The sequence below is a fragment of the Cupriavidus sp. AU9028 genome, assembly GCF_019795295.1.
Taxonomy (GTDB): domain Bacteria; phylum Pseudomonadota; class Gammaproteobacteria; order Burkholderiales; family Burkholderiaceae; genus Cupriavidus.
On record NZ_JAIMCG010000006.1, the window covers coordinates 170,914 to 228,584 of the forward strand.

Below are 57,671 nucleotides of genomic sequence, written 5' to 3' on the forward strand. Positions count from 1 at the left end.
CCCGCGGGGAGCGCCGCATGATGCAGCCCACGGCCAAGCCCTATCTCCTCGCCCACATCACCGACCTGCATATCAAGGCAGGCGGCAAGCTGTCATATCGGCGCGTCGATACGGCCGACGCACTGCGCCAGTGCATCGACGCCCTGCACGCGTTGCCGCAGCGACCGGACATTGCCGTGGTGACCGGCGACCTGGTCGACTTCGGCACCGAGGAGGAATATCGCTTTCTCCGCGCGATGCTCGATAGCCTGCTGATCCCGGTGCGGCTGATGCCGGGCAATCACGACAGCCGCGAGGCGCTGCGCCGCGTCTTTCCGGACCACCGCTACCTGTTCGAGGCGGGTGACGGCGAGGCGCCCATTCACTACCGCATCGACGCCGGGCCGCTGACGCTGATTGCGTTCGACTGCACCGTCCCTCGTCAGAGCGGCGGGCGCGTGGACCCCGATGCGCTGCCATGGCTCGAGGCCGCGCTGGCGGCTGCGGCGGATCGCCCTACCTTGCTGATGCTCCATCACCCGCCTTTTCACACGGGAATCGGTCATATGGACGAGCAGGGGCTGGAAAACGCCGCGCTGCTGGAGGCGGTAGTCCGGCGCCATCCGCAAGTGGAACGCGTGCTGTGCGGCCATCTGCATCGGCATATCGTCCGGCGCTTCGGCGGCACCATCGCGATGACCGCCCCGGGACCCGCGCATCAGGTCGCGCTGGATCTGGACCCGCGTGCGGCCTCGCGGTTTCGCATGGAGCCGCCCGGCTACCTGCTGCACTGGTGGCATCCGGAACATGGGCTGGTGACGCACGCCGCCGCGATCGGCGAACACGGTCCGGCCTACCCGTTCTTCGATGCGCAGGGGAAGCTGATCGATTGAGTATCGCCGCGGCGGGAAGCGGGAAACGGCGTTTCGATCCGAGCCCAGGACAAGCGGCGCGCCTCGGTGTACCATGCCGGCGGCGGGCCCGTAGTGTCTCACCCGCCTCGGCCAGGGCGAAACTCGGGATGGGCTGCCGCTGCGGGGTTTTCCCGGTTCCCGACACAACAATACCGGGACCTCGATCATTGTCTCGTCACGGCAGCATCCATCGTGGCGCTATCCCCGGCGTTCGCCAGCAAATGCCGCCGGCGCAGCAAGAAGCCCCCTACCCGCGCCGCATCACCCTTGCTCGCAGACGCACATCGTCGACGATCGGCACCAGCGCCAGCCCCGCGAGCAGCGCCGCGAACCACAGCGTCGCGCTGAAGCCCAGTTCCTTGAACGCGATCGCACCGACCAGTCCACCGACAAAGAACAGCACCACCAGCGTGGTCAGCACGCGCAGCTTGAACCTGTTGGCGATGACCGGTGTCAGGCGGTTCCGGGACAAGGATATCCGCTCGGCGGGTGCCGTGCGGTTCCAGTAGACCAGCTTGCCGAGCTCGATGCCGATGTCCGTGACCATGCCGGTGATATGGGTGGTGCGGATCTCGGCCCGGGACACCTTGGTGATCAGCGCGTTTTGCAGCCCCATGATGAAGCAGAGCACCAGCACGGTCGCCGGCACGAAGAACGCCGCATGCCGCTCCAGGTTGTGGCCCAGCAGCCCGAATGCCAGCAGCAGCGCGGCCTCCAGCATCAGCGGCAAGGCATATTCCGCGCGCAGCCGGGCGCGGCGCGCGAAGTTCACCATCACGGCAGTACATGCGGCGCCGGCGATGAATGACATCAGCGCGGCGAGGCCACCGAGCACCAGCGTGATGCTGCCCACCGCAAGGTGATCGGCCATTGCGGAGACGATGCCCGACATATGCGAGGTGTACTGATGCACCGCCAGGAAGCCTCCGGCATTGATCGCGCCGGCGACGAAGGCCAGATAGCGCCCGAGGCGCCAGTTGGCTTCCGGGGTGCGCCGCGTGCCGGCAAGGCTGCGAAGGTATGCGATGGGCATGGTGGCACGAACGACGGCGTTTCCGCTCAGCGGCGGAACAGCCAGAGCACGAGCGAGACCACCGCCGAGATCAGCAGGCAGGTGGTGATCGGCAGATGGAAGCTGAAGCCTGCGCGAACGATATGGATGTCGCCGGGCAGCCTGCCCAGCGGCAATCGCGACAGCCAGGGCCACGCCAGTGCGGCGAGCAGGCACAGCAGACCCAGGACGATGAGAATGCGCTGCATGGCGTTGGGGAACGGGACGATCAGCGGATGGGATGCCCAAGCCTAGCAGGTCGGACGCCGCCTTGCACGCGTTCCGAGCCCAGCGGCAGGTGCCTGGCGCTCCCCCACGCCGCCCGGACGCCAACACGGAAACGCCCGCCGTGTCCATTGCCGATACTGCGCAACGGATGCGGCGGGCGTCATGGCCTTGCGGCGTTCGCTAGGCAGTCCGGTCTTCGAGAGCCCGAACTGCCGCGGACTCAGGGCCGGGTCACCGAGACCCCGAAGTAGCTCGATGCCTGCCGGGAGCCGGTTGCCACGATGACGCCCGTGTTGCCCAGGCTCATCGAGACAGTCTCGGCCGTGGTCGCCGTCAGCGGACGATGACGCAGGCCAATGGCGGGCTGGTTGATGGTCCAGCTATCGAGGCGACCGTCGTCACGCAGCCGGCTGTAGGTGCCCGCGGTGGCATCGACTTCGGCAATGGTGGTCGAAAAGGTGCTGATGTCCTCGACCATGCCGGACGAGAGGACGGACATGTCCCAATACGCGTTCTTCGCGCCCAGCGCCGGCAGCGTCAGCGCCTTCTGCTGGCTGGCGACGATGAAGCCGGACTCGGTGCCGATGAACATCGACACCACGCCGTCGGTACCCTTGAACGCATGGGCGCGCTGGGCGCCGTCTTCGTCGGTGATGTCGAAGCTGCCATCCGGGTTCGCGGTGATGACCGGGGACTGAGCGTCATTCCATGGCGTGCAGCCCTCACGACCGCATTCTGCGCCGCTGATCACGCCGTTGGCGTCGATCTTCAGCGTGATGCGGGTCGGGGCCAGCTCGCCCGTTTCGGCTTCGAAGCCCAGGCCATTCCAGTCGCCGGCGAGTTCGGCGATGCTGATGGTCTGCTGCGGCAGCATCAGGAACGGCGGCGCGCCCATGGAGGCGGCGTTGATCACCGTGATGCCCGAGCGGGACACCAGCGCGGACAGGCCATCCACATTGAAACGGCAAGCCTCGTTGGCCTCAGGCGTGATGGGAAGCGTGCCGCTTTCCGTCTCGCCGGGGACGCTGATGGTCATGGTTTGCGCATCGAGTGCGACGGTCTGGGAGATGCCGCCGATCGCCAGATTGATCATCCGGTACGCGCCCGTACGCAGGCCCGCGCAGCTGGCCGATGCCGGTTGCAGCGCCGTGCGGATGGCTTCGGCGCCTGCATTGTTGGCGACGGCCTCGGACAGTTCCGCGAGAGTGGTGCCCGAACGAGCCAGCGTCGCACCCAGCGTATCCAGCTTCTGGTCCAGCGCATTGCCGGCGGTGTTGCCATGCGCGGCCACCAGGGTGTCACGGATCGGATCCACACCGGCCAGATCGACCACGCCATCGAGCATCCGGCGCACCGAGCCGGTGGCGGTATCGACGTTCGCGTCGGTCAGCCGAGCCTGCGCTGCGGCGTCAAAGGCTTCGAAGAACGCGGCTGCGCTGCCTTGCGCCAGCGATGCGGTAATCAGTTCGGTCAGCGTCGTGATGTTGGCCACCACCGCCGTGCCCGTGCCCGGCGTCACCACCGAATGCAGCGTTGCACCGTCGGGGGTCGCTACGCTGAGCACGCAAGGACGCTGTGCGTCGGCGATGCTCAGGGTAAAGGTGCCGTCTGCCGCCGTGGTAGCCGAGGCGGTTCCCGCCACGCACTTGGCCTGTACGTCTGCATTGGCCAGCGCAGCGCCGACCGCCGCCGTACCGCGGATGGTGGTCGTCACCGGCGTCTGGGGGGCCGCGCCATCTCCGTCCCCGCCGCCGCCGCATGCGGCCAGCATGGCAGCTGCCACGCCCGTCAAAAGAAGCCTGAATTGCATTCTTCAATATCCCGTGTTGTGCCGCGGAAGGACGCGCAGGCGCGACGCCTCCAGCGGCGCTGTTTTGATTGTTTTTCCGGTTGTTGATCCCGGTACATCGACCCCGTACTGCTCGCCCCATATCCGGTGGCTCCCGGCTATCGGCGTGCGCGAGTATGTGGGAGGTTTAAAAAGTGCCCTAATCCCCACAAAGGAGGGTTGACGGGATGCGAGCGAACTGCGGGTGGCCGAGGGACGCCCGGCCTAGCGGCTCAGGTCAAGCGCGGTGCTGACCACGGGTGCAAAGGCGGCGCTGGCGGCGTCGAAATCCCACCGCTGGACCCGGCACTGCGCCAGACCGTCCCGGATGCGGTGTTCGACGACGTTGACCGAGTTCGGGATCGACGATCGCACCCGGTGGGAGACGGCGGTACCGGCCTGTATCGCCCATGCACGACGCGAAGAGGGTCCGGACAAGGGCACGACATAGGGAAGGTGAATGTGTCCGCCAAGGACAACATCCATGCCGGCGTCCACCCATGCCGCCACGGCCGCGTCCCGGCCGATGAGAAGGTTGCTGGTATCGGATTCCACGATCGCCCGCACCGGCTGATGCACGACCACCACGCGCAATTGCTCGTCGCCCGCTTGCCGCAGGCGCGCGCAGACCCGTTCGATCTGGGCGGGCGACACCACGCCGTTCTTGTGCCGCGACGGCCTGGTGGTGTTCACCCCGATGGCAAGCACCCGCTCATTGCTGAAGACCGGTTCGAGCGCGGCGCCCAGCGCGCGCTTGAAGCCGCCGTAGGGTGTGAAGATGCGGGCCGCCACATTGAAAAGCGGAATGTCGTGATTGCCCGGGATGACGAGAGTCGGCACGGCAAGACCGGCCAGAAATGCCCTTGCCGCCGAGAACTGCCCCCTTCTCGCTCGCTGGGTCACGTCGCCCGACAGCACCACCAGATCCGGCGCCAGGCTCCGGGACAATTCGGACAGGGCGCGCACCACCGCAGGTTGTTCCGTGCCGAAATGCGTGTCGGAGATATGGAGGACGCGACTCATGAGCGATCCAGACGGCTCGTGTCTCGCGGGATCAGCAACTGCAGGCGCTTCGGGGAGACCGAGAATTGCAGCGGCGTGCGAGCCCAGGAGATTTCGCCGTCCATCGCCACCTTGATGCGCCGCCGGCCACGAACACGCACGGTCAAGCTCTCGAAGGCGAAGCTGACGACCCGGGAGGCATCGCCCAGCCGTCCCATGGCGCCCATCAACAGCAGTCCGTAAAGCGCCAGCGTGCCGACGGGCTTCGCTGCCATCGCCACCAGCCGGTCTTCCTGCAAATGAACGGCCTCGTCGATGCCGATCTGTTCGAGCTGCAGGCTGTTGTTGCCAACCACGAGGGTGGGCGTGCGCATGATCCGCATCTGTCCCTGCGACAGCAGCTCGAGCGTCAGCTGGGCAGGCGTGCGCATCAGGGTAATCAGTGCCGAGATCAGCGCCACCCAGCGGCGCCTGCCCAGCATCTGCTTGTAGACCTCGCGGTCTTCCAGCAGCTGGGGATACAGCCCCAGGCTCGCGTTGACAAGGAACGGACGGCCGTCCAGCAGGCCGACTTGTACCGGTTCGATGCGCGCATCGAGCAGACTGGCCACGGCCTCCTCGGTCTCCCGCGAGATGCCGTAGGTGCGGCCGAAGTAGTTGAAGGTGCCGCGGGGCAGGATGCCGAACGGCAGCCCGGTGGGCAGGACGGCTGCCGCCACCGCGTTCAAGGTACCGTCGCCGCCGGCGGCGACGACCACGCCGTTCACCGCCGCTGCGCGCTCCACCGCCATCGACGCGACCTGCGGCAGGCGGCTGGGTTGGTCCACCACGAAGAGGGTGTAGGCCCGTCCGGCCTCGCTTAGCCGCTCCTCGATAATCCTGCGCGTCTGCTCGGCATCGCCGCTGCCGGAGCCGCCGTTGAAGACGATGAAGAACGGCGCATCCCCGGACAGGGGTACCGGAGGCTCGGGATGCGAAGGCTCGTCGACGTTGGGCATGGGCACAAAGATACCCATACCCGTGAGACAAGACAACCGTGCTTGGCCGTCAGCGGAACGCTGACGGATCGGACCGCTCCAGCGGCGCGACGCACGCAGGCACCGCCATCGGTGGCAACCCCTGCGGTCGTCCCCGCGGACGCGGGGATCCCGCGGCTTGCATCGCCGATATCGCCAGGACAAAAGACGCTGGGTCCCCGCCTGCGCGGGGACGACGGACTTTGGGCCCCTTCTGCTTGTGCCCGCCCCCTGCAAAAGACGCTGGGTCCCCGCCTGCGCGGGGACGACGGATTTGGGCCCCGTCTGCTTTTGCGCGCCCCCCCTGCCGTCGTCCCCGCGAAGGCGGGGACCCAGCGGCTTGCTTCCAGGGGATGCGGTCGAGGACTCCATGGACTCCGCAACCCGGTGCTCGCAATTCGAGAGGAGTGTCCTACTCTAGGACTTGCGCGCGTGCCGAAATTGCCATACGTCCGCCGCGAATAGCCATTGTTATTGTTTTCCCGGCAAGTATCTGGAAGCCAACTGCCCGGCGCAGCGTGCATATTCGTCCGCCTCGGATGACCGCTGACCCTATGACAGACCAAAGACGCCGCCGCCCATCCTTGTCGAGGATCGGGCTGGCCATGGCCACGTTCGCCATGGTATTCGCATGCCAGATTGCCGCCTCGCCTGCGGTTCACCGGAAGGCGCTTCTGACAGCCGCAGCGGTGGCGTTCCTGGCGGGAATCTCGGTTGGCCTCTGGAAGCGCAATCGCCGCCCGGGCCGCTTCGCCATCCTGTGCGCCGCTCCAAGCGCGCTGTTCATCGCACTATCCATTTCCGTTCCGCCGGCGGCCTTCCCCGGGATCGAAATCAGCATCGAGCCGGACAGCCGGGCGTCCCAACCTGCGCGGCTTGTCCTCCAGCTGCTGTCCACACCGTACGCAGGCATGCGGCAGTTCCAGGGCAACGATTGGCACAAGCAGGGCGACGAGTATGTTGCGACGGCCCCGAATCCCGGCCCATTGACATACCGTGGCACGTGGGCACCGCTCTCCAGGATTCGAGTCGCGGCGATCGACGGCGACTCGAATATCACCATTCGGATTGGCGACGAGAGCCATCGCGGCGTTGTCGGCGACGGCCGCTTTGCAGAGGCTCTACTTCCGGAAGGCTCTCCGGGATGGAAAAGCGGACTTCAGCGACTGCTCGCCGGCTTGGCCGTCGCCCTGGCCATCCTGACTGCATTGCAGTACGCCGCTTCGCTCCCGGGTGCGACCGCTACAGTGTTCTCGCTGTCGATCCTCGTTGCATCCCTTGCATACTGGCATGTCGGTGACCGGAGCCATGCGGGCGCACTCGAACTGGTCGGCTTCGGCGCTTCCGGAAAGCCGGCAATACTGGAACTCGATGCAGGGGGCGGCTTCACCCAGGCTCTGACTTCGAACTTGACGACAGGAAGCGTCGCGCTGCGCCACTTCACGCTGGAGCACGCCGATGATTGGCAGCTGCAGGCCATTGGAGGGACGCTGTCTCCGTTGCATGGCCGAGCGGCGCGGTCGTCGCCCATCATTGGTGGCACCACGGCCCACTGCTCCTTCGTGGCCAGCAAATTCTGCCTGTATGAGCTGACGCTTGCCGCGCCCAGCGCCTCGATAGCGATGCTCCATGCGGGAGGGGTTCAGGAAGTGCCCCTCCCCGAGGCTTCGCCTGGCGCAGAACGGCTCTTCCTGCTGGCCGAGCGCGTTGGCGACGGCGTATCGATCTACACGAGCCGGGCAACCATCAGTCTGTCCCCGTGGGACAGGCACTCTGGCTGGGTTTCCCGTGTCCGCCTGGAGGACGAGAACGGAAAGCCGATAGCGAAAGTTGTCAGGGTGGATCCGGATTCGGGATCGTACGTCGTCGGCCCTCCCATGCAGGGCGACGGCTCGCTGCAGGTACCTCCCCTGCAGCGGACGCAAACCACCGTCATCAAGGCGATGGCGATCCTCGCAGCCGCACTGTGCGCGGGCGCGGTCATTCTGATCGCCTGCCTTTGCCGGACGGTCCTTTCGTTGCGCGATGCGTATTCGCAGGGCCGGCGCGCTCCGGTTCTGCTCTGCTGCGGGTCGGTCGTCTTCGTTCTCTCCGTGGCGGCAGTCGCCGGCTGGCCGGCGATCATCAACTGGGACGGCTTTCATCCCTATATCTACGCACAAACGGGAACACTCGATCTCTGGTACGGCCTTGGATACCCTCTGGTTGTCGGGGCGTTCCTGATGCTCGGCCCGCCGTGGATTATCAGCCTGTATTCGCTCCTGCTTACCGGCACGCTATTGTTGACAGTCGCATCGTGGTCGCTCCGGTCGGGCAAGACGCTGGCAGCCTGGATACCGGTGATCGTGCTGGTTGCATGGTTGCCGTTCAGCAGCATCATGATCGGCACCATGATGCACCTTCGCGACACCATGAACGGCCTTCTTCTCGCCGTCTACTACGTCGCCGCTTTTCGCCTGGCGCTGACATGGCGGCAGCATTCGGCGTCGGGTCGGGCGCTGTGGGCCGCCGGCATCGTGACGCTCGGTGCGCTGCTGTCATTGTTTCGCGCCGACAATATTCCAAGCCTCGGCCTGGTCATCGTGATACTGGTCCCACTGGCGGCAGGGGTGTCGCGGCGCACCATGCTCGCCACCGTGCTCGGAATCGGGCTGGCCGGCGCAATCCTGGCGGGGTCCGGAAGCGTGGTGGAGAGAGTGCTGCTACCCGGACAAACGGTCGTCGCAGCGGAGAAGGACAACTACAAGGCGGCGGCCATGGTCAATCCGCTGACCGGCATCCTGTCCCACGGCGCGGCGCTGCCGGAGGCGCTGCAAGAGCGGCTGTTCTCGTCGCTGGATCGGGTCATGGATGCGCGGTACGCGATCAGCCACTGGTCCCCGTACCATATTTTCTATTGGCACGACACCTCCGGCTCCCGGCAAAAGCCGGGCAACGCGGAACTTGCCGCACTGCGGTCCCTGTATCTCGAACTGATGGTGAAAGAGCCGCTCCTGTTCCTGCGGCTCAGGACCGCGACGTTCGGCGGGTTGATCGGTCATCCCTGGTACCGCCTGGACGCCTATCCGCCGCTGGACTACATGGATGACTGGCTCGCATCGTCCAGCCCCGAACAGATCCGGGTAAGAGAACTCTACGGATTTTCAGGTCGTGGGCATCCGTTCCCGGCGGTAACGGCATTCGCCGAAACGCTGGCGAAAAAGACCATGAGCCATCTTCCTCAGCTCATCGTCCTGATCATTGCCCTTCCCTTCTACCGACGGTGCCCGATAGCGGCGACGATCGCGCTTGCCGTGCTGGCGCGAACGGCGATCTTCTACCTGTTTGCCCCGGCTGCAATCTACCTGTACCTGTATGACGTCCACCTGGCAGGGCTGCTGATGCCGATGTTGCTCGCCGTGGAGCATGCCTATCGCGAGCAACACGGCCGCGCGCCGTAGTCGCTGGCCATCGGCCAGGGCGACATGGCGGCACCCGGGGACCGGCGCGCTACACGGGCAGCCGCGCCGCCGTATCCATGGCCCCCATGCTTATCGCCAGCGCCCGCGCGGTCATGCCGGCCGAGTCCCTGACATTCGGGTCGGCGCCCGCGGCCAGCAGCATCTCCAGGATCTCCACCCGGTTGAACATCGCCGCGAACATCAGCGCCGTGCGTCCGTCCGGACCGGCGTCCGCCACGCTGGCCCCATGGTCCAGCAGCAGACGCACGATGGCGGTATCTCCCTTGAATGCGACCCCGTCCAGCGGCGACTGGCCCCGGTCGTTGCGCAGCGCGGGGTCGGCGCCATGAGATAGCAGCAGCGCCGCGGTGGCGGCGTGCCCGTGGTAGCAGGCCAGCATCAGCAGGCTGTCGCCGTTCTGGTTGCGCAGGTTGGGCGGCAGGCCATGCTCCAGCAGCGGTCGCAGTGGTTCGCTTTCGCCGGCCCGCACCAGAGCGAAGACCCGCTGCACCTGCGCCAGCGTGTCGTCGTCCAGCACGGGCCTGCCCTGGCTATCGCGATCCGGCTGCATTTACTTCGCGCCCGCCGTTTCGTCGATCCGCGCCGGCGCTTCCTGCCGCCCGCTGGTGTAGGTCGGCTGCTCGCGCCGCTGATGCGGGGCGGGCTTGCCGGGCAGCGGGGGCAGCGCCTTGGCCTTCTCCAGGTCGATGCCCGCGATCTCGGCCACGCGCCGGCCGTAGTCTTCATCGCAGTGCCACAGGTGCCAGACCATGCGCAGCTGGATCGGCTCCGGACATTGCTTCAGGTCGCCGCCGATGTTGTTGACCAGGTCGTCCCGCTCCCAGTCCTCGAAGGTGCGATAGCGCTCGCCGGCCTGGCGGTAGTCGTCGGTCGTGCGCGAGGTCTGGTAGCGGCCCAGATGCCCTTCCACCCACTGGTGATATTCCTTGGCCGGCTTCGGTGCCTCCTGCAGTCCACCCATGATGCTCGGCTCGTAATTGATGTGCTTGTTGCCGCCGGCCGGGTCGACGTAGTAGGCCATCGCCGCATCGCGCTGATTGGTGTGGGCGCGCGCCTTTTCCTGCGGCGCGTTGATCGGCAGTTGCAGGTAGTTGGGGCCGACGCGGTAGCGTTGGGTATCCGAATACGACAGCGTACGGCCCTGCAGCATCTTGTCGTCGGAGAAATCGATGCCATCGACCAACACGCCGGTACCGAAGGCCGACTGCTCGGTCTCGGCAAAGACGTTGTCCGGATTGCGGTCCAGCACCAGACGTCCGACGGGCAGCAGCGGGAATTTGTCCTCGGGCCAGCGCTTGGTATCGTCGAGCGGATCGAAGTCGAGCTCCGGATGCTCGTCGTCGCTCATGATCTGCACGCAGAACTCCCATTCGGGATAGTCGCCCCGCTCGATCGCCTCGTACAGGTCGCGCGTGGCGTGGCCGACGTCCTGTCCCTGGATTTCCGCCGCCTGCGCGGCGGTCAGGTTGCGCACGCCCTGCTTGGGCTGGAAGTGGAACTTGACCAGATGCGCGACACCCTGGTCGTTGACCAGCTTGTAGGTATTCACGCCCGAGCCTTCCATCTCGCGGTAGGTGGCCGGGATGCCCCATGGGCTCTTGACCCACGTCACCATGTGCAGCGCTTCCGGCGACTGCGAGACGAAGTCATAGAAGCGCCACGGCTCCTGCCGGTTCGTGACCGGATCGGGCTTGAAGGCGTGGATCATGTCCGGGAACTTGATGGCGTCCCGGATGAAGAAGACCTTCAGGTTGTTGCCGACCAGGTCCCAGTTGCCCTCGACGGTCTTGAACTTGATGGCGAAGCCGCGCGGGTCGCGGGCCGTCTCGGGCGACTCGCGTCCGCCAATGACGGTGGAGAACCGGACGAATACCGGCGTCCGCACGCCAGTCTCGTTCAGCACTTTGGCCCGGGTGTACTTCGACGCCGGCTCGTCGCCGATGCGGCCGTAGGCCTCGAACCAGCCATGGGCGCCGGTGCCGCGGGCGTGCACGACGCGCTCGGGGATGCGCTCCCGGTCGAAGTGCGTAATCTTTTCGATGAACTGGTAATTCTCCAGCGTGGCCGGGCCGCGCTCGCCGACGGAGCGCAGCGACTGATTGTCGCTGACCGGATGTCCCTGGCGGGTCGTCAAGATAGGCTTCTGCTCGTTCATGGCGGAACCTCTTTGTAGGGATGTGATGAGTCATGCCCGCAGACGCAGCGCGACAAAGAGGTCGTAGCCGTCAACACGCAAGGCCCGGGGCGCGTTCTGGATGCTTGACGCAAGATGCAGGCCCGGCCGGCGCATAGGTCACAGGCGGGAAAATTCAAAGTCGGAAATGCCGATGCATTGCCTCGGCGAGCAGATCGACTGCCTCATCGGTCCGTGACGACGCGGACCGGAGAAAGACCACCTCGTGCGGCGGAATGGCGGGCAGACCGTCGAGGATCTGCATGTCGGCCGTGACGCGGACCCGGTCGATCAGGCTGACCGCGAGCCCCGCCTCGACGCAGGCCTGCACGGCCTGGCTGGACGGGCTGTCCAGTACGACGCGCCATCGGCGGCCGCTGCGGCTGAGGGACTCCAGCATCGCGTCCCGATAGGGGCAGTCCGCTGCGTACAACGCCAGCGGCAGCGGATCGGCACTGCCGATCCTTGCCGTGGCGGCCCCGACCCAGACCGGGATGGTGGTGGCCACCCCCTCCGGACCCTGGCGCGGCCGCCGCTGCGGCTGCGCCACCAGGGCGGCCTGCAGCTTGCCGCGCTGGACCTGATCGCGCAGCGTGTAGCTGGGAGAGGTACGCACCTCCAGGACGACATTGGGCCAGGCAGCGGTGAAGACAGGCAGGATGTCCCGGATGACGTGCGCCGCGTATTCGTCCGGCACACCGAGCCGGATCCTGCCGGCCAGGCGCGTGCCGTGCAGCTCGGCGAGGACGCGGTCGTGGGTGGACAGCAGGTCCGCGGTGGTGGCCAGCAGCCGCCTTCCCAACGCCGTAAGCGCGACGGACTGGTTGTCGCGCTCGAACAGCCGGCCGCCGGCGACGGCTTCCAGTTTCTGGACTTGCGTGCTGATGGCGGCAGGACTCTTGTGCAGCAGTTCGGCGGCCGCCTTGAAGCGGCCGCTGCGCGCCACGGTATGAAAAGTGCGGACCAGTTCGATATCGAGGACGGCGCTCATGGTTTCGGATTTGTGAACGACTGCTGCAGGAAGTTTTGGTTTACGAGACTACACCGGTTTTGTAGTCTGGGCACCATGTCCCATTCTTCCGCACCGCCCTGCCCCGCCGCTTGCACACCGCGCGGCTGGGCAGCTACCCTGCCGCTGCCCCTGCTCGAAACCGTCCTGATCGTGACATGGAGCTCCGGCTTCGTCGGCGCGCGATTCTCGCTGGACCATGCGCCGGCCATGCTGGTGGTGTTCTGGCGCTGCGTGCTCGTGAGCCTGGTGCTGCTGCCGTTCGTCATCGCGCAGCTGCGCACGGCCTCCCGCGCTGCGCTGTTGCGCAGCGCGGCCGTCGGCCTTTTCTCGATGGGCGGCTATCTGGCCGGCGTGGTCAAGGGCATCGAGCTGGGCGTGCCGGCCGGGCTGGCGGCCCTGCTGGCCGACCTGCTTCCGCTTGGCGTGGCGTTGCTGGCCACGGTGGTGCTGCGGCAGCGGCTCCCCGCGCGGGCCTGGCTGGGTTTGGCAACAGGGGTGGCCGGCGTGGTGCTGGTCACGCACGACGTGGTGTCGGTGGGCAAGGCGCCGTTGTGGGCCTACGGCTTGCCACTGCTGGGCATGCTGTCGCTTGCGGTCGCCACGCTGTGGCAGAAGACCACGAAGGGACCGGACGCACTGGGACTGCTGCCCAACCTGTGGATGCAGTGCCTGGTGTCGGCGCTCGCCTTCGCCGGTCTTGCCGGCATGGAAGGCAGCCTGATGCCGGTCGCCAATGCCGGCTTTGCACTCAGTGTGTTGTGGACCGCGGCGTTCTCCACGCTTGGCGGCTACGGCATCTATTGGCTTTGCCTGCGGCGGTCAAGCGCGACCCGCGTGGCCACGGTCCTGTATCTGAGCCCGGCGGTGACGATGTTGTGGGCCTGGGCCATGTTCGGCGAGCCATTGAGCTGGACGATGGCGCTAGGGGCGGCGACATCCGCGCTGGGGGTCTGGATGGTGGCGCAAAGCCGGGCCTGACGGCGATGCAGGGCCAGCGCTGGCATCGCTTGCGGGAAAACCGGCTAGACTTCCGCCCTTGCACGGCGCCGTGCGGCAAAGCGAGGCGCGCGCCGCTTCGTCCTCGACAACACCCTGGATTCCCATGATCGACCGCAACCGACAAATCGCCGTCGCCCTGGTGGCATTGGCGGTACTGGCCATGCTCTGGCTGGTGGGCAATGAAACCAGCCCCCTGGCCGGCGATGGCGACGCGCCAGCCACCGACGCGTCGCAGCCCCAGGCGGTGTTTTCCCATCGCAACCTGCCCAAGGACGGTACCTTGCCGCCCGTCAGCATCGATCCTGCCCGCCCGGCCGACCGGCTGGCCGAGTACCCGGCCGACGAAATCCTGCGCGACTACCAGAAGGATGCCGATCTGGCGGCGCTCAAGTACCGTGACGACTATTTCATCGTGGAGGGCGTAGCCAGCGGGATCCGGCGCGAGGGCGAGGACCAGGTCTATCTGGAGATTCGCACCAATGAACCGGCGCTGCCTCTGCGCGCGAATCTGCAGCCACGGCAAATCTGCGGGCCTGCTGGAAGAGTGTGCGAGGTCGAAGCACGCGCCACGATGGTCCGGCGCGGGCAGAAGGTGGCGGTGGAATGCAGCGGCGGCCAGCTCGCCGAAGGCAAGCCTCTGCTCGAAGATTGCCTGATTCGAGGGGGCGCGAACTGAAGCGTGCGGTCGTGGCTGTGGTACGCCCGCATCAACTGCTGCACCGAGGCGCGCGTTGCTCGGCCGTGAAAGGAATCGGAAAGCGACTTGTGGGACAGTTGGCCGGTACGCCCCCGCGCAACGGGCGGCCCGAACCGATCCCCGATGAGCGAGACCTGCCACGACGGCGCCACTGCCCCCAAGCCACCTTGCCCTGACGAGCACGCCAGCGTGGCGCGCTTTTTTCTGCAGAAGGGCCTCGACTTCAACCGCCCCGACATGGTTGCGGTGGCAGTGCAGGCGGCGCGGGAAGCGGTCGTCCTCTTTTCGGGAGCCGAGGCATCCGAGGCCGGGCACATCTCCCATCGCGCGGTGTTGCGCAGGGTGCCGCCGGTCGTCCTGACGGTCTATCGCGATGCGCTCGCCGCCAGCGGCACTGCTGCGGAAGCCGGGCTGGTGGATGCGGTGCTGGCCGAGATCGGCGCCGCGCGCGGCTCCCGGCATCGGCACTGAACCCGCCTCGGTTCAGTGCTCGTACACCGCCTCCCACGTCTTGAATCCCTTCACCTCGATCGGATTGCCGAACGGGTCGGTGAAGAACATGGTCCACTGCTCGCCCGGCTCGCCCTCGAAACGGACCTGAGGCGCGAGCACGAATTCGGTGCCGGCGGCCGTCAGCCGGTCGGCCAGCGCGCGCCAGTCGGGCAGCAGCAGGATGATGCCGAAATGCGGCATGGGCACCAGCACCTTGCCGACGTGGCCGGTGCGCGCGGTGCGGAACGGCTCGCCCAGATGCAGCGAGATCTGGTGACCGAAGAAATCGAAATCGACCCAGGTATCGGTGCTGCGTCCCTCCTTGCACCCCAGCACGCCGCCGTAGAAATGGCGTGCCTGGTCCAGATCGGTAACGTTGAAGGCGAGATGAAAGACGGATTGCATGGGCAGGGAGGAGGGTTGGACAGTCCCGGCATTATGCGCCATGGTGCCGCGCCGCTTGCGTGTGCCCTTCCCTCGCCGCCTCGCCGCTCAATATGAGCGCACCGGCTCCTGCGTGGCAGCCGCCGGTTCCGCCGCGGTACCGTCCGGCGAATCGTGATCCAGGACCTTGCGCACCATCGAGCGCCCACGCGGCGGCATGGACAGATACGCCAGATAGAGCGAGGCCGCAAGGGCGACGCCCGCGACGGTAAAGGCAATAAAGGTAGTTCCCGCGATGCCCAGTTTTCCATCCGACATGATTCGCCTCCTGTAAGGTGCCATAGCGCAGGGTTCCGGCGCCGCCAGTCCAACTGGCGCCCGGGTGCCGGAGTGAACCAAGCAAAGCCCGCGCCACCCGCGCGCATTGCAGCTGTCTCGCCGAACCTTTGGTTGACATGCAAACCATCGGGGCGAATAATAGTTTGCATGTCACCTGTCTCCCCTTCCTCCTCCGCCGCTGTTTCTGCCGACACCGCCCGCATCGAGCAGGCGCGCGCCCGGCTTGGGCGGCTGGTGGGCGCGGTCTATCGGCGGTGGCGTCGGGCGGTCGATCAGAGCTTCCGGGAACTGGGCCTGACTGACGCCAGCCGCGCGCCGCTGGTCGCACTGTACGAATCGGACGCGCCCGGCATGCGGCAGAAAGACCTTGCCGAAATCCTGGCGCTGGACAAGTCGTCGCTGGTCCGGGTGCTGTCGCAGTTGCGGGAACTGGGCCTGGTCGAGTGGGAGACCGAGGAGACGGACCGACGCGCCAAGAGCATTCGATTGACCCACGAAGGCCGCGCGATGGCCGAACGGATGGTGGCCAAGAGCCTGGAAATCGAAGCGCAGATCCTGCAAACACTTTCGCCCGCCGAATTGCAGACCACACGGCAGGCCCTGGAGAAAATTTCCCGCCGCCTCGACGAAATCTGATGCGGCCCCGATCGATGCAACCCTCGCAACCACCTTCGCCGCGACGACCGCAGGAAGCGCCGCAATCCTCGCAGCAATCGTCGCACCAATCACCGCAGCAATCCCCACGACACTGCCCGGAACCCCGCGAACAGCCATTCTCGCCGGCCGTGCGCGCGCCGATGTGGCTGCTGGTGCTGGTGACGCTGAGCGGCACCATGGCAATGCATATCTTCGTGCCGGCGCTACCGCTGGCGGGCACCGATCTGCATGCAACGCCCGCCGGCATGCAGCAGACCATCACCTACTACGTGTTGGGCCTGGCCTTTGGCCAACTGATCTACGGGCCGGTCTCCGACACGATCGGGCGCCGGCCGACGTTGCTGGTCGGCCTGTGCCTGTATCTGTGCGCCAGTGTCATGGCGCTGTTCGCCACCTCGCTCGAATGGCTGCTGATCGCACGCTCGGTGCAGGCGCTCGGCGGTGCGGCCGGCATTACGCTGGGCCGGTCCATCGTGCGGGATACCGCTGCCCCGGGCCGTGTCACCAGCGACCTCGCGCTGCTGAACCTGCTGACGCTGGTCGGCCCCGGCCTGTCGCCGGTGGTTGGCTCGTTTCTGGCCGATCAGTTCGGCTGGCGCGCAATCTATGTGTTCCTGGTCGGCATTGCCGGCCTGATGGTGTATTGCGCCTGGCGCATGCTGCCGGAAACCAATCCGCACCGGCGGTCGCTGGAGGTACTGAAGATCGGCAGGGACTATGTGCGGCTGCTCGGCAATTCGCGCTACCTCGGCTACATGCTGGGCGGGTCCTGCTCCACCACCGCGCTGTATCCCTATCTCGCCACGCTGGCGTACATCGTCCATGGCCAGCTGGGACTACCCGTCTGGCAAGTTGGCTGGTTCGCCTCGGTCACGATTGCGGGCGCCAGTCTCGGCACCCTGATTACCCGGCGGCTGGCGGGCTCGCTTCGCCCCGAGATCTTCCTGAACACCGGAGCGGGACTGAGCCTGTCGATGGCGGTGCTGCTGTTGCTGGTGCAGCTCGGTGGCTGGCTGACGCCGCCGTTTCTGATCGGCATCACCTTCATGCTGACGATGGGTGCGGGGCTGGCGAGCCCGGCCGCATTGTCTCGCTCGATCTCCGCGGTGCCGGGGCTGACCGGCGCAGCCGCCGGACTGTACGGTTGCGGCCAGATGGCGGTCGGGGCGCTCGGGACCAAGCTGGTGGGCTACGGCACCAATGCGACGATCGCCTGCGCCGTGGTGCAGATCGTGATTACCAGTACGGCGCTGGGCGCTTACCGGGTGGCGGCCCGCTCGAAAGCGGCCTGATCCCGGTTCGGCACAGGGTCTGCGCCGTCAAATAAATGATGCTCATCATTTTATTATTGATTGGATGATGAGCATCATCTAAACTGCGCCCAAGAGCCATCCACCAGGAGCGCCCGTGCCCCGCTCATCCCGTGCGCAGACCCAGAAGAACCGTGACGCCATCGAGGCGGCCTCGTCCCGGCTATTCCGCGAACGCGGCCTGAATGGCGTCGGCGTCGCCGATCTGATGGCGGCAGCGGGCCTGACCCACGGCGGCTTCTACAGCCACTTCGATTCCAAGGACGCGCTGGCGGCAAGGGCGTGCGAACTGGCCTTCGTCGAGTCCTTCGACCGCTGGGAAGCGCGGATGCGAGACGCTGCCGACGCGGGCACGGACAAGCGCGCGGCGGTCGCCGACCCGTACCTGTCCATCGCGCATCGCGACCGTCCGGGACGGGGCTGTCCGGCCGTGGCCCTCGCCGTCGATGTCGGGCGGGAATCCGCGGAAAAACCGGTGCGCCGCGCCTACGCCGAAGGTCTACAGGGCCTGGTCGAACGCTGGGCGCAAACCGTGGACGACCCGGACCCGCAGGCCAGGCACCAGCGTGCGCTGGCGGAGCTGTCGACCATGGTGGGCGCGGTGATGCTCGCCCGCGCCACCGCTGGCGATGCCCTTTCCGAGGACCTGCTCGCCGCCGCCCGTGCGGCGCTGGGCCTGCCCTCGCCTGACATTCCCCCGCCGGAAGACTGATCGGCTTGCCATCGCAGCGGCACGGCCTGATGGTGTCCGCCGCATTCGCATCACGTTACCGCCTGTCAAAGAAACGCTTTCCAGCCGAGCCGAACCGGCGGAAGGGAGGCGCTCGGCCTGCGCGGGCTTCTGGCGCGACTGGCCGCGGGCGGCATTCCTGACTCCCCTTCCTTTCGTGGAACCCGCATGCTCGTCAACTCGCTTTCCGCCGCCTTGCACCGGCGCGGCCTGCACTATGCGTGGCTGATCGCCGCCCTCGCCTTCCTGGTCATGCTGACCACCTCGGCGGCATTGGGCCTGCCCGGCGCGTTCCTGGTGCCGCTGCAGCGCGAGCACGGCTGGAACACTGACGAGGTCGCCTCGGTGCTGGCCGTCCGCTTCGCCCTGTTCGGGCTGATGGCGCCGTTCTCGGCAATGCTGATCGAGCGGATCGGCATGCGCGGCGTGGTCACGGCTGCCTTGCTGCTGATCGCCGCGGGCATGGGCCTGGCGACCCAGGCGACGGCGCTGTGGCAGCTCTTCGTCGCGTGGGGCCTGCTGCTGGGGCTCGGCTCCGGCATGACGGCACTGGTGCTCGCCGCGGTCGTCGCCAACCGCTGGTTCTGCGCGCGGCGCGGCCTGGTGATCGGCATCCTGACCGCCAGCGCGGCGACGGGCCAGCTTGCCTTCCTGCCGCTGGCGGCCTGGCTGATCGAGAACGTGGGATGGCGCAGCGCGGTGCTGCCGGTGATGGCGGCCTGTGCCGGGCTGTCGGTGCTGGCGTGGATTTTCCTGCGCGATCGCCCGGCCGACCTCGGTCTCGCCCCGTATGGCGACCCCCAGCCGACGGCAACCGGTGCCCAGGCCGGCACGATGCCGCCGCGCATGGCACTGAGCGCCCCTTTCCTCGCCTTGCGCGACGCGGCGGGCAATCGGGTGTTCTGGCTGCTGGCCGGCTCGTTCTTCATTTGCGGGCTCAGTACCAACGGCCTGATCCAGACCCACTTCATTCCGCTCTGCGGCGATTTCGGTCTCGGCCCGGTACCGGCGGCCTCCGTCCTGGCGATGATGGGCGCATTCGACCTGGTGGGGACGGTCCTGTCGGGCTGGCTGTCGGACCGGTACGACAGCCGCAAGCTGTTGTTCTGGTACTACGGGCTGCGCGGCCTGTCGCTGCTGTGGCTGCCGCATTCGACCTTCTCGCTGTACGGCCTGTCGCTGTTCGCCGCGTTCTACGGGCTGGACTGGATCGCCACGGTCCCGCCGACCGTGAAGCTCGCGGGCGCCACCTTCGGCAGCCGGCTTGCGCCGATGGTATTCGGCTGGATCTTCGCCGCGCACCAGCTGGGCGCTGCCGTGGCGGCCTACGGGGCCGGCCTGTCCCGCACGCTGCTGCTGACCTATTCGCCGGCGCTGTACGTGGCAGGGGCCGCCTGCTTCATCGCGGCCCTGTTGTCGCTGGGCGCCGGCCCCCGCACGGCAGCTGTGGCGGGCGCCAGCGCGGCGAGAGCCTGAGCGCCCTGCCGCTGGTCGAAATCCGGTATCCTTCATCCCGAAGCGGCGCCGCCTGTCCGTCATCCGTGCCATCCCCTCACCGGTCCAGGTCGGACCGGGGGACTCGATGCCGGCGCCGCAGCGGTCAAGAACAATCCCCGATATCTGATGACGGCCCATTTGACGGGCGCGGTGCCGGATCCTCGCGATGCCGGCCTGTCCGCCCGAGACGACCTTGCCAGGAACATCCCATCGGCGTCCCTGGCGCTGCAAGCACTGCTCAGAGGTCAAGCCGCGGTATTTGCCGCGATCGAGCGCAACGCCACGCTGAATGAATGTCTCGCGCAGGTTCTCGCCTGGGTCGCGGACGCAGGGGGCGCCGGCACTGTCGCCCTGCTGGTCACGGAAGTCGGCGGCGAAGGCCGTGAGTGGCAAGCCCAAGGCCTCTCCCCCGAACACGCCAGTGCCATCGCCGCCGCCGCCGAGGCCTTCGGCGGCGCCGCACAGCCCGGCATCGACGACCACGGCGGCGCCCGTCCCGTCGTCGATGTGCGCGGCACCTCCGGCCTGGGCGAAAGTTGGCGCACCGCCTGTCTGGCGGCGGGCATCGAACGGTATGCCCTGGCACCGTTGTGGCAGGAAAATGACCGCAACTGCGGCTTCCTGTTGCTCGCCGGCGACGACGGCACCGGCCGGGGTCTGCAGCAGCCAGGCGAACTCGCCTGCTGTGCGGCCAGCATCGCCAGCCTGGCGATCCGGCAGAACGGCCTGAAGCAGGCTGTGGGGCGGCTGGGGACGCGCCTGGAGGCGGAGCTGTCGGATACGCGGCTGCTGCAGGGCATGAGCTTGCGCGTCGGCGAAAGCGGCATGCCCGGCCTGTTCGATGAAATCGTCGCCGCGGCGGTGGAGATCATGGACTCGGACTTCGCCAGCATCCAGATGCTGGACGCGGATCGGGGCGAGTCCGGCGAGCTCAGATTGCTGGGCAACCATGGCTTCGACGAACACGCGGCGCGCTTCTGGGAATGGGTCGCTGTCGATTCGAGCAGCACCTGCGCGATCGCGCTGCGCACCGCGGCCCGGGTGCATGTCGTCGATGTGGACGACTGCGATGGACAGGTGAACGGCGAGGATCTGCAGACGTATCGGCACCTCGGCATCCGCTCGGTGCAGACCACGCCCCTGCTCTCGCGCAGCGGCCAGCTGCTCGGCATGATCTCGACCCACTGGCGCAGACCGCATCGCGTGACGGAGCGCGATCTGCGGCTGTTCGACATCCTCGTGAGGCAGGCGGCGGACCTGTTGCAGCAGAACATCAACCAGCGCGAACTGCAAAAGCAGGCACGCCAGAAGGACGTCTTCCTCGCGCAGCTGGCGCACGAGCTGCGCAATCCGCTGGCGCCGATGCGCACGGTGGGCGAGCTGATGCTGCGCAAACCGGGCGACAGCGAGCTGGCGCACTATGCCGGCGAGGTCGTGACCCGGCAGGCCGGTTACCTTTCCCGGCTGGTCGACGATTTGCTCGATGTGAGCCGGATCACGCGCGACCAGATCGAACTGCGGGTCGAGCGAACCACGCTGGAGACAGTGACCCGTCTGGCGATCGAAATTACCGCGCCTACCTTGAAATCGCGCCAGCAGCGCCTGCAGTTGTCGCTGCCGCGAGGCCCGGTCCAGCTCGATGCCGACCCGGTGCGACTGTCGCAAGTGTTCGCCAATCTGCTGATCAACGCCAGCAAGTACTCCCCGATCGGCGCGCCGATCTGGCTGGAAGCGGATACCGGCATGGACGAAGGCGGCGAGGACATCGTCGAGGTTCGGGTGCGCGACGTGGGCCTGGGGATTCCGCCCGAACAACTGGAGGAGATCTTCGGTCTCTTCTTTCAGGGTGCGGCCCCGGTGTACCCCGCCACCGCGGGGCTTGGCGTCGGGCTGGCCCTTGCCCGACGGCTGGTCACCCTGCATCGCGGCACGGTGACCGCACATAGCGACGGCATGGGGACGGGCGCGGAATTTCGCGTGCGCCTGACCGCGGGTGCGCGGACGCGGGGACCCGGCGTTGCGACCGAGTCCGATTCCCAGCCATCACGGCCGGCGGCAGCCATCGAGGCGGCGGACGATGGGGATTGCAGGCCCTTGCCGCCACTGCGCATCCTGGTGGCGGACGACAACGTCGACGCCGCGGAATCGCTCGGTGAAATCCTGCGGCTCAGCGGGTACGACGCGCAACTGGCCCACAGCGGGGATGACGCGGTGGCCAAGGCCGATAGCTTGCGGCCCGATGTGGTGCTGCTCGATATCGGCATGCCGGGACGGGACGGCTACCAGGTCTGCCGGCATATTCGCGCCCAGCCCTGGGCGGCGCACGTCACGCTGATCGCCGTTAGCGGCTATGGCACCGACGCCGACCGCCGCCGCAGCGCAGAGGCGGGCTTTGCCATGCATCTGACCAAGCCGGCCGATATCGGCGCGCTGCTGGCGCAGCTGGACAGGGTCGGTTCGGAGCGCGGAGCGCGTTAGCGGTTTGCTCCCTCTCCCCGGCCCTCTCCCACAAGTGAGAGAGGGGAGAAAACCCAAGGCAATTGAAGCGCTAACGGTTTGGCTCCCCTCTGCCGCGAGCGGGAGAGGGGCCGGGAGAGAGGGCAACGGCGGCAGGATGCGCGCGAGCCCGAACGCTCGCCGCCCGCATCAATTGGCGCTGATGCCCTTCGCCTTGACGATCGCGCTCCAGCGGTCGTAGTCCTTGTTCAGCCGCGCCTGCATCTGCTTGCCATCCTGGAATGCGGCAATCGCGCCCGCACCGACCAGCTTCTGCTGCAGGTCCTTGTCGTTGGTGATGATGTGGCGCGTTTCCCGGGCGATGCGGTCCACGATTTCCTGCGGCGTCTTCAGCGGCGCGATCAGGCCGCCCCACGAGTCGAAGTCGAAGTTCTTGAAGCCCTGTTCCGACACGGTCTTCACGCCCGGCAGCATCACCGTGGCGTTGGGGGAGCTCAGCGCGATCGCCTTCAGCTTGCCGGCGCGGATATGGGGCAGCGCGGCCACGACGTCGGCGAACATGATGCCTACCTGGCCGCCCAGCAGGTCGGCCACCGCCGGCGCGCTGCCGCGATACGGCACGTGCATCATGTCGAAGCCGCCCAGATCCTTCAGCTGCTCCATCGCCAGATGGCCGAAGCTGCCGGTACCCGAGCTGGTGTAGTTCAGCGGCGTCTTGCTCGCCTTGGCGAAGCGGATCAGGTCCTGCAGGTTGTCGACGCCCGGCACGACCGCCGGGTTGATGACGATGGCCATCGGCAGGTTGTACACCGTCGCCACCGACAGGAAATCCTTCTTCACGTCGTACGCGTTGTTGCTGTACATCAGAGGCGCCAGCAGCGCCGGCATGCCGAACATCGACAGGTTGTAGCCGTCCGCCGGGCTCTTGATGAAGCTGGCCGTGCCGATCGAGCCCGAGGCGCCGGGCTTGTTCTCGATGATGACCTGCTGGCCAAGGCGCTCGGACAGCTTCTGGGCGACGATGCGCGCCGCCGTGTCGGTGGGGCCGCCGGCCGGGAAGGCCACCACCATCTTGATGATGCGGTCGGGCCATGCGCCCTGCGCGATTGCCATCGACGGCAGCATCGCCATCAGGGAAGCGGCGGCGCCCGCCTTGATCAGCTGGCGGCGGCTGCGTTGCACCTCGGTCATGTCTCTTGTCTCCTGGGTAAATCGAAAATTCGTTGGGTCAGATTACGCCGTTCGCGCGCAGATCCGATACAGCCTTGTCGTCAAGGCCAAGCAGTTCCTTGAGCACCGTCTGCGTGTGCTCGCCCAGATGCGGCGGCGGCATCCGTACCGGCATGCGCTGGCCGTCCATCGCGTACGGCGGCGCCAGCACCGCCTGCGTGCCGGCCTCGCTGTCCTCGAAGCGGTGCAGCAGGCCGGCCGCGGCCGTCCGCTCGGACGTCAGCGCTTCGAACAGGCCGAGCACTTCGCCGCAGGGAATCTGCGCGGCGGTCAACCGTTCGAGCAATTGCGCGCGGGTGAAGCCGCGCAGCGCCTCGCGCAACTGGGGCAGCAGGATCTCGCGGTTGGCCGAGCGCGCGGTGTTGGTGGCAAAGCGCTCGTCGTCGGCCCACTCCGGCCGGCCGATCACCTCGCGGCAGAAGCGCTGGAACTGGCCGTTGTTGCCCACCGTGACCACCAGCGGGCCGTCGGCGGCGTCGAACACGCCGTAGGGCACGATGGACGGATGGGCGTTGCCGTACTTGGGCGGATCGTCGCCTTGCAGCAGCGCTTCCATGCCGTAGTACGAAGTAATCATCAGGCCGCAATCGTAGAGGGCCATCTGTACATGGCGGCCGCGGCCGGTCGACTGGCGGGCGAACAGCGCGGCCAGGATGGCCTGTGCCGAGTACATGCCGGTGAACATGTCGACTGCCGCCACCCCGAACTTGAGAGGCCCCTGGCCGGCGTCGCCGTTGGTTGCCATCACGCCGGATTCTCCCTGCACCACCAGGTCGTAGCCGGGACGCTTGGCCTCGGCGGTGGCGCGCGAGTAGCCGGAGATCGAGCAGTAGACCAGCTTCGGGTTGAGCGCGCTCAGTTGCTCGTACCCCAGGCCAAGCTTCTCCGCGCCGCCAACCTTGAAGTTCTGGATCACCACGTCGCTCTTCGCGGCGAGTTCGCGGGCGATCCTGGCGCCCTCTTCGCTTTGCAGGTCCAGCGTGATCGCGCGCTTGTTGCGGTTGGCGCTGTTGAAGTAGGAGGTGTTGCGGGTGCCGATGCGGATGCCCCAGTCGCGGGTATCGTCTCCGCGGGCCGGATGCTCGACCTTGATGACGTCGGCGCCCAGATCGGCCAGCGCCATGGCGCACATCGGACCGGCCAGCACGCGCGACAGATCCAGCACGCGCACGCCGGCCAGGGGCAGCGCCGCGGCGGTGTTCTCTTGGTTCATGGTGAATGTCTCCGTGCTTGCAGACCGGTGCCGGCTCCTGGTCCGGTTTGCTTCCGATAGCCGAGATTGTCTATATGTTCTTTATGTTTGACAATTGCAACCGATATCCGACATATATGTTGACCGGGAGTTGACAATCACTGCAGAGGGACCATGGATCTGAACGGCTTGTCGTTGCTGGTGGACATCGTCGAGGCGGGCAATCTGAGCCGGGCGGCGCAGCAGCTGGGCATGAGCCGCGCCAATGTCAGCAAGCGCCTGAACCAGCTGGAGCGCCAGCTCGGCGCCGAATTGCTCCGCCGCAGCACCCGCCAGCTGGAGCCGACGGAGCTTGGCTGGCAGCTGGTCGAGCATGGGCGCGCGATCCGGCAGGAATTGATGGCGGCGCAGGAATCGGTGCAAAGCCTTGGCAAGCGGCTGAGCGGCACGGTGCGCCTGAGCGTGCCAAGCGGGTTCGGCCAGCACACGATGTCGGCGTGGTTCATCGAATTCATGACGATGTACCCGGCCATCACGCTGAACGTGATCTTCGACAACGATATCGAGGACCTGGTCAAGGGCGCGGTGGACTTTTCGATCCGGGTGATGGGCGAGATGCCGACCAACGCGGTCGCCTGCACGCTCGGCGATGTCGAGTATGTCGCCTGCGCGACGCCGCGACTGGTCCGGGAGCACGGCATGCCGGGCACGCTGGAGGCGCTGCGGGAACTGCCGCTGATTACCTCGGAATTGACGGGCCAGAAGCTGCACGTGGCCGGCCGCTCTGGAAGGGCTGGCGGCCGCACGCCGATCCGGCCGCGCCTGATGTCGGCCAATTTCTTCTTCCTGCGCGATGCCATCCTGCAGGGGCTGGGCGTCGGCCTGGTGCCCGGCTATATGGTCGCCGGCGATCTCGCAGCAGGCACGCTGCTGCGCTTGCCGCTGCCGGCGCAGGATCTCGCGTTCCTGCGCACCACCATGTATCTGCTGTACATGCCGGCGCGCTACCAGACCCGCGCCGTCACCACGCTGATCGCCTTCCTGCGCGACAAGGCATCACAAGGTCCGCTCAAGACCCGGGGAACGCCTTAGTCCAGGGCGCGGTTGCGCGACTCCACGTTGACCGCGCCGATGGCGATGGCGCCGACCACCAGCATGGTGGAGATCATCGCCAGCGCAACGGTGAAATGCGTGCTCATCACCGGGGCGATGATGGCGGGGGCGAAAAGGCCGCCGAATCGGGCCACCGCGCCGGCGGTGCCCATGCCGGTCGCGCGCAGGTCGGTGGGATAGACCTCGGGCGTGAAGGCATACAGCGCGCCCCAGGTACCCAGCAGCGCAAAGCTCATCAGCAGGGTGGAGCCCACCACCACGGTCGACGACGTGCCCAGGCTGTAGAGCATGCAACCGACCGCGCTCAGCAGCAGGAAGCCGATCAGCGTCGGCTTGCGGCCCCAGCGCTCCACGCCGTAGGCGGCCAGCGCGAAGCCGGGCAGCTGCACCAGCGCGAGGATCACCAGGAACACCTGCCCCCGCATGAAGGCGAAGCCCTCGCTGCTCAGCCGGATCGGCAGGTAGACGAACACGCCGTAATAGGCGATGGAGATCAACGCCCATGCGGCGAGCAGCGCCATGCTGCGGCGGCGGAACGTGCTGGAGAACAGCGCGAAGACGGACTTCTTCTCCGCGGCCTCGGCCTGCAGCGAGGGGATTTCGGCCCGATTTCCGTTCGCGCGCGCGACCCGCTCCAGTACCCTGCGGGCGTCTTCCGCCCGGCCGCTGCGGCTGAGGAACATCGGCGACTCGGGGATATGGAGCCGCAATACCACGCCGATCAGCGCCGGGATACCGGTGACGAAGAAGATCACGCGCCAGGCATCGTCACCCCAGGAGGCGGCCGCAAGGGCCAGCAGCGCCAGACAGATGGTGCCCAGCGCCCAGAACGATTCGAGCATCACCAGCCAGCGGCCGCGCCGGTCGCTCGGCAGGAATTCGGCCATCATGGTGTAGTCCACCGGCAGCGTGCCGCCCACGCCGATGCCGGTCAGGAAGCGCAGCACCAGCAGCCAGGTCAGGTCCGGCGCAAACGCCGACGCGACCCCGCAGGCGGCATCGACCAGCACGGCCAGCAGCAGCACGGGACGGCGGCCGATTCGGTCCGCCATGCGGCCAAGCAGCGCCGCGCCGATCAGCATGCCGATGAAGAAGACCGTGCCGGTCTGCAGCGCCTGGGGCACCGTCACGCCGAAGGTCGAGGCGATGGACGGGGCGCTGAAGCCGATCGACAGCACCTGCATTGCATCGGCCATCCACACCAGTCCGAAGATGGCGAACAGCCGATACTGGAATTTCCCTACTCCCGCCGTCTGGATGCCCTGTTCGAGGGAAATCGGTGAAGTCGCCATATGTTCGAGCTGCCTGGAGCTGACTGGAAAAGGCGATAGCGTAGCGCAGACTGCGCCATCGGGGCACGCCGCGGCCGGAGGGCGCCGAAAGTCGATTGAAAGTTTGCTGGAGAAGAATCGGCACGCAGCCGCGCCGGCGTCGTCGCTGCCAGCCGGTTCAACCGGCGGCGGAGGCGGCGCAGTAGAGGAACGGCAGCGCCGGCCACAGCAGGCTCAAGGCCAGCAGCACGAGGGCGGCGCTGTCGGCGGCAATATCGCGCAAGGCGCGCGCGGAAGACAAGGAGTGCAATGGCATGGGATGGGCCTCGACAAGTTCCGCCATGGTGCCGCCGCTTTCCTGAACGGCGGCTGAGCGTGTCATTCAGGCTCCGTTCAGCTTTCTTGCCGCAGCATGCCGGCATACCCCCTTCTGCCGCCGTGCACCTGCCGATGACTCGCCTGCTTGCCCTGTTCTTCGCGATGATGACCTGCTACCCGATCGCTCCCGCCCGCGCCGATGCCGATGCGGACATGGCCCGGGCCGCGCTGCGCTCGGGCGAGATCCTGCCGCTCACGCGCATCCTGCAGACGGTCGCCAGCCAGTACGAGGGCGATGTCATCGATGTCGAACTGGAACGCGACGACGGCATCTGGAAGTACGAGATCAAGCTGCTGCTGCCCACCGAAAGCGTGGCGAAGCTGGAATACGACGCCCGCAATGCCACCCTGCTCAAGTCGAAGGGGCGTGGGCTGGAGTCGGCCCGGAAACGCTGAATCCCATGCGCGTGCTCGTGGTTGAAGATGAACCTGTGCTGGCGGACCAGCTGGCCAGCTCCCTGGGCCAGGCCGGCTATGCGGTCGATCGCGCGCCCGACGGCGTCGAGGGAGAACATCTTGGCGCGGTGAATCCCTATGACGCCGTGGTGCTGGACCTGGGCCTGCCCCGGCTCGATGGCCTGTCGGTGCTGCGGCGATGGCGTCAGGCGGGCCGCAACATGCCGGTGCTGATCCTGACCGCCCGCGACAGCTGGATGGAGAAGGTGGACGGCATCGACGCCGGCGCGGACGACTACCTCACCAAGCCCTTTCGCATGGAGGAGCTGCTCGCGCGCGTGCGCGCGCTGATCCGGCGCGCCAGCGGCCACGCCGTTGCCACGCTGCGCTGCGGACCGGTGCAGTTGGTGCCGGCCACCGGACAGGTGACCGTCGGCGGCACCCCGGTGACGCTGACCGGCCACGAATTCCGCCTGCTCAGCTACCTGATGCACCACCAGGACACCATCGTCAGCAAGTCCACCTTGACGGAACACCTGTACGCGCAGGACTTCGACCGGGACAGCAATACCATCGAAGTATTCGTCGGCCGATTACGGCGCAAGCTGGGTGCCGATGCGATCGACACCGTGCGGGGGCTGGGCTATCGGATGCGCTCGCGCGAGGCATGATGCGGCGATCCATTGCATGGCGCTTGATGACCATCTCGGCGCTCTGGATTGGCGGCGCCATCTGGGCCACCGGGTCGATGCTCGACACGCTGTTCGGCCGGCATGTCGACCGCACCCATGTGGCCGAACTGGACCGCGCGCTGACGAGCCTGGCGGCGGCACTGGAGTGGAACCCACGCGGCGAGCTGGTGCTCATGCGGATGCCTTCCGATCCTCGCTTCGAGCGGCCCTATTCGGGCGCCTACTGGCAGGCCTCCACCGCGGGCCAGACCCTGCGCTCCCGCTCGCTGTGGGATCAGGACTTTCCAATGGCGATCGAACGCGAGATCGCCGACGGTGAAGCGGACGTGCGTAGCGGTCCGCAGGGGCAGTCGCTGCTTGTCCGCACCCGCCGCTTCCAGCTCGCCGGCAAGGACGGTGCCGTGGATATCTACGTCGCTTCGGATCGCCGCGAACTGCGCCTGGCCAAACGGTCGTTCCGCCATCTGCTGTGGATCTCGCTCGGCGTACTCGGTGCCGGGCTGCTCGGCGCGGTCTGGGCGCAGGTGCGCTTCGGCCTGGCACCGCTGGTCGCGCTGCGGCGCGCCGTGGCACGGTTGCATACCAGCGAGAACCCCCAGCTGTCCGGGCAATGGCCTCGCGAGGTGCTACCGCTGGCGGACGAAATCAACTCGCTGATGCGGCGCAACCGAGAGACGCTGGACCGCTCGCGCCGGCAGGCGGCCGACCTGGCCCACGCGGTCAAGACGCCGCTGGCCATTCTTGCGAACAGCGCCGCCAGGCTGCACGGTCCCGCTTCACAGGAAATCGCGGCGCAGGTCGAAGCGATGCGCCGCCAGGTGGACCGCCACCTGGCCCGCGCTCGTGCTGCCGGCGCCATCGCAAGCGGCACCGCCGCAGTGCCGGTGCGGCCGGCGGTCGAGGCGCTGGTGCGCGCGCTTGCCCGGTTGCACGCCGACAGGCCAGTGGAAGTGACGGTCCAGGGCGAAGCGGACTTCAACGGCGACCGGCAGGATCTGATCGAGATCCTCGGCAATCTGCTGGACAACGCGTGGTACTGGACCCGCGGCCGCATTGCGATCCATCTGTTGCAGCCCGAAGGCGGGTTGCTCATCCGCATCGATGACGACGGGCCGGGCATGAACGAAGAGGCGATGGCGGCCGCCGTCGCCCCGTTCGCACGGCTCGACGAATCGGCGGCGGGCAGCGGCCTTGGCCTGGCCATCGTGCGCGACATCTGCGAGATGGCCGGCGGCGAACTGGTGCTGGGGCGGTCGAGCTGGGGCGGGTTGTCGGCGACGCTGCGGTTTGCCTCCGCGCAGGCATGAGCGTGGCCGTTCAATGACGAGTGCGTGGGCGGGCCGGTCACGCCCGCCCTCGCCCGGATGCCCCCGCTAGATCGACTGCCCGCCGGACACTTCGATTCGCTGCGCGGTGACCCAGCGGTTCTCGGGCGCCAGCAGACTGGCGACCATGGGTCCGATATCGTCCGGCACGCCGACGCGCCCCATCGCTGTCATCTGCGCAAAGGCACGGTTGTAGTCCGGGGTGTCGCGCACCGCGCCGCCGAGGAAGTCGGTCTCGATGGCGCCGGGCGCGACCGTATTGACCGCGATGCCCCGGCCGGCCAGTTCCCGCGCCATGTAGACGCTCAACACCTCGACGGCGCCCTTGGCGGCGGCATAGGCGGCAAATCCCGGACAGGAAACGCGGGTCAGCCCGCTGGAGAAGTTGACGATGCGCCCGCCATCGCGCAGCAGCGGCAGCAGCGCCTGGGTGAGGAAGAACACGCCTTTGACATGGACGTCGAACAATTGGTCGAACTGCGCTTCGGTGGTGTCGCCCAGCGCCGCCATGTCGCCGTGGCCGGCGTTGTTGACCAGGTGGTCGAAGTCCTCCCGGTTCCAATGGATGCGCAGCGCCTCCTGCAGGTGCGCCGCGAAGGCGGGAAAGGCCGCGGTGTCGGCCACGTCCAGTGGCAGCGCCACGGCGCGGCGGCCCAGCTGGCGGATTTCCTCGACCACGGCGTTGGCCTGCGCTTCGCCGCTGCGCCAGGTCAGAATGATGTCGCCGCCCTTGCGGGCAATGCTCTGTGCGGTATTGCGGCCCAGGCCGCGGCTGCCACCGGTAATGAGGGAGATCGTGGTCATCAGAGGGCTCCTTTCGTTCAGCGTTGATGTGCTGTCACTATCGTTCCCGAAGCTCGCCTGCGGTTGCCTGCCTCTCCGGCAGTCTTGCCTATTCCTCCAGATCGATTTGACCCCGCCTTGCCGGCCATTTACTCTGCGGCCATGACCTCCGCCCTGCTCGATGCCGTCCGCCGCTACGCCGTGGCCCACGCCGATCGTCACGGCGTCGCGCGCACGCCGATTGCCGGTCTGACGGTGCTGTCCGCCACGGCCCCCAGCCACTTGCAGTACGCCATTTCCAGCCCCCTCGTCGCGCTGGTGCTGCAAGGGGCCAAGCGCGTGACGATGGGCAGCCGCACCTTCGACTTCGGCGCCGGCGAGTCGTTGCTGATTGCGGCGGATGTGCCCACCGCCAGCCAGATCACGCAGGCAACGGTGACCGCGCCCTACTTCTCGCTGGTGCTGGACCTGGACCGCCAGCTCATCGCGCAGTTGTCGGTGGAAATGGGCGCGCTGGAAAGCGGCGGCCGCGGACCGGTTTCGGTGCAATCGACGGCGGCGGATGTCGCCGAGGCCGCGCTGCGCCTGATGCGTCTGCTGGAACGGCCAGGGGCGTTGCCCGTGCTGCAGCAGCAACTGGTGCGCGAGATGCACTACTGGCTGATGACCGGGACGCATGGCGGCGCGATCCGTGAACTGGGTGTTGCCAGCAGCCGCGGCCAGCGCATCGCGCGCGCCGTCGCGATGATCCGCGCGCATTACGCCGAGCCGCTGCCCGTCCAGCGCCTGGCCGCAGCGGCCGGCATGAGCCAGTCGGCATTCCACGAGCACTTTCGCGCGGTGACCTCGCTGACGCCGCTGCAGTTTCAAAAGCGGATGCGGCTGATCGAGGCAAGACGCCGGATGCTTGACGAGGGAGCCAGCATTGCCAATGCCGCCTTCTCGGTCGGCTATGAGAGTGTTCCGCAATTCACGCGGGAATATGCGCGGACGTTCGGACTGCCGCCGGCTCGGGATATGAAGGCAGCTGGCGAGCGGATGCGGGCTTCGGCTTAGCGCTGTCAATCGTCGGGCTGCAGGCGATACGAACACGCAATCGCCGGGCCCTCTCCCCCGGCCCCTCTCCCGCAAGCGGGCTAGGGGAGAAAACCGGCGGCTGTACTGCTTCCTCTGCTGGCACCAATCCTGCAAGCCACCGGCCTTTGTCGTGGAAAACCCGGAGGAACAGCATGAAGGAGTGGCATAATTTCAATCTCTTTCTCGGTATTTCCGCCCTCGACTGGCTGTATGCGGTCATTGCAGGCGTGGTCAGCTATCTGGTATTGGTCACGCTGCTGCGCTTCGCCAGCGCCCGGTTGGACCGGCTGGCGGCGAACACGAAACCGGTGATCATCGATCGGCTGGCGGCGATGCTGCGCAATACCTCGCAAACCGTGCTGCTGATCGCGGCCGTGCTGATTGCGGTGGACTTCCTCGGCTTGCCGCCCAAATGGGCGAACCGGATCGAGCACGTCTGGTTCCTGCTGATCGGCTTCCAGATCGCCATCTGGATCAACCATGCCGTCACGCTATGGACGCAGGACCGGCTGACGGGCGATGGCATCACCGCGCATAACCCCGTCTTTACCACGGTGATGGCCTGGGCGATGCGGGTCATGCTCTGGTCGGTGCTGTTGCTGGCGGTGCTGGCCAACATGGGGGTGAACATCACCGCCTTCGTCGCGAGTCTGGGCGTCGGGGGTGTGGCGGTGGCGCTGGCGGTGCAGAACATCCTCAGCGATCTGTTCGCCTCGCTGGCGATCGGGCTGGACAAGCCGTTCGAGAACGGCGACTTCATCGTCTTCGGCGATATCGCCGGCTCGGTCGAGCGTATCGGCCTGAAGACCACCCGGTTGCGCGCGCTCAGCGGCGAGCAGATCGTTTGCAGCAATACGGAGTTGCTGAAGACCACCATTCACAATTACAAGCGAATGGCGGAACGCCGCATCCAGTTCAATTTCCGCGTCACCTACCAGACGCCGCCGCAGATGCTGCGCCGGATTCCGGATATCGTGCGCGCGGCGGTCGAGGAAGCCGGCAATACTCGCTTCGACCGGGCCCATTTCAAGGGATTCGGAGAGAGCGCGCTGGAATTCGAGGTCGTGTATTACGTGACGTCAGCGGATTACAACCAGTACATGGATGTGCAGCAATTCATCAACCTGAGCCTGTTGACTGGGCTGCAGGAAATGGGCGTCGAGTTCGGCGTGCCGGTGCGCACGGTGCAGCTGGTGCGGGACGGGACGGACGAGGACGAGGCGGGCAACACCGCCAACGAGCGGAGCGAGCCGCGTCGCGTACTGGTGGAGACCGCCGCGCGCGGCGAGCCCGAGCTGTCGGCGGGACGCTAGACCGCACTGCACGGGCGCCCCGACGCGTCGGGGCACCCGCGTCGTTCACGCGGCGGCAGCGAGGGCATCGAGCCGATAGGCGGCCAGCAGTTCCGCCCGCCGCAACGCCGCGCGCTGCATCGCCGCCTCCTTGACGTGGCCGAAGCCGCGGATGTCGTCGGGCAGCGTGGCGAGCTGGAGCGCGACATCGAGCTTGTCGGCCGTCAGAGTCCGAACGAACTCGTCCAGCAGCGACAGATACTCCTCGATCAGCTGGCGCTCCTGCCTTCGCTCGGTCGTCCAGCCGAACGGGTCGAGACGGGTTCCACGCAGCCCCTTGAGCCTGGCCAGCCAGCGGAAGGCCACCATGGTGCGCGGGCCGTATGCCCGCTTCACGAGCTCTCCCTTCTCGTTGCGCCGGGCGAGCAACGGCGGCGCAAGCCAGAAGTGCAGCTGGTAGTCGCGTCCCGGCTCTCCGTCGAACTGCTCGCGCAGACGCGCCAGGAACGCGGGATCGGCGTGCAGCCGCGCCACCTCGTACTCGTCCTTGTAGGCCATCAGCTTGGCCAGGTTGCGGGCGACGGCTTCGGTCAGCAGCAACGAAGCAGCGGGCCGCAAGCGTTGCTCGATGGTCCGGATGCGCTCCACTGCCTCGCGGTAGCGGGCAGCGTAGGCCGCGTTCTGGTAAGCGGTCAGCATCGCCTCGCGGTGGCGCACCAGCGCGTCGAGGGTTTCCGGCAATGCGGTCACGGGTGCGGCAGCCGGGGAGCGCTGCGTCCGGTCCAGGCTGGCCCGCAGCGCGTCCTCGCCGAGATGCGCGAGCGCACGGCCCCAGGCGAAGGCGGCCAGGTTCTTTTCCACCGCCACGCCATTCAGTTCGATCGCCCGTTGCAGGCTGGGCAGCGACAGCGGCAGCCATCCCTTCTGCCAGGCGAAGCCCAGCAGCAATGGGTTGGCATAGAGCGTGTCGCCCAGCGTGCGCACCGCCCATTGGTTGGCGTCGAGGAAGCTGCAGGCATCGCCAATCGCGTTGCGCACGTCGTGCTCGGCCGAAGCGCCCGGGAAGGTCCACTTGCGGTTGGCGATGAAATCCGCCGTCGGCGTATTGGCGCTGTTGACCGCCGCTGCCGTGATGCCATGCCTGACGCGGGTCAGCGCGTCCGCCGAGGCGGAGACGATCGCATCGCAGCCGATCAGCAGGCGTGCCTCGCCGGTGGCGATGCGGGTGGCGTGCAGCTGTGCCGGCGTGGCGGCGATCTGCACATGGCTGAGCACCGCCCCGCCCTTCTGGGCGAGCCCGGTCATGTCCAGCACGGTCACGCCCTTGCCTTCCAGATGCGCCGCCATGCCGAGCAACCCGCCGATGGTGACGACACCCGTGCCGCCGACGCCCGTCACCAGCACGCCATAGGGACGCTCGAGTGCGGGCAACCGCGGCGGCGGGATCGCAGCCATGTCCGGACCCGAGCCCGTCACGCGGGGTTTGCGCGGCTGGGCGCCTTCGGCGGTGACGAAGCTCGGGCAGAAGCCGTTGACGCAGGAGAAATCCTTGTTGCAGGAGGACTGGTTGATCGCGCGCTTGGTGCCGAGCGGCGTCTCCAGCGGCTCGACGGACAGACAGTTCGACTTGACGGAGCAGTCGCCGCAGCCCTCGCAGACGGCCTCGTTGATGAAGGCACGCCGTGCCGGGTCCGGATAGGTGCCGCGCTTGCGGCGGCGGCGCTTCTCGGTGGCACAGGTCTGGTCGTAGATCAGGATCGTCACGCCTTCCACATCGCGCAGGCGCAGCTGCACGGCATCGAGCGCGTCCCGATGGTGTACCGTCACGCCGGCGGGAAGCGCCTGGCGGTCCTGGTATTTCTCCGGCTCGTCGGTGACGATGACGATCTCCCGCACGCCCTCGGCCCGTGTCTGGTGAGCGATCTGCGGGACGGTGAGCACCCCGTCGACCGGCTGCCCCCCCGTCATCGCCACGGCGTCGTTGAACAGGACCTTGTAGGTGACGTTGGCACGCGCCGCGACAGCGGCGCGGATGGCGAGCAGGCCGGAATGGAAATAGGTGCCGTCGCCCAGGTTGACGAACACGTGTTTCTCGGCGGTGAAGTGCATCTGGCCGGTCCAGGCCACCCCTTCCCCGCCCATCTGGCTGAAGGTGTCGGTCCTGCGGTCCATCCACATCGCCATGTAGTGGCAGCCGATGCCCGCCAGCGCGCGCGAGCCCTCCGGTACCCGGGTCGAGGTGTTGTGCGGGCAGCCGGAGCAGAACCAGGGCTTGCGCTCGACCGACAGCCGCGGTCGGGCCGCTTCACGCTCCTTCTCCTCGATCAGCGCCACGCGCGCGGCGATGCGCTGCCGCACCTCCTGGGGCAATGGCGCCTTGTCGAGCCGGCGGGCGATCGCCTTGGCGATCAGCGCCGGCGACAGTTCGTAGTGCGCGGGCAGCAGCCACTCGCCGCGGGGCACCGACCACTCGCCGCCCTGGTTGCCGCGCTCGTCGAACTTGCCGTACACGCGCGGGCGCACATCGTCGCGCCAGTTGTACAGCTCCTCCTTCAGCGCATATTCGAGGATCTGGCGCTTCTCCTCGACCACCAGGATCTCCTCCAGGCCGGTGGCGAAGTCGCGCGCGTCCTGCGCGTCGAGCGGCCAGACGCAGCCGACCTTGAGGACACGGATGCCGATGTCGCGGCACGCCTGCTCGTCCAGGCCGAGGTCGGTCAGCGCCTGGCGCACGTCGAGATAGGCCTTGCCGGCGGTCATGATGCCAAAGCGCGCATTGGGGGAGTCGATCACCACCCGATTGAGCTTGTTGGCCCGCACGTAAGCCAGCGCGGCGTACCACTTGTGGTCGAGCAGCCGGGCTTCCTGCGCCAGCGGCGGATCGGGCCAGCGGATGTTCAGCCCGTCCGCCGGCATGTCGAAGTCGTCCGGCAAGATCGGTTGCACCCGGTCCGGATCGATCTCCACGGACGCCGTCGATTCCACCACGTCCGTCACGCACTTCATCGCCACCCACAGGCCCGAATACCGGCTCATCGCCCAGCCGTGCAGGCCGTAGTCCAGATATTCCTGCACGTTCGCCGGGTACAGCACCGGAATGCCGGCCGACAGCAGCACGTGCTCGGACTGGTGCGCCACCGAAGACGACTTGGCGGCATGGTCGTCGCCAGCCAGCACCAGCACGCCGCCGTGGCGGGACGACCCTGCCGAATTGGCGTGCTTGAGCACGTCCATCGAGCGGTCCACGCCGGGGCCCTTGCCGTACCACATGGAGAAGACGCCGTCCCGCGTCGCGCCGGGGAACAGGTTGACCTGCTGGGTGCCCCACACCGCCGTCGCGGCCAGGTCCTCGTTGATGCCGGGCTGGAACACCACGTCGCTGTCCGCCAGATGCGCCTTCGCTTTCCACAGCGCGAGATCCAGTCCGCCCAGCGGCGAGCCGCGATAGCCGGAGATGTAGCCGGCGGTGTTCAGGCCAGCAGCCGCATCGCGCGCCTTCTGCAGTAGCGGCAGCCTGACCAGCGCCTGGGTGCCGCTCAGGTAGACCCGCCCGCGCGGCAGGGTGTACTTGTCGTCCAGGCCAACCGTGGCCAGCGTCGTTTCCAGTTCCCGCTTTTGCTCGGCGGACAGTGGGCTGTTCACTTGCGTGTCTCCTGTGGGTCGGTCTTTTCCATCGTTGCGGGCCAGTCTAGGAAGGGCGGCTCGTATCGTAAAATCACCAATTCCGACATCTGGTATTCGTTGTTCGAATAGCGCGAGGAGAGGTGATGGGCAAGGAACAAGTGGGCGCACCACGGCAGTCGCTGGCCAAGGAAATCACCCTTCGCCAGATGCGCTATTTCCGCGCGGCGGCGGCGACCGGGCAGTTCTCGATGGCGGCGACGGAGGAGCATGTGTCGCAGTCGGCCATCACCAATGCGGTGCTGTCGCTGGAGGCGCTGCTCGGCGTGCGGCTGTTCGACCGGCTGCCACACGGCGTCGCGCTGACCGCGGAAGGCAACCAGCTGTACCAGCATGTGACGCGGATCCTGGAATCGGTCGAGGATGCGGTGCGGGAGCCGCGCCAGCGGCTGGACCGCATCGAGGGCAGCGTGCGCTTTGCCGCGTCGTACACGGTGCTCGGCTATCTCCTGCCGGGCCTGCTGGCGCGCTTTCGCCATCAATACCCGGAGGTCGAGCTGGACCTGCTCGACATGCACCGCAAGGACATTGAAACGGCGGTGCTCGATGGCGAACTCGATTTCGGCATCGTGCTGCTGTCCAATGTCGAACGGCCGCAGCGCTTTGCCCGTCGCTCCCTGATCCGGTCGCGGCGCCAGCTGTGGGCGCCGCCGGGGCATCCGCTGCTGGTCGGCAGCGAAGCTCCTTCCCTGCGGGACATTGCCGCCTGGCCGTACATCCTGTTGACGGTGGACGAAGGCGAGGAATCGACGTTGCGCTACTGGCGCTCGGCACGCCTGCGGCCCGACGTCGCCTTTCGCACCGCGTCGGTGGAGGCGCTGCGCGGGCTGGTGGCACACGGCTTCGGCATTACCGTGCTGTCGGACATGGTGTTCCGTCCGTGGTCGCTGGAGGGAAAGGCGATCGAGGCGCGGCCGCTGGCCGCCGCAATACCGGATATGGAGGTCGGACTGCTGTGGCGGCGCGATGCCGAACCGGGCCGCGCGGCGCAGGCGCTGTGCGACTTCCTCGTCTACGCCTGCGGCACGCGCTAGCGGGGGCAGCCACTGGGCCGCCCGGACACGGTGACGGCTGCGGTCAGTTCAATGTCGCGCCCGCCTGCTGGACGATGCGGCCGTGCTTGTCGAGCTCGCGCCGGAGGAAGGGCCCTGCCTCTTCCGGCGTACTTGCCATGATCACCAGGCCTTGCGCGCCCAGCTTCTCCTGGATGTCCCGCTCCTGCAGCGTCGTCCTGATGCGCGAGTACAGATCCGACACCAGCGCCGGCTCCATGCCGGCCGGCCCGACGACGGCCAGCCAGGCGTCGAAGCTGTACCTGGGCAGGCCGGACTCGGCCAGCGTGGGGATATCGGGCAGCGTCGGCACCCGCTGCTGGGTGGAGACCGCGATCGCCTTCAGCTTGCCGGCCTTGAGCAGCGGCAGGACGGCCGGCACGGTCAGGAACCCCATCTGTACCTGACCGCTGAGCAGGTCGGTCGTATAGTTGCCGGCGCCCTTGTAGGGCACGTGGCGGGGCTTGACCCGCGCTTCGCTGGCAAACAGCTGGGCGGCCAGATGCAGCACCGTGCCGTTCCCGGACGAGCCGTAGTTGAACTCGCCGGGGCTGGCCTTGAGCAGCGCGACCAGTTCGGCGGTATTCGACGCGGGCACCGCCGGGTTCACCACGAGGACGAGCGGCAAGGTCCCGACAATCGTGATCGGGGTGATGTCCTTGATCGAGTCGAACGGAATCGATTTGTAGACGAAAGGGTTGATGACGTGGTTCGAGGAGATCAGGCCGAGGGTCGATCCATCCCTGGCGCCACGGACGATCTGCTGCGTGCCCGGGATGCCACCGGCGCCGGCGATATTCTCGACGACCACCGACTGCCCGAGGTTCTTGCCGAGCGACTGACTGAGGACCCGGGCCACCGCGTCGGCCTGCGATCCGGGCTGGGTCGGCACGATCATGCGGACCGCCTTGCCGTCGCCGGGCTGTGCCGCCGCAGGCGCCACGCCCAGCGCCGTGGACAGGACGGTGGAACAGAGAATAAGGCGCATCCGTGCGGTGCGCGCCGGCCACGAGAAGAACATCGCGTTGTCTCCAGTCTTGTATGAGGCGGGGCGCTTGCTTGGAGCATCCCGAGGCAAAGTCTAGTCGCGGCTGCCCTGGTGACGTGAATGCTGATGTTTGACACCGGCTATCTCATTCCGGCATAGCGTCGCCGGATGCGGCCAGCGCCCCGATGATGGCGCTGACGGCGCGCAGGCGCGGCAGCTTGTACGGGGCGTAGACCAGCAACTGCCGGTCGCGCCAGGGCTCGTCCAACGGAATGCGAACGAACCGCCGGGTCCCGGCGTAGGCCGCGCTGGCACTGGTTGGCAGCACGGCGATGCCGAGGCCGGCTTCGACCATCCGGCATCCGGCCTCGAAGCTGGATACCGTCACCCCATGATGGATGGGCAGCCGCAGGTTGGCCGCCTGTTCGCGCAGGTCCTGGTCGAGCGCGCCGCCGGGTTGCACCACCACCAGCGGATAGGCGAGGACTTCGGCATAGCGCAGCTTCCTGCGCCGCGCCAGCGGATGGCCGGTAGGGACCACCACATTGAGCGGGTCCGAGGCGAACGGCCAGGTCTGCAATCCCGGCGATGCCGGGCGGGCGACGCCCACGCCGAGATCGGCGCGATCGTCCAGGCAGGCGCGGATGGTGTCGGCCGTCGAGCGCTCCAGCAACGCCACCTCGACACGCGGATAGCGCCTGTGAAAGGCGTGCAGCCGCTCCGGCAGGAAGCCCACGATGGCCGACGGACTAGCCGACAGGCGCACCGTTCCTGACACCTGATCGCCCAGATCCCGTACCTCGCGGGCAAACGCGGCGATATCGGCGTTCAGCTTCTTGCCGAACTCCTGCGCGCGGATGCCGGCCTCGGTCAGCACCACCCCGGACGGCGAGCGGACCAGCAGGGCCACGCCGAGTGTGCGTTCCAGTTCCGCGATCCGGCGGCTCAACGCCGATTGCGCGATGTGTTCCGCTTCGGCCGCGCGCTTGATCGACCCTTCGCGGGCGGCGGCCAGGAACAATTGGATGCTGACGGGATCGATGCGTGGCATGGCAACCGCGGGGGGTCGGAGTGAGTCAAGGGGAGGCAGTCTCCCCTGCCCCGCTCGCCCCGACAATCCCCGACCGCCGCAGCGCCGGGTAAACCCCGATATGTCGGCGCCAGATAACCGCCATGCCGGATCGGCGCTTGGGCAGCCGCGCCTGGTTTGCGTAAAGTCGATGGCGCAAACAGAAGGGGTCGACAGTCATGGATGCCATCACGCCCTCAGGGCGGGTTCTTTTTCTGACGCAGTCCGCACAGCAACTCGAGCGGCAGATGCGCGGCGAAGCGCTGACGCTGGAGGATGCGGGGCCGCTGCGCGACGACGTGTCCACCGACGAGATCACGCCGGTCCCGATCCTCACGCACTACGACGACAAACTGGGCCGGTATCCCTATACCGGGCTGAAGGTGGAGAACACCCTGCCGATCGGGGCCGATGCCGTCCGCCAGGGCGGTTTCGTCGCGACCGTGGCGGGCAACCGCTATGGCAAGGGCTCCTCTCGCGAGCACAGCCCTGCCGCCGAGAAGCTGGCCGGCATCCGGCTGGTCGTGGCGAAGAGCTTCGAGCGGATCTACCGGCAGAATGCGGACAACATCGGCCTGTTCACCTCCACCGATTTCGGTCTGCTCGCGCGCCTGCAGGGCGGGGAGCCGCTTTCGGTCGACGAACTGGTCGCCGGACGCGACGCGCTTGCCGCCGCGATCCTGCGCGCGGGCGGCCTGCTGCGGTTCGGGCAGGCGCATCTGCGAGACGTCGGCGCGCCGGCGCCAGGTGGGCCGGCAGCGCCCGGGGCCGGTCGGCCCATGACGCTGTTCGAGAAGATCGTCGCGCGGCATGTGCTCGCCACAGCCGTGACGCCGTCCCAACCGACGGCAGGCGACGGCATCTTCGTGCGGGCCGACTGGCGCTTCATTCACGAGTACTACACCGGCATGTGCGCGCATATGCTGCATGCCGCCTTCGGCAAGCCGCTGGCGTTGCGCGACCCGAACCGCATCGTCGTCTTCGAGGACCACACCTCGTATGTGGGCGAAAGTCCGGCGCATCTGCGCGGGGGACTGGTACCCAACGTGATGGCGATGGTGCAGGCGCAGCGGCGCTTCGTCGAGGATTACGGCCTGCGCCTGCATCGCACCCTGACCGAAGACGAAGCGCGCGCGGACGACGGCACCAACGTGGCCGGCATCTCGCACGCCATGATGGCGGAGCACTACGCCCTGCCAGGACAGATCGTGGTGGGCACCGACTCGCATACCCCGCACAGCGGCGCCCTGGGCTGCGTCGCGTTCGGCGTGGGCACCACCGACATGGCCAACGCCTTCGTCACCGGGGCAGTGCGGATGACCATGCCCGAATCGCTTCGGGTGCGGCTGCATGGGGCGCTGCAAGCTGGCGTCACTGCCAAGGACATCGTGCTCCATCTGCTGGCCCTGCCCCAGATCCGCGCCGGCGCCGGCGTGGGAAAGGTGTTCGAATTCACCGGACCGGTGATCGCCTCGCTGTCGATCGACGAGCGCGCCACGCTGACCAATATGTGCGCGGAGCTGGGCGGCTTTACCGGGATCGTGGCGCCCGATGCGGAAACCGTTCGCTTCCTGAAGGAGCGGCGCGGCGTGGACTTCGAGCTGGAGCCATGGATGCGCAGCGATGACGGCGCGCAGTATGCCGGCGAGATCGAGGTCGCCTGCGGCGCGCTGACGCCACGCGTCGCGCGGCCGGGCGATCCGGGCAACGGCGTGGCGATGGCGGAACTGGCGGAACGCACGCGCATCGACATCGCCTACGGCGGATCCTGCACGGCCGGCAAGCGCGAGGACTTCGACCACTATCACGAAGTGCTGCGCTGGGCCGCGGACAGGGGGCTGAGCGTCAGCGACGGCGTCACGCTCTATCTTCAGTTCGGCACCACGGCGGTCCGCGACTACTGCATCCGCAAGGGGTATATGGCCGCCTTCGAGGCGGTGGGCGCACGCATCCTGCAGCCCTCTTGCGGCGCCTGCGCCAATTGCGGGCCGGGTTCCTCGGTGCAGGCGGACCAGGTGACCGTCAGCTCGATCAACCGGAATTTCCCCGGGCGCTCGGGGCCGGGGGAGGTATGGCTTGCCAGCCCGCCTACCGTAGCGGCGAGTGCGATCGCGGGGCGGCTGGTGTCGTTCGAGGAATTGCGGGCGGAGGTGGTGCAGGGCAGGTAGGTTGGGGTACCCGTGGGGGCGCCAGGGGCGCTCCGCCCTCTCCCCCGGCCCTTCTCCCCGGGAGCGGGAGAGGCGAGCAAGCCGGCGGATCGACCTCCCCTGCCGACCCGCGCTTGCGTCTTCGCGCACTGACCCTTCAAGCCTTGCGCCGTATCCACTCGGCGAAGGCCTCGTCTTCGATTCGATATTCGCCGAACGACAGCCGTGCCACCGCATTGGAGGCCTGCAGCCGGCGCAGCGCCTGGCTGCTGGTGTTCTTCGTCGCCGGCTTGCCGATCATCTCCGATAGACGCTTCAACCCGGCCGCGCTGTGCATGTCGCCCTCGCCCCTGGCCAGCAGGGTCAGGATGGCGCGGTCAGCCGGCAGCATCGCTTCCCACTGCCGGGCGAAATGCTCGTCCGAGAACACGCTGGCGCGGGTGTGCTCCAGCGCCGCTTCGGCGCCCAGCGTCTGGTACAGCATGTAGCGCTCGATGAAGCGCTTGAAAAACTCCGGCGTGCGGTGCAGTTCGTCGAAGGCATGCATGCCCGCCTCCAGCGTCAGAGGGTATCGCGCCATCGAGTTGAGCTTGTCGACCGTAAAGGCGACGAAGTCCTGCTGCAGCAGCGGGAACGGCTCCAGCGGCGCCCAGTTGTAGAAGGGCTCCGACGATTTGGCGAACATCTCGCGCAGCGTGTGTTCCGAGCTGCCGGCGAAGATCACCTTGATCGATTCCTTGCGGATGTCCAGCGCTGCCCGCAGCGCGTGGGCGAAGTTGGTGTGACTGTCGCGGGCCAGCACCTGCGCCTCGTCGACGATCAGCAGCAGCGTCTTCTTCTGGCTGTCGAGTATCTTCAGGGTTTCGCGCAAGGCGAGCGCCTTGTCGGTGCTGGTGGCAAGGTCGGCCTCGACCGAGCCCTCCGCCACACCACCCAGCTTGGCGGACGCCTTGACCTTGCTGACGGGCTTGCGCATCTTCGAGATGACGCCGGCCAGCCCGGCAGGCGCAAGCGCGTCGTTCAGCGCGGCGATCAGCGCCGCGTCGGGCGCGTCCTGGTCGTCCCACAGGTTGGTATAGGCCACCAGGTAGCCCCGCTCCCTGGCCGCCGGGGTCAGGTCGCGGCGAAGGAATTCCGTCTTGCCCATCCGCCGCCGGGCGAACAGGCCGCGCGCGGAGGACAGCTTCAGGTCGAGGGCGGTCAGATAGGCAGCGGCCAGTTCCGGGCGGGCGAAGTGCCAGGGATCCACCGGGGTTTCACTCCGTTTCATTGTGGGTGATACGTTTCAATTTCCGTGAAACTCTATGATACTCCGACCGCCGTGGAGTGTGGGGGTTTGGTCGCGGCAGCGCGGCCCCGCCCCCTCCGTACCGCAATCCGCGCGGCCACGGCGGGCTTAGTGCCGACCCGCATCAGCGTCTAGAGTGCAGATGAGCGCCGCGGCAACGCGTCGATGCGTGGACCGCGGTCCATTTCCTGCGCAGCGGAAGCCGTAGCCGTTCCTCCGTTGCGCCTGCACACGGAGACTGGCCATGCCGAACCCAGCAGACATCCCCTTCGAAGTGGCGCGAACCGCCTTGCAGAACGCCCTGCGCGGCGTTTCACTCATGGAGGAAATCCAGCAGAACGCCCTGCAGTTGCAGCTCAATGCCATCAGCCGAGCGCTCGGCAATTCACAGGACGCCATGAACGAGGTCGGCAAGGCCAGCGGCTGGACCGAACTGGGCCTGCTACCCAGCATGGTGTTGCGGCAAACGATGGAGCAGAACACCGACCTGATCCAGGGCTGCCTGAAGCTTATCGCAGATGCGCAGGCGGCCTGTCTCTCGCAAGCCAGGGATGCGTCCGAGTCGCTGCAACGTTGCCAGGCGGATGCGCTCGCCAGCAGCGCGGCGGCTGGCGCGCAATTCCCCGCGCAGGCGATGTTTGCGCAGGCAAGCGACGCCGGCCAGGCCATGGCGGCTGGCGCGCGCAGCGCATCGATGCACGCACAGGCGGCCATGCAGGGTGCCTCTCGCGGCGGACGGAGGACCGATCATGCCAGCTGAACGCAATGCGCTTGTGACCGGCGGGATGGGCGGCCTCGGCCAGGCCATCGCCGTCCGCTTGCATGACGAGGGCTACCGCGTGGCCGTGACCCATTCCCCCGCCAACCCGCATGTCGAAGCGTGGATGGCATCGCAGTCCGAAGCGGGCCGGCGATTCGCCGCCTATGAAGCGGACGTTGCCGACTACGAAGCCTGCCAGGCGTGCGCCACGCGCCTGATCGAGGACATGGGACACCTCGACATCCTTGTCAACAACGCCGGCATTACACGCGACGGCCGCTTCTCGCGGATGACGGCCGATTCGTGGAACGCCGTGCTGCGCACCAATCTGGATTCGCTCTTCCATATGACCCGACCGTTCTATGACGGCATGGTCGAGCGCGGTTGGGGCCGCATCGTCAACATCTCGTCCGTCAATGGCTCCAAGGGCGCCTTCGGCCAGACCAACTACGCCGCGGCCAAGGCCGGCATTCACGGCTTCACCAAGGCGCTCGCGCTGGAATGCGCAAGCAAGGGCGTCACGGTCAATACCGTGTCGCCCGGCTACCTGGACACGGCCATGGTGCGGGCGGTTTCCCCCGAGATCCTGCGCGAGAAGGTGCTGCCGCAGATCCCCGTGGGGCGGCTCGGACGGCCCGAGGAGGTGGCGGCGCTGATCGCCTTCCTGTGCTCCGACGACGCGGCCTTCATTACCGGCGCCAACATCGCCATCAACGGCGGGCAGCACATGCAATGAGCCATCCCCGGGGCGTCTCCCGGGCCGCCGCAACCGGCCCGGGTGCCCGGCTCAATCCAGCGTAATCCCCTCCCGCTGGATCACCGACTTCCAGCTCGCCTGCTCCTTCTCGATCCGGCTGGCGAAGCTGCGAGGGTCGGCCATCACGAGTTCGCCCTGTTGACTGAGGGCCGTCCTCGCCTTCTCGTCTTCCAGCAGGCCCTTCATCACGGCATGCAGCTTCTGCACGGCCTGCGGCGGCGTGCCGGCCGGCGCCAGCATGCCGATCCAGAAAGTGACGTCGAACGGCGAGATGCCCGCCTCTTCCACCGTGGGGACGTCCGGCAGCTGTGTCATCCGCTTCGACGAGCTGACGGCGATCGGCTTGAGCTTGCCTGCTCTGATCTGCGGCAGGGCGCTCCAGGTATCGAAGGCCGTCTGCAGCTCGCCGCTGATCACGGCCATCTGCGCCGCGGCCGCGGATTTGTACGGTACGTGGACCGTGTCGATCTTCGTGCGGTTGTTCAGCATGGCGAAGCTCAGGTGGGCGATATTGCCGGGACCGGCCGACCCGTAGCTGACCTTGCCAGGATTCTCGGACGCGTAGCGCACCAGATCCTTGACCGAGCGCACCGAGTTCTTTTGCGACCATTCAGGGTTGGTAGCGAGAATGAACGGTGCTTCGAGAATCAGCGTGACCGGGGCGAAGTCCTGAGCCTTGTAGTTGCTCTTCTTGTAGATCTGCGGGTTGATCGTGATGCTGCTGGAGTTGGTCAGCACCAGGGTGTAGCCGTCCGGCGCCGCTCTTGCCGCCTCGCTGCTGCCGATCAGCCCGTTCGCGCCGGCCTTGTTTTCCACGATGACCGGCTGTCCCAGCGATTTGCTGAGGTGGTCGGACACCACCCGCGCCACGGTGTCGGTGAACGAGCCCGCGGGGAACGGCACGATCATCCGGATCGGCTTGCTGGGCCAGGCGCCGCTCTCGGCGGATGCCGTCGTGGCGCTCATGCCGAGCAGCACTGCCGCGGCCGCCATCGCCGTCTTCCATCCGCACGAAAGCACCTGTCGGCGCGATGCCGGCTTCACTGTCTTCATGCTTGTCTCCTCTTCTGTCAGATCGTCGTGTTTCAAGCCGCGGCGCTGCCTGCAGCATTGGGGTTCGGCCGCTTTGGCTGGGCCGCCTTGCCGGTGATGCCGATGCGCTCCAGCTCGGCGATGCGTTGCGGACCGAGTCCCAGCACGCCGGCAAGAACCTCGTCGGTATGCTGGCCGAGCGTCGGCGCCACGCACTGGATCGGCATCGGCCGGTCATCGATGCGAAACCACGCGGAGCTCGCCAGATAGGGGCCGCTCCAGGGACGGTCGACCCGTTGCCAATAGCCGCGCGCCAGCAGATGCGGGTCCTGCAGGACCTGCCACATCGGCCGGACCACGCCGGCAGCGATACCGGCGCGCTGCAGTGCATGCATGGCGTCGTCGGCGCTGCGGCCGCCGCACCAGGCCGAGATCGCGGCATCGATGGACGGCGCTGCGGCGCGGCGCTGCCCGACTTGCAGCAGCTGGCGGTCCGCCGCGAGATCGTCCCTGCCGATCGCCCGGCACAACGCCGGCCATTGCACCTCTGCCGCGGAGATCGTCACCCAGGCGTCGTCCCCCGCGCAGCGATAGCACCCGTGCGGCGCCTTCATCGGATGCGCATTGCCCTGCCGTGGCGACACGCGCCCGGTCAGCGACTGCTCGACGATGAAGGGCGCGGCCATGGTCAGCATCGCTTCGACCTGCGACAGATTGACGTGCCGCCCCTGGCCGGTGCGCTTCTGGTCGAACAGGGCCAGCAGCATCGCCGCGCCGGCGTTCATGCCGCCGACGGGATCCCCGTAGGCATAGGAGGTCATGGCTGGCGGCCCGTCGGGATGGCCGGTGTAGAGCGGCAGGCCGCTCGCCTGCTCCAGCGTGCCGCCATAGGCGCGGGTGTTGCTCCACGCGTTGCCTAGGCCGAAAGCGGGCATCGACACCATCACGAGCCGAGGGTTGACCTCGCGTAGCGCGGCATAATCCAGGCCGAGCCTTGGCAGCACCTCCGCCGAATAGTTCTCGATCACGGCATCGGCCTTCGCCACCAGTTGCAACAGCAGCTGCCTGCCTTCTTCGCGCGTCAAATCCAGCGTGATGCCGCGCTTGTTGCGATTCATCAGGTTGAAGTTGCCGTTCTTCTCGTAGAGCCGGTCGCGATAGAACGCCTCGGTGAAATGCGCGCCGCGCCACCAGTCCGGATAGCTGGTGCTTTCCACCTTGATCACTTCCGCGCCGAAGTCTGCCAGTGTGCGCGAGGCGAGCGGGCCGGCCCAGCCCATCGACAGGTCGATGACGCGGATGCCGGCAAGCGGCAGTTGCGGCTCGGGCGTGCGTCGCAGCGGTGCCGCGGGCCGATGGTCGAGCCCGGCGGCGCGATAGAAGGCGTCATGCTCGCCCTTGGCCGGCGCGCGCCCCCCCGCCAGGGGTCCGGCCTCGTCGAGCCGCAGGGGAACGACCGGCCCCTCGAAGGACACCTCGCCCATCCGCACCGGCACGAATGCGCCGCGTTGCCGATGCACCGCCTGTGCGAGCAGTTCCTCCATGTCCGGTACCAGCACGGTAGGGTGCCTGGCCTCGCCAAGACGCTCGAACCACTGCTGCGCCGTCCTGGTGCGGAAGGCCGGGATCAGCAGTGCGTCGATCTCGTCGGCGCGCGCCATCCGCTCCTGGCCATTGACGTAGCGCGGATCGTCGGCGAGTTCGGGGCGCCCGATCGCCTGGCACAGCGCGGTCCATTGCGGCAGCGTATGGGTGAAGATGCCGATCCAGCCGTGCGCCGTCTCGTAGATGCCGGCGGGATGGGTGCCGCAGAAGCGGTTGACGCCCAGACGCCGCAAGGGATGCCGGCCATCCTGCACCATCCCCGCTTCCATCTCCACCATGGTCAGGATCGTCTCGTGGACGCTGAGCACATAGCGGCGGCTGCCCTGCTCCCGTCCCGTCAGCGCAGCGATCGCGGCGGAAAACGTGGCAAGTCCCACCGCCACGCCGGTCTGCAAGTCATGCGGCATGTGGGGTGGCCCGGCGACCGGGCCGCTGCCATGCACCGCGCCGGCCAGCGAGCGGCATACCGATTCCGCGCCGGCGTACTCGCTGTAGGGCCCGCTCTCCCCGAACCATGTCAGCGCGACCTCGATGGGCTCGTGCGAGGCAGCAGGCTGCGGCGCCGAGGACGATGACCAGAGCGGGCGTCGCAGCGCCGACGGTCCTTCCTCCAGCGCACGCGCATCGAGCACGACATCGCAGGTACGCGCCAGCCGGGCCAGCCATTGGCCGTCTTCCGCAGCCTCAGGGTCGGCCGTCACGCTGCGCTTGTTGGTGTTGAGCCAGGCGAACAGCGCGCTTTCGCCCTCGGCCAAGCCACCGGCGGCGGCCAGCGGCGGCATTCGCCGCCAGGCGTCCCCTTCCGGGCTCTCGACCTTGATCACTTCCGCGCCGAAATCGGCGAACAGCTTGCCGGCATAGGCCAGTGCGGGTCCGCTGCCGGCTTCCAGCACCCGCAGCCCCTGCAACGCCAGCCGGGCTGGATCGGCGGCCTTCATCGTCATCGTGTCCGTTTGCTGGGTCATGGCGATCACCACGCATCGACGAAGGAACGGCGCTCGCGGCGGCTGCGCAGCTCGGCCGACGCGATTCCCTGGGCGATCCACTTGCGCGTCTGCGCCGGATCGATGACGGCATCGATCTCCACTGCCGCCGCCGTGCTCAGCGCGTGGCCGCGCTCGTAGGACTGCGCGACCAGCTTGTCGAACAGGGCCTTGCGGCCCGCCTCGTCGGGCACCGCCTCCAGCTCCTTCTTGAAGCCGAGCCGGACCGCGCCTTCCAGCCCCATCGGACCGAACTCGCCGGTTGGCCAGGAGATGGTGAAGCTGGCCGAACGGAAACCGCCGCCCGCCATCGCCATCGCGCCAAGGCCGTAGCCCTTGCGCAGCGTGACGGCCAGCAGCGCCACGCGCAGCTTCGCCCCCGCGAGGAACATCCGCGAGACATGCCGCACCTGGGCGCGCGCCTCGACCTCGGGACCGACCATGAAGCCCGGGGTGTCGATCAGCGAGACGATCGGCAGCCCGTGCGCGTCGCACAGCTGCATGAAGCGGGTGGCCTTGTCCGCCGCGTCCGCGTCGATGGCGCCGCCCAGGTGATAGGGGTTGTTCGCCATGATGCCGACCGGCCTGCCCTCCACGCGGGCCAGCGCCGTGTGGATGCCGGCGCCGAAGCCGCTGCGCAGCATCAGCACGCTGCCGGCATCGGCGATGCCTTCGATCGCCTTGCGGCTGTCGTAGACGCGCAGCCGGTTCTCGGGCACGACGTGGCGCAATGCCAGCGGATCGGGCGCCTGCCATTGCTCGAGCGGCCCCTGGAACATCGACAGATAGTGCCTCGCCACCTGCACCGCCTCGGCCTCGTTCTCCACCAATACGTCGACCACGCCGTTGGCGTACTGCACCGAGGCCGGACCCACGTCCTCGGGACGGAAGACGCCCAGGCCGCCGCCCTCGATCATGGCCGGACCCGCCATGCCGATATTGGCCGACCGATCGGCGATGATGACATCGCAGCAGCCGAGGAAGGCCGCGTTGCCGGCGAAGCAGCGGCCCGAGACGATGCCGACCACGGGCACCTGGCCGCTCAGCTCGGCAAAGGCGGCGAACGAGGGCTGATAGAGGCCCGACACCGACGGGATATCGACGTCGCCAGGCCGTCCGCCACCGCCTTCGGCGAACAGCACCAGCGGCAGTTCGTCGCGCAGCGCGACCTCGACGATGCGGTCCGTCTTGACATGGTTGCGCTTGCCCTGCGTGCCCGCCAGCACGGTGGCGTCATAGGCCATCACCGCGCTGCGGGCCCGCTCCTTGCCCACCAGCGCGCCGTTGATGTCGCCGATGCCGGTGATCAGGCCGTCCGCCGGGGTATTGGCGATCAGGTCCTGCTGGCTGCGGCGGGAGGCCTGTGCCGCCAGTGCGAGCGCGCCGTACTCGACGAACGTATCCGCATCGCACAGGTCCGCGACGTTCTCGCGCGCAGTCCGTTGTCCTCGTGCCCGGCGCCTTGCCACCGCCTCCGGACGCGCTTCGTCATACAGGAAGGCATGGCGGTCCAGCACGCGCTGCAGGTCCGCGCGGATGGCGTCGCGATCGGTCTTTTGCGTGGCGCCGACGCTTTCGCCGCCGGCCTCGACCGGCTCCAGCACCAGCAGGATCTGGCCTTCGTTGGCGAGGCTTCCCGGCTCCAGCCGCAGGTCCACCACGCGGCCGCCGGATTCGGCGGCGATGGTGTGCTCCATCTTCATCGCTTCGAGCACCGCGACCGTCTGGCCGGGCCGCACCACCTCATCGATCCGGGCGGCGATTTCCACCACGCGGCCGGTCAGCGGCGCGTGGATGGCGACCAGGCCCTCGTCGACCTGCTCCTGCGGCTCCGGCGCGCGCGCGGCATGCAGCGTGGCGCCCGTGTCCGCGCCGGCCTGTCCCTGCCGTGCCCGCTCCGCGCGCACGATATCTTCCGCAGCGGCGGTGAGCGCCGGCAGGATGGTCTCGAAGTGGCGCGTGTGCACGTCCTGCGCAAGGAAGTCGTCGCGCTGGACCAGTGCGCGCAGCAGCTCCAGATTGGTCGGCACTCCCTCGATGCGAAATTCCGCCAGGCTGCGCTGCAAGCGGCGCACCGCGAGGTCGAAGCCAGGTGCATGGCTGCTGACGATCAGCTTGGCCAGCAGCGTGTCGAAATTGGGTGACGGCGCATAGCCGGCATAGCCATGCGTATCGACGCGGACCTCCGGACCGGCGGGGGGATCGAAGCGCTCCAGCCGCCCATGCGCGGGGCGCGCGAGTCCCTGTGCATCGGTCATTTCGGCGTTGATCCGCACCTGGATGGCGTAGCCGCGCGGACGCGGCGGATTGGCAGGGTTCAGACCCAGGTCGGCCAGCGTCTGGCCGGCTGCGAGGCCGATCTGCAGCGCGACCAGATCGACGCCGGTCACCTGTTCGGTGATGGTGTGCTCCACCTGCAGGCGAGGATTGGCTTCGATGAAGACGAAGTCCTTCTGCGTGCCCTGCTCGTTCTCTTCCACCAGGAATTCGAACGTGCCCAGGCTCAGGTAGCCGACACGGCGCGCCAGGCGCAGCGCCGCCTCGCTGATCCGCTCGCGCAGCTCGGGTCGCAGCACCGGACTCGGCGCGATCTCGACCAGCTTCTGGAAGCGGCGCTGCAAGGTGCAATCGCGCTCGCCCAGCGCGATCGCCTGCTGCCCGTCGCCGGCGATCTGCACCTCGATATGCCGGGCGCGTGCGACCAGCCGCTCGGCATAGACCGCGTCAATACCGAACGCCGCGCCCGCTTCGGAGCGGCAACGCGCATAGGCCTCGGCCAGATCCTCGCGCCGCCGCACGATTCGCATGCCGCGCCCGCCGCCGCCGCCCACGGCCTTGATCACCACGCCCGCGTCCCCCTGCTCGTCGAAGAAGCGCTCGATCTGCTCGATGGACGCGCCGCCCGGCGTGGCGGGCATCACGGGCACATCGCATTCCATGGCCAGGCGCAAGGCGCGGCCCTTGTCGCCGAACAGGCCGAGGTGCTCGACGCTCGGGCCGATGAAGGCGATGCCGGCCGCGGCGCAGGCCTGGGCGAAATCGGCGCGTTCGCTCAGGAAGCCGTAGCCCGGATGGATGGCGTCGCAACCCGTCGCCCGCGCGGCCCCGATGATGCTGTCGATATCGATATACGCGGTGGGGCCGATCGCCTGCAGCGGCACCGCCTCATCGGCCAGCATCCGGTGGCGGCAGCTGGCATCGTCCTCGGAATAGACCGCCACGGTGGCGATACCGAGGTCTTGCGCGGCGCGCAGCACGCGCAACGCAATCTCCCCCCGATTGGCAATCAACAGCTTCTTCAAGTCGGTCTCCTGATGTTGTCGTGGTTGGCCGGTGTGGCCGTTCTTGTGTCGTTGCGATGTCTGTCTAGCCGTCCGTAGCCCGGGCGCTTCAGGGGCGGATGCCGAAGCGGCTCACGCCGGGCTCGCGCAGGGGCGCCGCCAGATCGGCGAACTCGCACAGGCGCGCGCGCGTGTCACGTGGGTCGATGATGTCCTCGATGACGAAGGCCTCGGCGCTGCGAAACGGCGAGGTCAGGCTGCGCACGCGCTGCTCGATCTCCGCGCGCTTCTGCACCGGATCGTCGGCCCCTTCGATCTCCGCCTTGTAGGCAACCTCCAGTCCGCCCTCGATCGGCAGCGAGCCCCATTGCGCCGAGGGCCACGCATAGCGGAAATTGAAACGGCCCATGTGCTGGTGACCGGCCGCCGCGACGCCATAGGCGCGGCGCAGGATCACCGAACACCACGGCACGGAGGCCTGGTAGACCGCGGCCAGCGCTCGCACGCCATAGCGCATGGTTCCCGCCGCTTCCGCCTCCCTGCCGCTCTGGAAACCGGCGATATCGACCAGGTTCACCACCGGCAGATGGAAGGTCTGCGCGAGATCGACGAAGCGCGTGAATTTCTCCGCGGCGGCGCGATCCCAGCTGCCGCCGTGCACGCAGGGATCGCTGGCGATCACCGCGACCGGCCAGCCATGCAGGCGGGCCAGCCCGGTAACGGTCGCCCCGCCCCAGTGACAGCCGATCTCGAAGAAGGAGTCCTTGTCCATCAGTGCCTGCACGATCGGGCGGATGGCATAGCCGGCGCGGGCATCGCGCGGAATCGCCGACAGCAGCCACTCCTCGCGACGCGCCGGGTCGTCGGCGACGTCCGCACGGGGCGGCAGCTCGTGCACCGAGGACGGAAGATAGGACAGGAAGCGGCAGGCGCGGGCAAAGGCTTCGTCTTCACTGCCGACCTCATCGTCCACCACGCCGTTGCGGGTATGAATGTGGCTGCCGCCCAGCTCGTTCTTCGACAACGGCTGCCCGTTCCTGGCGACCACCGGCGGCCCTTCGTTGAACAGCTGCGAGGTCTCCTTGACCATCAGCGAGTAGTGGCTCGCCGCCACCCGCGCGGCGCCCATGCCGGCCACCGAGCCCAGCGCCATCGACACCACCGGCACGACCGACAGGTTCTCCACCACGTGCTGCCACACCTTCATGGTGGGGATCAGCGTGTGCCCCTTGATTTCGATATTGCGGACCGAACCGCCCCCGCCGGTGCCGTCCACGAGCCGGATCATCGGCAGCCGCATCGCGTGCGCCATCTTCTCGGCGTGCACCAGCTTGTCGCCCACCGCGCCATCGTTGGCGCCGCCGCGCACGGTGAAGTCGTCGCCGACCAGCACCACCGCGCGGCCGCCAACGCGCGCGCGGCCCATCACCAGATTGGATGGCAGCAGGTCGACCAGACGGCCGTCGCCGTCATAACGGCCGCTGCCGCTGAGGCCGCCCACCTCGCGGAACGAGCCACGGTCGGCCATCCGCGCGATTCGCTCGCGCACGGTGAGCTTGCCGGCCGCCTGATGGCGCGCCACCTTTTCCTCGCCGCCCATGCGGGCCGCCAGCCGCCAGCGCAGGGCCAGTTCGTCGATCTCGGGTTGCCAGGACACGGGTCTGTCTTCCTCGCCGCTTGGACAGTATCGGCGGACAGAGCGCACGAACCGTGCCGGTGCTGCCGGGGGCGCGGGCGGCCTTGATTTCATTGAGCATTTTTCGGCGACGCTCTATCATGTCCGCGATGACAACACAGTGTGTCCACGACAAGGACACCGAAGGAGACAGCGGGTGTCCTCGACGACAACACCGCGGCAGCCGCATGAGCAGGTCCAGCTCGGCGCCTTGCTGCGCGCCAGGGACGGCAGCCGCCTGGCCGCCGTGGGCCTGTGCGCCGACGCCGTGCTGGCGCAGGCGGCGGAGCTGGCGTGCGAGCGCGCACGCGGGCAGCACGACGGCAGACGGCTGTTTCCGGTGGAGGCCGGGAGCCAGCGCTACATCGGCCTGAGCCTGGACGATGCACAGCATCGGCTGATCCTCGTGCATCCCGCGCAGGCCCATACCGTGCTGTTCGACTTCCTCGGCACGGTGCCCTTCGCCGGCGCGATCCTCGACCATTTCCTGACCGATCCGTACCAGGCCATCACGGTGGCGGACGTGGACGGCAGCGTGCGCTTCATCAGCCCGGTTCACGAGAGGTTTCTCGGGCTGGCCGCCGGCGAAGGCATCGGGCGCCCCGCGTCCAGCGTCATCCCCAATTCCCGCCTGTCGCAGGTGGCGACCAGCGGCAAGGCCGAGATCGGCCAGCTGCAGCAGATGAACGGCGTCACCCGCGTGGTCAACCGGATTCCGATCCGGCAGAACGGCGAAGTGGTGGGCGCCATCGGCCAGGTCATGTTCAAGGGACCGGACTCGATCACGCGCATGCATCAGGAACTGTCCGAGCTGCGCTCGCAGGTCGCGCGGTATCAGCGCGAGCTGGACGGCCTGCGCGAAGCGCAGGCGCCGCATGGCCTGATCGGCGACAGCGCGCCGATGCAGCGGCTGCGCCGCGAAATCGAAACCGTGGCCCGGCTCGACGTGCCGGTGCTGATCCTCGGCGAAAGCGGCACCGGCAAGGAGCTGGTCGCACGGGCCATTCATGCCGCGGGCCGCGAAGGCGCCGGCGAACGACCGCTGGTCAGCATGAACCTGGCGGCCCTGCCCGCCTCGCTGATCGAGGCGGAGCTGTTCGGCCATGCCGGTGGCGCCTTCACCGGCAGCCGGCGGCAGGGCCAGGCCGGCAAACTGGAGCAGGCCTCCGGCGGCACCGTCTTTCTCGACGAAGTGGCCGACATCCCGATGGAGATGCAGGTCAAGCTGCTGCGCGTGCTGGAAGACCATATGGTCGAGCGGCTCGGCAGCCGCAATGCACAGCGCGTCGAATTCCGGCTGATCTCCGCCACCAATCGAGACATCCCCGCGCTGATCGATGCCGGCCGCTTCCGCCTGGACCTCTATTACCGGCTCAGCGGCGTGGTGCTGCGCATCCCGGCGCTGCGGCAGCGGCGCGAGGACATTCCCGCGCTGCTGCAGCATTTCGTCGCCGCATTCTGCGCGCGCAATGCCGTGCCGCTGCCCGCCATCGACCAGGACGTGGCGCGGCATCTGGCGGGCCAGCCGTGGCCCGGCAACGTGCGTCAGCTGCGCCAGCGTATCGAGGAAGCGCTGGTGTTCTGCGATGGAAGGACGCTGCGGGTGGAAGACTTCGCGCGCGGCGAGGCGGCGCGCGAACCGGTCTGCGCGCCGCCGCTGGAAGGCGATGGCGATCCCCCGCTTTCGCTGGTTCGGGCACTGGCGCCTGCCGCGGCCACCCCTTCGCTGTCGGGGCTACCGGGCAGCGAGGCAGGCGCCGGCATGAGCGAACTGGCTTATGCCGCCGTGGTCGATGCCATCGCGCGTCATGGCGGCAACAAGAAGCGCGCCGCCGAGCAACTGCGGATCTCGCGCTCGCACCTGTACAAGATATTGGAGCGGGGCGCTGGCCGGTGACGGCAGGGGCCGCCGTTGGCAGCTCCAATGGCAGCCGCCCCACCTCCTGGTCGCCGCCCGTTTTCTGGTCGGGAACGCGTCAGGCGGTTAATTGCATTTTTCTACCAGCGCGCGCAGACGCTCGTCCCGAACCGCCAGCACGTCGAACAAACCCAACGCACGCAAGGCCGGCAGCGCAGCCAGGATGTCGCGCTCGGCCGCCTGCCGTTCGGCAGCGCCCGCCGACTCGTTGCACCAGATCCGCGCATTCGCCAGGAACGCGCCCACACTACCCTTGCGGATGGTGATTCCATCCAGTTCGACATGATCCTGGTCGTTCGGCAGAACATCTTCGGCTCGCATATGGGCTCCTGAACGCAATGGATGAAAAGGCCGATCGATGGAGGGAATGGACGCGGCCATCCTGCCGCCCTCTCGCACGCCAATGTCCGCCGGGACCAGCGATACGCCGTTCCCTCTCCATCGCAAGCCACCATGATGCCGTAACCCGGCTCTGTCCTCATTGACGCATCCGCGTCTGCCTCCTATGGTCGATTGACCGGCCTTTCGCGGCCGTACCGATTTGCATGACTCGCCCCGCAGCCGCCAGGCTCGAACAACGACAAGGGAGACAACGCGTGCGCAATAACCACAACAGGTACTTGCCCGGAAAACAGACCGCCGGTGCATCGACGACATGGCGCCTGATGACCGGGACCCTGCTCGCCGGCGTGGTCCTGACCATCGGCGCGTGCGGCAGCGACGATGACGACGACCATCATCAGCCGCCCCCTCCCGCTGCGCAAACGCCCAAGACCTGCCAGGAGATGGCGGGCCTGACCGTCCCCGCCAGTGCCATCGGCCTGCCGACGTCGGGCGCCGCGGTGACCGAGGCCACGGTAGTGGCGGCAAGCGGCACGGGCGCGCAGGCGGTCGGCGAGTATTGCCGCGTACTGGGCGCGATCCGGCCAGTCGATCCCAATGCGCCAGAGATCCGCTTCCAGCTGAATCTGCCGGTGAACTGGAACAACAAGATCATGATGTTCGGCGGTGGCGGCTACAACGGCACCATCCCCTCGCCCGCGCAGAACGTGCCGGCCGGCCCGGCCAATCAGCCCACCCCGCTCGGACGCGGCTACGCGACCTTTGCCAGCGACTCGGGACATCAGGCCGGCGCGCTCGGCAGCCGCGACGGCTCGTTCGGCGTCAATGACGAAGCCCTGCGCAATTTCGCCGGCGACGCGCTGAAGAAAACGCGCGACACCGCGCTGCATCTGATCAAGGCGCGCTATGCGGTCGACGGCCCGCGCAAGGCGTACTTCGCCGGCGGCTCGACCGGCGGTCGCGAGGCGCTGGCGGTGGTGCAACGCTGGCCGCTGGACTGGGACGGCGCCATCGTGCTGTATCCGGCCTGGAACGCGGCAAGCCTGGACCTGCAGATCGGCCGTATCACGCGCGCGCTGGCGCTGCCTGGCGCCTATCCCAATGCCGCCGAACGCCGCGCGCTGTTCGATGCCTCGCTGCAGGCCTGCGATACGCTCGATGGCGCGCAGGACGGGCTCGTCAGCAACATGGCCCGGTGCAATGCGACCTTCGATCCGGCAACCGCGACGCTGAACGGCGCGCCGCTGCGCTGCGCCGACGGCCTGGACACCGGAGACAACTGCCTGTCCGACGCGCAGATCCTGGCGTTGAAGGTCTACAGCACGCCGATCCACTTCAACTACCCGCTCGGCAGTGGCGAGACGCACTACCCCGGCTTCAACCTCTGGGGCTCGGACCTGGGCATGGCAAACCCGTCGCCGGTACAGGCCACGGTGATTTCGCTCGCGTTGAACCTGGACCAGCCGACCTACCCGATGCCCGCCACCGCCCCGTACCTGAGCGTGTTCTGGGATCAGTGGGTGCGCTTCTTCGTCACGCGCGATCCGAACTTCAACTCGCTGACGCTCGATCCGGAGAACCCCGGCGCGTGGCAGGCCCGCATCAGTGAGCTGACCGCGCTGCAGGACGTCAACAAGACCGACCTCAGCGCCTTCGCGGCAAAGGGCGGCAAGGTGCTGATGGCCCATGGCACCGGCGACGTGCTGGTCAGCAGCCGCGCAAGCGTGCTGTACTACGAGCGCGTCCGTGACACGATGGGCAAGGACCTGGTCGGCAAGTTAATGCGCTACTACGAGATCCCCGGCTACGGCCACGCCGCCAGCACGGTCTTCAATGCGGCCTGGGATTCGCTGACGACGCTGGAGCAGTGGGTGGAGAACGGCACCGAGCCGTCGGCACAGGTGGTGGCCGACACCGTCGGCGTGCCGGGTCGCACCCGTCCGCTGTGCGAGTATCCCAGCTGGCCGAAGTACAACGGCGGGGATATCAACGCGGCGGCGAGCTACAGCTGCGTGAAGGAGTAGTTCGAAAGTAGTTCGGAAGTAGTTCGGGGCGCAAGGCAAGGCAGCAGGGCGAACGCGGCGAACCCGCCGAGCCTTGCCGCCTTGTTCCGCACTG

Annotated in this window: 46 protein-coding genes and 1 pseudogene (1 of these 47 running past the window's edge); 23 read left to right on the forward strand and 24 right to left on the reverse strand. The window is 67.7% G+C overall.

All coding sequences use genetic code 11. The features are described 5' to 3' along the window. Positions 1–21, forward strand: partial view of an ABC transporter ATP-binding protein gene (locus K6V06_RS09060; protein ID WP_222242364.1) — the 3' portion only. The gene continues 1,047 nt to the left of window position 1, outside the view; the window shows 21 of its 1,068 coding nt (coding positions 1,048–1,068); the start codon falls outside the window, past its left edge; the stop codon is at positions 19–21. After that, positions 18–872 (forward strand): phosphodiesterase, encoded by an 855-nt coding sequence (locus K6V06_RS09065; RefSeq protein ID WP_222242365.1) that lies wholly within the window; start codon positions 18–20, stop codon positions 870–872. The genes K6V06_RS09060 and K6V06_RS09065 overlap by 4 nt, the downstream gene beginning before the upstream one ends. Before the next feature lie 292 nt (positions 873–1,164). Here K6V06_RS09065 and K6V06_RS09070 read toward each other — a convergent pair. From K6V06_RS09070 to K6V06_RS09090, 5 genes and pseudogenes are all read right to left on the reverse strand, one after another. Beyond that, a pseudogene (locus K6V06_RS09070) lies at positions 1,165–1,926 on the reverse strand (YoaK family protein); the annotation flags it as partial. Between the two features lie 26 nt (positions 1,927–1,952). After that, positions 1,953–2,153 carry a DUF2905 domain-containing protein gene (locus tag K6V06_RS09075; RefSeq protein ID WP_222242369.1) on the reverse strand — a complete coding sequence of 67 codons (201 nt, stop codon included), beginning with the start codon at positions 2,151–2,153 and terminating at the stop codon, positions 1,953–1,955. 239 nt (positions 2,154–2,392) lie between these two features. Next, positions 2,393–3,886 carry a hypothetical protein gene (locus tag K6V06_RS09080; protein ID WP_370637423.1) on the reverse strand — a complete coding sequence of 498 codons (1,494 nt, stop codon included), beginning with the start codon at positions 3,884–3,886 and terminating at the stop codon, positions 2,393–2,395. Positions 3,887–4,225: 339 nt separating this feature from the next. Beyond that, entirely contained in the window at positions 4,226–5,023 is a 798-nt protein-coding gene (locus K6V06_RS09085) for a metallophosphoesterase (RefSeq protein WP_222242373.1), read from the reverse strand. Next, on the reverse strand, positions 5,020–6,000 hold the full coding sequence (locus tag K6V06_RS09090) for a diacylglycerol kinase family protein (protein ID WP_255581720.1): 981 nt from the start codon (positions 5,998–6,000) through the stop codon (positions 5,020–5,022). The genes K6V06_RS09085 and K6V06_RS09090 overlap by 4 nt, the downstream gene beginning before the upstream one ends. A 623-nt stretch (positions 6,001–6,623) precedes the next feature. Between K6V06_RS09090 and K6V06_RS09095 the strand changes: the two genes are divergently transcribed. Then, a complete protein-coding gene (locus K6V06_RS09095; protein WP_222242376.1) occupies positions 6,624–9,458 on the forward strand; it encodes a hypothetical protein in 2,835 nt (944 codons plus the stop codon). 49 nt (positions 9,459–9,507) lie between these two features. Here the strand turns inward: K6V06_RS09095 and K6V06_RS09100 are convergent, their stop codons facing one another. From K6V06_RS09100 to K6V06_RS09110, 3 genes are all read right to left on the reverse strand, one after another. After that, complete coding sequence (locus tag K6V06_RS09100) at positions 9,508–10,029, reverse strand: ankyrin repeat domain-containing protein (protein ID WP_222242378.1); 522 nt, start codon at positions 10,027–10,029, stop codon at positions 9,508–9,510. After that, positions 10,030–11,634, reverse strand: a complete 1,605-nt coding sequence (locus tag K6V06_RS09105) for a catalase (RefSeq protein ID WP_222242380.1) — start codon at positions 11,632–11,634, stop codon at positions 10,030–10,032. Between the two features lie 154 nt (positions 11,635–11,788). Then, positions 11,789–12,643 (reverse strand): LysR family transcriptional regulator, encoded by an 855-nt coding sequence (locus tag K6V06_RS09110; RefSeq protein ID WP_222242382.1) that lies wholly within the window; start codon positions 12,641–12,643, stop codon positions 11,789–11,791. Positions 12,644–12,718: 75 nt separating this feature from the next. Here K6V06_RS09110 and K6V06_RS09115 point away from each other — a divergent pair, with 75 nt between their 5' ends. The 3 genes from K6V06_RS09115 to K6V06_RS09125 all read left to right on the forward strand — a co-directional run bounded on the left by K6V06_RS09115 (position 12,719) and on the right by K6V06_RS09125 (position 14,831). Then, positions 12,719–13,642 carry a DMT family transporter gene (locus K6V06_RS09115; protein ID WP_255581721.1) on the forward strand — a complete coding sequence of 308 codons (924 nt, stop codon included), beginning with the start codon at positions 12,719–12,721 and terminating at the stop codon, positions 13,640–13,642. Between the two features lie 124 nt (positions 13,643–13,766). Next, on the forward strand, positions 13,767–14,339 hold the full coding sequence (locus K6V06_RS09120) for an OB-fold putative lipoprotein (RefSeq protein WP_222242384.1): 573 nt from the start codon (positions 13,767–13,769) through the stop codon (positions 14,337–14,339). Positions 14,340–14,483: 144 nt separating this feature from the next. Then, a complete protein-coding gene (locus tag K6V06_RS09125) occupies positions 14,484–14,831 on the forward strand; it encodes a hypothetical protein (RefSeq protein ID WP_222242386.1) in 348 nt (115 codons plus the stop codon). Between the two features lie 12 nt (positions 14,832–14,843). On the opposite strand, the gene K6V06_RS09130 is transcribed toward K6V06_RS09125, so the two are convergent. Continuing rightward, complete coding sequence (locus K6V06_RS09130; protein ID WP_222242388.1) at positions 14,844–15,257, reverse strand: VOC family protein; 414 nt, start codon at positions 15,255–15,257, stop codon at positions 14,844–14,846. Between the two features lie 87 nt (positions 15,258–15,344). After that, positions 15,345–15,554 (reverse strand): hypothetical protein, encoded by a 210-nt coding sequence (locus tag K6V06_RS09135; RefSeq protein WP_222242390.1) that lies wholly within the window; start codon positions 15,552–15,554, stop codon positions 15,345–15,347. A 168-nt stretch (positions 15,555–15,722) separates the two neighbouring features. Between K6V06_RS09135 and K6V06_RS09140 the strand changes: the two genes are divergently transcribed. The 5 genes from K6V06_RS09140 (at position 15,723) to K6V06_RS09160 (ending at position 22,247) form a co-directional block, all read left to right on the forward strand. Beyond that, on the forward strand, positions 15,723–16,211 hold the full coding sequence (locus tag K6V06_RS09140; protein ID WP_222242392.1) for a MarR family winged helix-turn-helix transcriptional regulator: 489 nt from the start codon (positions 15,723–15,725) through the stop codon (positions 16,209–16,211). 149 nt (positions 16,212–16,360) lie between these two features. Further along, positions 16,361–17,524: a multidrug effflux MFS transporter gene (locus K6V06_RS09145; protein WP_370637424.1), complete on the forward strand. Its 1,164-nt coding sequence runs from the start codon at positions 16,361–16,363 to the stop codon at positions 17,522–17,524. Between the two features lie 115 nt (positions 17,525–17,639). Further along, on the forward strand, positions 17,640–18,254 hold the full coding sequence (locus K6V06_RS09150) for a TetR/AcrR family transcriptional regulator (protein ID WP_222242394.1): 615 nt from the start codon (positions 17,640–17,642) through the stop codon (positions 18,252–18,254). A 186-nt stretch (positions 18,255–18,440) separates the two neighbouring features. Further along, positions 18,441–19,748 (forward strand): MFS transporter, encoded by a 1,308-nt coding sequence (locus K6V06_RS09155; RefSeq protein ID WP_222242396.1) that lies wholly within the window; start codon positions 18,441–18,443, stop codon positions 19,746–19,748. A gap of 147 nt (positions 19,749–19,895) precedes the next feature. Continuing rightward, the gene (locus K6V06_RS09160; protein WP_222242398.1) at positions 19,896–22,247 is read left to right on the forward strand and encodes a response regulator; all 2,352 of its coding nucleotides are present in this window, start codon (positions 19,896–19,898) and stop codon (positions 22,245–22,247) included. A 168-nt stretch (positions 22,248–22,415) separates the two neighbouring features. Here the strand turns inward: K6V06_RS09160 and K6V06_RS09165 are convergent, their stop codons facing one another. Further along, positions 22,416–23,417, reverse strand: coding sequence for a tripartite tricarboxylate transporter substrate binding protein (locus K6V06_RS09165; protein ID WP_222242400.1), 1,002 nt, complete (start codon positions 23,415–23,417; stop codon positions 22,416–22,418). 37 nt (positions 23,418–23,454) lie between these two features. Next, positions 23,455–24,669, reverse strand: a complete 1,215-nt coding sequence (locus tag K6V06_RS09170; protein ID WP_222242402.1) for a CaiB/BaiF CoA-transferase family protein — start codon at positions 24,667–24,669, stop codon at positions 23,455–23,457. 153 nt (positions 24,670–24,822) lie between these two features. Between K6V06_RS09170 and K6V06_RS09175 the strand changes: the two genes are divergently transcribed. Next, positions 24,823–25,740 carry a LysR family transcriptional regulator gene (locus K6V06_RS09175; RefSeq protein ID WP_222242404.1) on the forward strand — a complete coding sequence of 306 codons (918 nt, stop codon included), beginning with the start codon at positions 24,823–24,825 and terminating at the stop codon, positions 25,738–25,740. Here K6V06_RS09175 and K6V06_RS09180 read toward each other — a convergent pair. Both K6V06_RS09180 and K6V06_RS09185 read right to left on the reverse strand, forming a co-directional pair. Continuing rightward, on the reverse strand, positions 25,737–27,053 hold the full coding sequence (locus tag K6V06_RS09180; protein ID WP_222242406.1) for an MFS transporter: 1,317 nt from the start codon (positions 27,051–27,053) through the stop codon (positions 25,737–25,739). The two genes, K6V06_RS09175 and K6V06_RS09180, sit on opposite strands and share 4 nt — an antisense overlap. Positions 27,054–27,210: 157 nt before the next feature. Beyond that, on the reverse strand, positions 27,211–27,414 hold the full coding sequence (locus K6V06_RS09185; protein ID WP_222242408.1) for a hypothetical protein: 204 nt from the start codon (positions 27,412–27,414) through the stop codon (positions 27,211–27,213). 68 nt (positions 27,415–27,482) lie between these two features. On the opposite strand from K6V06_RS09185, the gene K6V06_RS09190 reads away from it, so the two are divergent. From K6V06_RS09190 to K6V06_RS09200, 3 genes are read left to right on the forward strand one after another with little or no spacing between them, the layout of a single operon-like run. Further along, complete coding sequence (locus K6V06_RS09190; protein ID WP_255581722.1) at positions 27,483–27,806, forward strand: PepSY domain-containing protein; 324 nt, start codon at positions 27,483–27,485, stop codon at positions 27,804–27,806. Positions 27,807–27,811: 5 nt separating this feature from the next. Further along, positions 27,812–28,477 carry a response regulator transcription factor gene (locus K6V06_RS09195; protein ID WP_222242410.1) on the forward strand — a complete coding sequence of 222 codons (666 nt, stop codon included), beginning with the start codon at positions 27,812–27,814 and terminating at the stop codon, positions 28,475–28,477. 26 nt (positions 28,478–28,503) lie between these two features. Next, positions 28,504–29,805 (forward strand): sensor histidine kinase, encoded by a 1,302-nt coding sequence (locus K6V06_RS09200; protein ID WP_255581730.1) that lies wholly within the window; start codon positions 28,504–28,506, stop codon positions 29,803–29,805. Between the two features lie 66 nt (positions 29,806–29,871). Here the strand turns inward: K6V06_RS09200 and K6V06_RS09205 are convergent, their stop codons facing one another. Next, positions 29,872–30,627, reverse strand: coding sequence for an SDR family NAD(P)-dependent oxidoreductase (locus tag K6V06_RS09205; protein ID WP_222242414.1), 756 nt, complete (start codon positions 30,625–30,627; stop codon positions 29,872–29,874). Positions 30,628–30,768: 141 nt separating this feature from the next. Between K6V06_RS09205 and K6V06_RS09210 the strand changes: the two genes are divergently transcribed. Both K6V06_RS09210 and K6V06_RS09215 read left to right on the forward strand, forming a co-directional pair. Beyond that, entirely contained in the window at positions 30,769–31,662 is an 894-nt protein-coding gene (locus K6V06_RS09210; RefSeq protein ID WP_222242416.1) for an AraC family transcriptional regulator, read from the forward strand. 173 nt (positions 31,663–31,835) lie between these two features. Beyond that, positions 31,836–32,996, forward strand: coding sequence for a mechanosensitive ion channel family protein (locus tag K6V06_RS09215; RefSeq protein WP_222242418.1), 1,161 nt, complete (start codon positions 31,836–31,838; stop codon positions 32,994–32,996). Positions 32,997–33,041: 45 nt separating this feature from the next. Here the strand turns inward: K6V06_RS09215 and K6V06_RS09220 are convergent, their stop codons facing one another. Continuing rightward, on the reverse strand, positions 33,042–36,617 hold the full coding sequence (locus K6V06_RS09220; RefSeq protein ID WP_370637425.1) for an indolepyruvate ferredoxin oxidoreductase family protein: 3,576 nt from the start codon (positions 36,615–36,617) through the stop codon (positions 33,042–33,044). A gap of 125 nt (positions 36,618–36,742) precedes the next feature. Here K6V06_RS09220 and K6V06_RS09225 point away from each other — a divergent pair, with 125 nt between their 5' ends. Further along, a complete protein-coding gene (locus K6V06_RS09225) occupies positions 36,743–37,690 on the forward strand; it encodes a LysR substrate-binding domain-containing protein (protein ID WP_222242420.1) in 948 nt (315 codons plus the stop codon). A 43-nt stretch (positions 37,691–37,733) separates the two neighbouring features. Here K6V06_RS09225 and K6V06_RS09230 read toward each other — a convergent pair whose 3' ends face one another. Both K6V06_RS09230 and K6V06_RS09235 read right to left on the reverse strand, forming a co-directional pair. Continuing rightward, positions 37,734–38,729 carry a tripartite tricarboxylate transporter substrate binding protein gene (locus K6V06_RS09230; RefSeq protein WP_255581723.1) on the reverse strand — a complete coding sequence of 332 codons (996 nt, stop codon included), beginning with the start codon at positions 38,727–38,729 and terminating at the stop codon, positions 37,734–37,736. Between the two features lie 112 nt (positions 38,730–38,841). After that, positions 38,842–39,747 (reverse strand): LysR family transcriptional regulator, encoded by a 906-nt coding sequence (locus K6V06_RS09235; RefSeq protein ID WP_222242422.1) that lies wholly within the window; start codon positions 39,745–39,747, stop codon positions 38,842–38,844. Between the two features lie 197 nt (positions 39,748–39,944). Between K6V06_RS09235 and K6V06_RS09240 the strand changes: the two genes are divergently transcribed. Then, positions 39,945–41,933, forward strand: a complete 1,989-nt coding sequence (locus K6V06_RS09240) for an aconitase family protein (RefSeq protein WP_222242424.1) — start codon at positions 39,945–39,947, stop codon at positions 41,931–41,933. A 136-nt stretch (positions 41,934–42,069) separates the two neighbouring features. On the opposite strand, the gene K6V06_RS09245 is transcribed toward K6V06_RS09240, so the two are convergent. After that, entirely contained in the window at positions 42,070–43,182 is a 1,113-nt protein-coding gene (locus tag K6V06_RS09245) for an ATP-binding protein (protein ID WP_222242426.1), read from the reverse strand. Positions 43,183–43,489: 307 nt separating this feature from the next. On the opposite strand from K6V06_RS09245, the gene K6V06_RS09250 reads away from it, so the two are divergent. Both K6V06_RS09250 and phbB read left to right on the forward strand, forming a co-directional pair. Continuing rightward, the gene (locus tag K6V06_RS09250; RefSeq protein ID WP_222242428.1) at positions 43,490–43,960 is read left to right on the forward strand and encodes a hypothetical protein; all 471 of its coding nucleotides are present in this window, start codon (positions 43,490–43,492) and stop codon (positions 43,958–43,960) included. Continuing rightward, entirely contained in the window at positions 43,950–44,696 is a 747-nt protein-coding gene (gene phbB, locus K6V06_RS09255; RefSeq protein WP_222242430.1) for an acetoacetyl-CoA reductase, read from the forward strand. Before K6V06_RS09250 ends, phbB begins: the two co-directional genes overlap by 11 nt. Positions 44,697–44,747: 51 nt before the next feature. On the opposite strand, the gene K6V06_RS09260 is transcribed toward phbB, so the two are convergent. The 4 genes from K6V06_RS09260 to K6V06_RS09275 all read right to left on the reverse strand — a co-directional run bounded on the left by K6V06_RS09260 (position 44,748) and on the right by K6V06_RS09275 (position 53,275). Beyond that, the gene (locus tag K6V06_RS09260) at positions 44,748–45,770 is read right to left on the reverse strand and encodes a tripartite tricarboxylate transporter substrate binding protein (RefSeq protein WP_222242432.1); all 1,023 of its coding nucleotides are present in this window, start codon (positions 45,768–45,770) and stop codon (positions 44,748–44,750) included. Between the two features lie 32 nt (positions 45,771–45,802). Continuing rightward, the gene (locus tag K6V06_RS09265; RefSeq protein ID WP_370637426.1) at positions 45,803–48,319 is read right to left on the reverse strand and encodes a CaiB/BaiF CoA transferase family protein; all 2,517 of its coding nucleotides are present in this window, start codon (positions 48,317–48,319) and stop codon (positions 45,803–45,805) included. A gap of 5 nt (positions 48,320–48,324) precedes the next feature. Then, complete coding sequence (locus K6V06_RS09270) at positions 48,325–51,639, reverse strand: carboxyl transferase domain-containing protein (RefSeq protein WP_222242434.1); 3,315 nt, start codon at positions 51,637–51,639, stop codon at positions 48,325–48,327. An 88-nt stretch (positions 51,640–51,727) separates the two neighbouring features. After that, positions 51,728–53,275, reverse strand: coding sequence for a carboxyl transferase domain-containing protein (locus K6V06_RS09275; protein WP_222242436.1), 1,548 nt, complete (start codon positions 53,273–53,275; stop codon positions 51,728–51,730). Positions 53,276–53,450: 175 nt separating this feature from the next. Between K6V06_RS09275 and K6V06_RS09280 the strand changes: the two genes are divergently transcribed. Continuing rightward, entirely contained in the window at positions 53,451–55,190 is a 1,740-nt protein-coding gene (locus tag K6V06_RS09280) for a sigma 54-interacting transcriptional regulator (protein ID WP_222242445.1), read from the forward strand. An 87-nt stretch (positions 55,191–55,277) separates the two neighbouring features. On the opposite strand, the gene K6V06_RS09285 is transcribed toward K6V06_RS09280, so the two are convergent. Next, positions 55,278–55,532 (reverse strand): hypothetical protein, encoded by a 255-nt coding sequence (locus tag K6V06_RS09285; protein WP_222242448.1) that lies wholly within the window; start codon positions 55,530–55,532, stop codon positions 55,278–55,280. Between the two features lie 344 nt (positions 55,533–55,876). Between K6V06_RS09285 and K6V06_RS09290 the strand changes: the two genes are divergently transcribed. Beyond that, on the forward strand, positions 55,877–57,577 hold the full coding sequence (locus K6V06_RS09290) for a tannase/feruloyl esterase family alpha/beta hydrolase (RefSeq protein ID WP_222242451.1): 1,701 nt from the start codon (positions 55,877–55,879) through the stop codon (positions 57,575–57,577). Positions 57,578–57,671 lie beyond the last annotated feature (94 nt).

Excerpts from the sequence above, each read along its gene's own strand:
- K6V06_RS09290 (WP_222242451.1), top strand. The coding sequence starts at position 55,877 with ATGACCGGGACCCTGCTCGCCGGCGTGGTCCTGACCATCGGCGCGTGC.
- K6V06_RS09155 (WP_222242396.1), top strand. The coding sequence starts at position 18,441 with ATGCTCGTCAACTCGCTTTCCGCCGCCTTGCACCGGCGCGGCCTGCAC.
- K6V06_RS09185 (WP_222242408.1), bottom strand. The coding sequence starts at position 27,414 with ATGACACGCTCAGCCGCCGTTCAGGAAAGCGGCGGCACCATGGCGGAA.
- K6V06_RS09285 (WP_222242448.1), bottom strand. The coding sequence starts at position 55,532 with ATGCGAGCCGAAGATGTTCTGCCGAACGACCAGGATCATGTCGAACTG.
- K6V06_RS09110 (WP_222242382.1), bottom strand. The coding sequence starts at position 12,643 with ATGAGCGCCGTCCTCGATATCGAACTGGTCCGCACTTTTCATACCGTG.
- K6V06_RS09065 (WP_222242365.1), top strand. The coding sequence starts at position 18 with ATGATGCAGCCCACGGCCAAGCCCTATCTCCTCGCCCACATCACCGAC.
- K6V06_RS09105 (WP_222242380.1), bottom strand. The coding sequence starts at position 11,634 with ATGAACGAGCAGAAGCCTATCTTGACGACCCGCCAGGGACATCCGGTC.
- K6V06_RS09160 (WP_222242398.1), top strand. The coding sequence starts at position 19,896 with ATGACGGCCCATTTGACGGGCGCGGTGCCGGATCCTCGCGATGCCGGC.
- K6V06_RS09095 (WP_222242376.1), top strand. The coding sequence starts at position 6,624 with ATGGCCACGTTCGCCATGGTATTCGCATGCCAGATTGCCGCCTCGCCT.
- K6V06_RS09115 (WP_255581721.1), top strand. The coding sequence starts at position 12,719 with ATGTCCCATTCTTCCGCACCGCCCTGCCCCGCCGCTTGCACACCGCGC.
- K6V06_RS09100 (WP_222242378.1), bottom strand. The coding sequence starts at position 10,029 with ATGCAGCCGGATCGCGATAGCCAGGGCAGGCCCGTGCTGGACGACGAC.
- K6V06_RS09090 (WP_255581720.1), bottom strand. The coding sequence starts at position 6,000 with ATGCCCAACGTCGACGAGCCTTCGCATCCCGAGCCTCCGGTACCCCTG.
- K6V06_RS09240 (WP_222242424.1), top strand. The coding sequence starts at position 39,945 with ATGGATGCCATCACGCCCTCAGGGCGGGTTCTTTTTCTGACGCAGTCC.
- K6V06_RS09085 (WP_222242373.1), bottom strand. The coding sequence starts at position 5,023 with ATGAGTCGCGTCCTCCATATCTCCGACACGCATTTCGGCACGGAACAA.
- K6V06_RS09135 (WP_222242390.1), bottom strand. The coding sequence starts at position 15,554 with ATGTCGGATGGAAAACTGGGCATCGCGGGAACTACCTTTATTGCCTTT.
- K6V06_RS09125 (WP_222242386.1), top strand. The coding sequence starts at position 14,484 with ATGAGCGAGACCTGCCACGACGGCGCCACTGCCCCCAAGCCACCTTGC.
- K6V06_RS09130 (WP_222242388.1), bottom strand. The coding sequence starts at position 15,257 with ATGCAATCCGTCTTTCATCTCGCCTTCAACGTTACCGATCTGGACCAG.
- K6V06_RS09265 (WP_370637426.1), bottom strand. The coding sequence starts at position 48,319 with ATGACCCAGCAAACGGACACGATGACGATGAAGGCCGCCGATCCAGCC.
- K6V06_RS09190 (WP_255581722.1), top strand. The coding sequence starts at position 27,483 with ATGACTCGCCTGCTTGCCCTGTTCTTCGCGATGATGACCTGCTACCCG.
- K6V06_RS09205 (WP_222242414.1), bottom strand. The coding sequence starts at position 30,627 with ATGACCACGATCTCCCTCATTACCGGTGGCAGCCGCGGCCTGGGCCGC.
- K6V06_RS09140 (WP_222242392.1), top strand. The coding sequence starts at position 15,723 with ATGTCACCTGTCTCCCCTTCCTCCTCCGCCGCTGTTTCTGCCGACACC.
- K6V06_RS09165 (WP_222242400.1), bottom strand. The coding sequence starts at position 23,417 with ATGACCGAGGTGCAACGCAGCCGCCGCCAGCTGATCAAGGCGGGCGCC.
- K6V06_RS09260 (WP_222242432.1), bottom strand. The coding sequence starts at position 45,770 with ATGAAGACAGTGAAGCCGGCATCGCGCCGACAGGTGCTTTCGTGCGGA.
- K6V06_RS09180 (WP_222242406.1), bottom strand. The coding sequence starts at position 27,053 with ATGGCGACTTCACCGATTTCCCTCGAACAGGGCATCCAGACGGCGGGA.
- phbB (WP_222242430.1), top strand. The coding sequence starts at position 43,950 with ATGCCAGCTGAACGCAATGCGCTTGTGACCGGCGGGATGGGCGGCCTC.
- K6V06_RS09230 (WP_255581723.1), bottom strand. The coding sequence starts at position 38,729 with ATGTTCTTCTCGTGGCCGGCGCGCACCGCACGGATGCGCCTTATTCTC.
- K6V06_RS09225 (WP_222242420.1), top strand. The coding sequence starts at position 36,743 with ATGGGCAAGGAACAAGTGGGCGCACCACGGCAGTCGCTGGCCAAGGAA.
- K6V06_RS09195 (WP_222242410.1), top strand. The coding sequence starts at position 27,812 with ATGCGCGTGCTCGTGGTTGAAGATGAACCTGTGCTGGCGGACCAGCTG.
- K6V06_RS09120 (WP_222242384.1), top strand. The coding sequence starts at position 13,767 with ATGATCGACCGCAACCGACAAATCGCCGTCGCCCTGGTGGCATTGGCG.
- K6V06_RS09075 (WP_222242369.1), bottom strand. The coding sequence starts at position 2,153 with ATGCAGCGCATTCTCATCGTCCTGGGTCTGCTGTGCCTGCTCGCCGCA.
- K6V06_RS09245 (WP_222242426.1), bottom strand. The coding sequence starts at position 43,182 with ATGAAACGGAGTGAAACCCCGGTGGATCCCTGGCACTTCGCCCGCCCG.
- K6V06_RS09200 (WP_255581730.1), top strand. The coding sequence starts at position 28,504 with ATGACCATCTCGGCGCTCTGGATTGGCGGCGCCATCTGGGCCACCGGG.
- K6V06_RS09170 (WP_222242402.1), bottom strand. The coding sequence starts at position 24,669 with ATGAACCAAGAGAACACCGCCGCGGCGCTGCCCCTGGCCGGCGTGCGC.
- K6V06_RS09210 (WP_222242416.1), top strand. The coding sequence starts at position 30,769 with ATGACCTCCGCCCTGCTCGATGCCGTCCGCCGCTACGCCGTGGCCCAC.
- K6V06_RS09235 (WP_222242422.1), bottom strand. The coding sequence starts at position 39,747 with ATGCCACGCATCGATCCCGTCAGCATCCAATTGTTCCTGGCCGCCGCC.
- K6V06_RS09215 (WP_222242418.1), top strand. The coding sequence starts at position 31,836 with ATGAAGGAGTGGCATAATTTCAATCTCTTTCTCGGTATTTCCGCCCTC.
- K6V06_RS09175 (WP_222242404.1), top strand. The coding sequence starts at position 24,823 with ATGGATCTGAACGGCTTGTCGTTGCTGGTGGACATCGTCGAGGCGGGC.